Source organism: Arthrobacter sp. MDT1-48-3, from assembly GCF_054511015.1.
In genome coordinates this window covers 57,672-115,342 of sequence record NZ_JBTNDL010000007.1, presented here as the reverse complement: position 1 = coordinate 115,342, position 57,671 = coordinate 57,672, and the positions used below count along the sequence as shown (strand labels likewise).

Genomic DNA, 57,671 nt, shown 5'->3' with positions numbered 1-57,671 from the left:
GGAGCCGGGAGTGCAGCCGCCCCTACTGTCCCGTCGGGATCTCGCCGCGCTGGCCGCCGATGCTGTCCACCCCGCCGTCGTCTTCACGGCGCCGAGCACGGTCCGGCAGTTCCATGAAAAGCTGGGGAGCGGGCCACTCGCCTTCTTCCCGGTCGCCATCGGGCGCACGACGGCCGCAGCCCTGCGCGCGCAGGGCTGGGAGCCGGGAGCGACGGCGGCGGAACCAACACCGCAGGGGATCGCCCGGGCCGTCCGGGAGGCCTTCTCCCGGGCCGAACCCACCTACCTGCACCCGCACCACTGAACGGAGATCAGCCATGAGTTTCCCCCAGCACCGCCCGCGGAGGCTGCGCTCGACGCCGGCCATGCGACGCATGGTCGCCGAGTACCGTGTCCATCCGTCCGAGCTGATCCTGCCCGCCTTCATCCGGGAAGGACTCGACGAGCCCGTTCCCATCCTGTCCATGCCCGGCGTGGTGCAGCACACCACGGACTCCCTCAGGCGCGCGGCGTCGGAAGCCGTGGAGCGCGGCGTCGGCGGCATCATGCTCTTCGGCATCCCCGCGCACCGTGATGCGACGGGCAGCGCGGGCATCGACCCGGACGGCGTCCTGAACCGCGCGATCGCGGATGTCCGCTCCGAGGTGGGCGACGCCCTCGTCGTGATGAGTGACGTGTGCCTCGACGAGTTCACGGATCACGGGCACTGCGGCGTCCTCGCGGCCGACGGCTCCGTGGACAACGACGCGACGCTCGGACTCTATGCGCAGATGGCCGTGGAGCAGGCGAGGGCCGGTGCGCACGTCCTCGGCCCGTCGGGCATGATGGACGGCCAGGTGGCCGTCATCCGCCAGGCGCTCGACGAGGCCGGGCACCAGGACACCGCGGTGCTCGCCTACGCGGCGAAGTACGCCTCCGCGTTCTACGGACCGTTCCGCGAGGCCGTCGACTCCCAGCTCACGGGTGACCGCCGGACCTACCAGATGGACGCGGCGAACCGCCGGGAAGCGATCCTCGAGGTCGAGCTCGACCTCGAGGAGGGCGCCGACATGGTGATGGTCAAACCGGCCATGAGCTACCTGGACATCCTGGCCGACGTCGCAGCGATGTCGCCCGTCCCCGTCGCCGCCTACCAGATCTCGGGGGAGTACGCGATGATCGAGGCCGCGGCCGCCAACGGCTGGATCGACCGCCGCCGCGCCATCGAGGAGTCCGTGCTCGGCATCAAGCGCGCCGGCGCACAGATGATCCTCACCTACTGGGCCTCGGAGCTCGCGCTCTGGCTCGACGAGACCGACCACTAGAACCAGCCAAGGACCGTCATGACGACTTCTGAGAACCTGTACGAACGCGCCCGCGCCCTCATGCCCGGCGGCGTCAATTCCCCCGTGCGGGCCTTCGGGTCCGTCGGCGGTACCCCGCGCTTCCTCGTCGACGCCCACGGGGCCTACGTCACCGACGCCGACGGCACGGAGTACGTGGACCTCGTCTGCTCGTGGGGACCGGCCCTGCTCGGGCATTCCCACCCGGACGTCATCGCGGCCGTCCATCGCGCCGTCGACCACGGACTCACCTTCGGTGCCTCGACGCCCGCCGAGGCGGACCTCGCCCAGCTGGTGAAGGAACGCGTGCCCGCCGTCGAACTCCTGCGCATGGTGTCCACCGGTACCGAGGCCACCATGACGGCGGTACGCCTGGCGCGCGGCTTCACGTCGCGCAACCTGATCGTGAAGTTCGCCGGGTGCTACCACGGGCACGTGGACAGCCTCCTCGCGTCCGCCGGTTCCGGCGTGGCGACCCTCGCGCTGCCAGGTTCGGCCGGTGTCACGGAGGCCACGACGGCGGAGACCCTCGTCCTGCCCTACAACGACGTCGAGGCCGTCGAGGAGGCATTCCGCACGCACGGCGAGCGTATCGCCGCCGTCATCACGGAAGCGGCCCCCGCGAACATGGGGGTCGTGACCCCGGCTCCCGGTTTCAACGCCTTCCTCAGCCGCATCACCTCCGAGCACGGGGCCCTGTTCATCGTGGACGAGGTCATGACCGGATTCCGCACGCATGCCGGTGGCTACTGGAAGCTCACCGGAGGGGCGGACGACGCGGAGCACCCGTGGACGCCCGACCTGCTGACCTTCGGCAAGGTGATCGGCGGCGGCATCCCCGCGGCGGCGCTCGGCGGTCGCGCGGACGTGATGAACTACCTCGCTCCGATCGGCCCGGTCTACCAGGCCGGCACCCTGTCCGGCAACCCGATCGCCATGGCGGCAGGCGTCGCCACCCTCACGGCGGCCACGCAGGACGTCTACCGGCACGTCGACGCCCGCTCGCTCGAGGTGGGCGACGCCCTGTCGGCGGAACTGTCGAAGGCCGGCGTCGACCACTCGATCCAGCGGGCGGGGAACCTCTTCAGCGTCGCGTTCGGCACCGCCGAGCACGGCGTGTGGAACTACGCCGACGCGCAGGGACAGGAGGCGTTCCGCTACGGGCCGTTCTTCCACTCCATGCTCGACTCGGGCGTGTACCTGCCGCCCTCGGTGTACGAGGCCTGGTTCCTCTCCGCGGCGCACGACGACGCGGCGATGGAGCGCATCCACGCTGCGCTTCCCGCGGCGGCGCGGGCGGCAGCCGAGGCCGTCCCGGTCGACTAGCCCGGCGGTCAGGCGGGAGTGGCCACCGGATGCAGCGGCGGAGTCGCGGCGTCGGTGGGCCGGACAGTCTCGAGGGCGGGTCCGACAGCGTGTCCGGCAGGCTCGACGCCGGGTACGTCGGGCTCGACGACGGGCCAGGCCCGTTCGATCACCGCGGTCGGTTCCGTCCGGCGCAGGTACTCCTCGAAGCCGGCGGCCTGACGTTCGGCCCAGCCGATCAGCGCAGTGTGGAGCTCGACGGCGGGCCGGCGCAGGAAGGCGTACCGTTCGGCGAGGACCCTCGCCACCTGCAGCGTCGCGAGGACGTCGGCCGCGGAGGTGTGGGCGTTCTCGAACCGGATGCCGTAGTGCTCGCAGAGCGCCGTCAGCGTCCGTTTGCCGCGCCGGTAACGATCCGCCTGCTTGTCCAGGATGAACGGATCGATCACCGGCATGGGAGGGGGGACCGCCACGGCGTGGCGGCGGCCCTCCTGCGCGAGCACCGTGAAGTCGTACCGCGCGTTGAAGGCGAGGACGGGCACGCCGGCGGTGAAGAGCCGGGCGAGGACCGCGGCGATGCCGCGGACCACCTCGGCGGCGGGCAGGCCGTTCGCCCGGGCGTGGGCCGTCGTGACCCCGTGGATCGCAGCGGCGTCGTCCGGGATCTCGATGCCCGGATCCGCCAGCCACTCGTGGTGCTCGAGCACCTCCCCGGCGCCGTCGACGAGCACGATGGTCGCGGTGACGACCCGGGCCGTCAGCGGGTCCCGTCCCGTCGTCTCGAGGTCGAAGGCGGCCCTCGGACACTCATGCCAGCTGGTCATGGCCCCACGGTACCGGCGGGGTCCGACCAAACGGCCCCGGCGCCCCGTTCCGCGGGCCGGGCTAGGGTTGGCGGATGCAGCCACGAGTCCATGGCGTCGCTCCTGCCCGCAGCGACGCCGTCGTCCCCGGTCCTGTGCACCGCCGGCACGGTGATCCCGCGGTGTACGCGGAGGCGGTCCTGCGTATCGCCGAACTGATCCCGCAGGGCATGGTCCTGACCTACGGCGACGTCGCCGAACTGTTGGAGGCGGGCGGGCCGCGCCAGGTGGGGAGGGCGTTGTCGCGCAGCACCCGCGCCGTCCCGTGGTGGCGCGTCCTCCGGGCCGGAGGGCTGCCGCCCCGCGGACTGGAACTGGAGGCCCGTGCACGCTACGACGCCGAGGGCACCCCTCTGTCGGTTCCGTCGGTGCCGTCGGTGCCGTCGGTGCCGTCGCACCCGGAGGACTACCGCGTCGACCTGGGGCGTGCGCGGTGGTCGCCGTCCGGCGGGGAACTGGCCCTGGTGGCCGCTGTCGGTGCGTCCCTGAGCCACGCCGTGCAGTAATGCAGGACACCCCCGCGCATGCCCTCGATTGTCCGTGGGATGTGATGGTCTAGGACCATGACCAGCACGCTCCATGACGCCCCGACGGCGTCCTCCGGCGCTACCGTCGCCGGGCCCGCCGCGGACCTGGCGGACAGCTACGACGCCGTCCTCGAGTCGCTGCGGGACGTCTCCGGCCAGGTCCTGGTCCTCGGCGCCCCCGGGAGCGGGAAGTCCTCGCTGCTCACGGACCTCGCGGTCCTGCGGATCGGGGAGGGGCGCGTGGATCCCGAGGGGCTCCTCCTCCTCGGCCCCACGCGTGCCGCCGCGACGAGGCTCCGCGACGAGCTCACCGCCAAGCTCGAGCGCAGCATCAGCACTGCCCCTGCTCGCACCTGGGCCTCCTACGCCTTCGATCTCATCCGCCGCGCCCGGGCCGAGGGCCGCACACCCGCCATCACGAGGCCGCCCCGGCTCCTGTCCGGGGCCGAGCAGGACCTCATCATCAAGGAACTCCTCTCGGGGCACGGACGCGACGGAGCCCCCGAGCTCGCCTGGCCCGCGAGCCTGGCCCTCGCGCTGCCGACGCGGGGCTTCCGGCAGGAGATCCGCGACCTGTTCGACCGCGTGAGCGAGTACGGCGTGCCGGCCGACGACCTGGCGGCCTGGGGCGAGCGGTTCGACCGGCCGGACTGGGTGGCGGCGGCCGCGCTGTACCGCGAATACCGCGACGTCCTCGACCTCCGCATGCCCGAGGCCTTCGACCCGGCGGGAATCCTCACGGCGGCACGGGAGCTCCTCGAGACCGACCGCGACTTCCTCGACAGGGAGCGCAGACGCCTGCAGCTCGTGCTCGTCGACGACTACCAGGAGGCGAATCCCGCCGTCCACGCACTGCTGGGCCTCATCGGAGCGGGCAAGGACGTCGTCGTCACCTCCTGCCCCGACACCGTGGCACAGGGCTTCCGCGGAGCCCGTCCCGAACTGACCGGGCGTCTCTCCACCCTCTTCCGGCGGGGCGGCGGCCTGACGACGGTGACCCTGCCCGCGTCGCTCACGCTGCACGGCCGGCTGGCCGAGGCCTGGAGCAACGTCGCCGCGCGCATCTCGACCACGGGCGTGAGCACCGCCTACCGGTCCCAGCCGCACCGGCCGGAGGACGCCGACGCGGACGCGGACGCGGACGCCCGGCAGCATCCACGCCAGGACGCCGCGCCCGACGACGTGACGGCGGGGCGCGGGGCGCCCGGCCCGACGGTGTCCGCCCATGTGCTCGACAGCGCCTTCCACGAGCAGCGCTTCGTCACGCAGCGGGTGCTCGAGGCCCATCTGTTCGGCGGACGCAGCCTCGACGACATCGCCGTCATCGTCCGGAACGGCGCACAGGTGTCCGCGGTGCAGCGCTTCTTGACGGCGCAGGGCATCGCCGTCAACGTGCCCGCGGCGGAGACGGCCATCCGGGAGGAACCCGCCGTCCGTCCGCTGCTGGACCTGTACGCGGTGGTCGTGGGACGCGGTGAGCTCGACACCGAGCTGTGCATCTCGCTGCTCACGTCGCGTATCGGCGGCGCGGGCAGCCTGGACCTCCGACGCCTCCGCCAGGTCCTGCGGCGTACGGAACTGCAGCAGGGCGGGGGCCGCACGAGCGACGAGCTCCTGACAGCCCTGTTCGCCTCGCCCGAGGAGATCGCCGCGCTGCCCTCCGAGGGTGCCCCCGTGCGGCGCCTGCACCGGATGCTGGACGCGGGGAGGGGGGCGGCCGCCGATCCCGGGAGCGATCCGGAGACCGTCCTGTGGGCGCTCTGGTCGGCCTCCGGCCTCGCGCAGCAGTGGTCGGGCGCGGCCCTGTCGGAGGGCCCGTCGTCGACGCGCGCCGATCGGGACCTGGACGCGATGATGGCCCTGTTCCACACGGCGGAACGCTTCGTCGAACAGATGCCGGGTGCGGATCCGGGCCTGTTCCTCGACTACATCCTCAGCCAGGACATCCCCATGGACACCCTCGCGCAGCGCACCACCCGCCAGGCCTCGGTGTCGGTGCTCACGCCCGCGAGTGCGGCCGGTCGTCACTGGCCCCTCGTGATCGTCGCCGGTGTGCAGGACGGTGTCTGGCCGAACCTCAGGCTGCGCGGCGAGCTCCTCGGATCCGGTGAGCTGCGCGCGCTGCTCGACTACGGCGAGTCGTTCCGGAGCAACCGGGACCCCGTGTCCCTGCTGCAGGACATCCGTTTCGACGAGTTGCGCACCTTCTCCCTCGCCGTGTCCCGCGCCACCCAGGAGCTGGTGTGCTGCGCGGTCGCGTCCCAGGACGAGCAGCCGTCCCAGTTCCTCGACGTCCTGGATCCGCTTCCTCCCGGCACCGCCGAGCGGGCACGGACCGAGGTCCTGCGACCGGTCACGCTGCGCGCCCTCGTCGCCGAGCTGCGCAAGTTCGCCCAGGACCCGCAGGCCGGCGCCGCACTGTCCGGCGAGGCGGTCCGGCATCTCGGCCGGATGGCGGTCCTCGAGCCGCCGGTACCGGGTGCGCACCCGGCCCAGTGGTGGGGCGTCCTGGACCTGAGCAGCGAGGAGCCGGTCGTCCCCGAGGACCAGCCCATCCCCGTGTCGCCCTCGAAGGTCGAATCGGTCCTCACCTCACCCCTGAGCTGGTTCGTGTCCGCGGCCGGAGGGGAGCGGACCACGGACTTCGCACGGTCCCTCGGGACGCTCGTGCACCAGATCGCGCAGGACATGCCGGAGGCGAGCGGTACCGAGTACGTCCGGGAACTCGAACGGCGCTGGCCGCAGCTCGGCATGAAGGATTCGTGGGAGGGCCAGTCCGACTTCCGGCGGGCCGAGGGCATGGTGCGGAAGCTGGCGGCGTACGTGCTGTGGATGCGGCAGGCGGGCAGGTCGCTGCAGGCGACCGAGGTCGACTTCTCCGTGGACCTCGACATGAGGATCGGGGGTGCGGAGAGGATCGCCCGCCTGCGCGGCCAGATCGACCGGTTGGAACTCGACGCCGACGGCAGGTTCGTGGTCGTCGACCTGAAGACGGGGAAGAGCGCACCCGTCGGCGCGGACATCGCCCGTCATCCGCAGCTCGCGGCCTACCAGACCGCCGTCGCCTCGGGCGCCCTGCTCGACACCCCGGACGGGGACGCCGGCAACGGGCCGGCCGATGGCGGTGCGACGGCCGGTCCCGGGTCCCGGGAGCCGGGTGGTGCGTCCCTCGTGCAGCTGGGGACCAAGGCGAAGGGGATCTCCGTCCAGGAACAGCCACCCGTGGGTCCCGAGGACGCGTGGGCGCGGACCATGATCGAGGACGCCGCCGTCCTCATGGCGGCCGCGACCTTCGACACCATCCACGACCCACGCCGCTCGGGCTTCGGGGGGAGCGGCTGTCGCCTGCCGGAGATCTGTCCGCTGTGTGAAGAGGGAAAGCAGGTGACGCAGTGACGGCCGAGCCGCGTGCGACCCCGACCTATTCGGCCCGGCGGCTGGCCGAACTGCTCCATGCCGACCCGGATGCCCCGGTCCAGTACCCGACGGAGGATCAGGCCCGCGTCATCGAGGCTCCGCTGGAGCCCCTCCTCGTCATCGCCGGAGCCGGTTCGGGCAAGACCAAGACGATGGCGGACAGGGTCGTCTGGCTCGTCGCCAACAACCTCGTGCGGCCCGAGCAGATCCTCGGTGTCACCTTCACCCGCAAGGCGGCGGGCGAGCTCGCGTCCCGCGTCCGGCAGCGGCTCGCGCAACTCTATACGGCACTCGCCCACGACGATCGCGACACCGCAGGCGGGGATGCGCTCGACCGGCTCGATCCCGCCATCTCCACCTACCACTCCTTCGCGAACGGCATCGTCCAGGACTACGGCCTGCGCATCGGGGTCGAGCGGGATTCGGTCATGCTCGGCACGGCCCAGTCCTGGCAGCTCGCCCACTCCGTCGTGGAGGCGTACGACGGCGAGTGGGAACACTTCACGGCCGCCAAGAGCACGCTCGTGAAGGCGGTGCTCGACATGGCCGGCGAGTGCGCGGAGCACCTCGTCACGCCCGGGACCGTCCGGGACGAGCTCCGTCGCCACATCGATCACGTCGTCGCCCAACCCTACGTCGCAGGGTCCACCAGGGCCGCCACGCAGAAGGTGCAGGAGCTGCTCGACAAGCTGCGCACCCGCGTCACCGTGACGGAACTCGCCGAGCGCTACGCCGCCGCCAAGCTCGCGCGCCGCCAGCTCGACTTCGGCGACCTGGTCTCCCTTGCAGCGCGGATCGCCCGGGACATACCGGAGGCCGGGAGGATGGAGCGCGAGAAGTACAGGGTGGTGCTGCTCGACGAGTTCCAGGACACCTCCCACGCCCAGATGGTGCTGTTCTCGAGGCTCTTCGCGGACGGTCGTTCCGTCACCGCCGTGGGCGATCCCCACCAGTCGATCTACGGCTTCAGGGGAGCGTCGGCGGGACAGCTGGCCACCTTCCGTACTGCGTTCCCGCGGGTGACCGGGGAAGGGCGGGCACCGTCGGAGGTGGCCCACCTGTCGGTCGCGTGGCGTAACTCGACCTCGATCCTCGAGGCGGCGAACACGGTGTCGGCGCCCCTGAACGTGCCCGCACCATGGCTCCGCAACACCACGGTCCAGCAGGTCCCCGGACTCGTCGCGCGCCCCGGGGCGCCCCTGGGTGAGGTGACGCTGGGGCGTTTCCTCACCGATGCCCCCGTCGGGGGCGCCGACGCCGCCGAGGAGGCGGTATCGCCTGCCGGCCCGGCGGCCCCGTCCACCCTGAGCGAGGCGGAGGCGGTGACGCGGGAGGTCCTGCGCCAGCGCCGCCGGAGCTTCGAGACCGACGACGCCGGGAACCCCCTCCGCCCGACGATGGCCGTGCTGTGCAGGGGACGCAAGCAGTTCGAGCCGATCCGTCGGGAACTGGAGCGTGCGGGCGTCCCGGTCCAGGTGGTGGGCCTCGGCGGCCTGTTGCGGACCCCCGAGATCGTCGACCTGCTGGCCACCCTCAGGGTACTGGGCGACCCCGACCGCTCGGACTCGATGCTGCGGCTCCTGGCGGGAGCACGATGGCGGCTGGGACCGGCAGACCTCATGGCACTGGGCGACTGGTCGAGGCAGCTCGCCCGTACCCGCGAGGCGATGTTCAGGCGCGGCGACGCCGCAGGGGAGGAGCTCGACGACGACCAGAGCCGGGACGCCGTCGTCGCACCGGACCTGGCCGAGGCCGGCAGCCTGGTGGAGGCCGTCGACCACCTCCCGCCGGCCGGGTGGGTGTCCTCCTCCGGCCGGACGCTGAGTGATCCCGCGCGACGGCGGCTCGATGCCCTCCGGCGAGAACTGCGCGCCCTCCGCAGCTTCGTGGGTGACGACCTCGGCAGCATGATCGGCGAGGTGGAGCGCACCATCCTCCTGGACATCGAGGTGGCCGCCAAGCCGGGGGTGAGCATCCACGAGGCACGCCGTAACCTCGATGCCTTCACGGAGGCCGTCGCCGGATTCGTCTCCACCGCCGAGCGGGTCGACCTCCCGGCATTCCTCGCATGGCTCGAAGCGGCGGACCAGGAGGAGGACGGGCTGCCCGTAGCACAGCTCGAGGCGAGCAGGGACGCGGTGCAGCTGCTGACGGTCCATGCCTCGAAAGGGCTGGAGTGGGACGTCGTGTTCGTGCCGGGACTCAACGAGGGTTCCTTCCCGAGCGGGAAGGACTCGCGCTGGAGCAGCGGGGACTCCTCGATCCCGTGGCCGCTGCGCGGCGACGCCGCCGAGCTGCCGCACTGGGACTGGGAGCAGCAGGACCAGAAGGAGTGGCTCGCCAGCGAGAAGGACTTCACGGAGGAAGCCAGGGCGCATGCGGAACGGGAGGAACGCCGGCTCGCCTACGTGGCGTTCACGCGGGCCAAGCACGCCCTGGTCTGCACATCCTCGTCCTGGGGCGGCGGACGGTCCAAACCCTCGGCTCCCTCGGCCTACCTGAACGATCTGGTGACCCTCGCGGAGGCCGGTGCCGCGGGTTACACCCTGCCGCACTGGCTGCAGGAGGAGCACCAGGGCGACACGAACCCGGCCAATGCCCGGCCGGAACGGGCGAGCTGGCCCTTCGACCCGCTCGGGCCCCGGCGGGGCCCGATGGAACGCGCCGCACAGGCCGTCCTGGAGCAGGCCGCAGCCCCCACGCTGGAGGTCGACGTCGATGGGGGGCGGTGGGGTCGGGAGGTCCGCCTCGCTCTGGCGCGGCAGGCCCGCGAACGCGAACGGTTGCCGCTCACGCTGCCGTCCCACATCTCCGCATCCACCCTCGTGGAGCTCCGGGAAGATCCCGAGGCGGTCATGCAGCAGCTGCGGCGCCCGCTCCCGCGCCGGCCCGGTACGGCGGCCCGCAAGGGGACGGCGTTCCATGCCTGGATCGAGGAGTTCTACGGGTCCGGCGGCATGCTCGACCTCGGAGAGTACCCGGGCGGGGCGGACGCCTATGTGGACGAGACACTCGGCCTGAAGGACATGGCCGCCATCTTCGAGAGGTCCGAGTGGGCCCTCCGCGAACCCGCCGCCATCGAGGCCCCTATCGAGACGAAGATCGGCAGCATCGTGGTGCGTGGCCGGATCGATGCCGTCTTCCGCGATTCCGACGGCGGATGGGACCTGATCGACTGGAAGACCGGCCGCCCGCCCTCCCCGGACCGCCGCGCTGCCAAGGCCGTGCAGTTGGCCGTGTACCGCCTGGCCTGGTCGAGGCTGAAGGAGGTGCCGCTGGACACGGTCCGGGCGGCCTTCTTCTACGTCGCCGACAACCTCGTCGTGCGCCCGCACGACCTCGCGGACGCAGCGGAACTGGAAGCCATCATCGCAGCGGCGGACACGGCGGCCGGCTCCTGACCCTCAGGCCGGGGAGGGGCCGCGCCGTCCGTCGGAGGCCCGGAGGTGGATGGAAGGGCTGGCCAGCCGTACTGCCGGCCACCTCGTCGGCGCTGCACCGCGGGACGCCCTGACGAGGGCGAGGCCCTGGCGTCAGCTGCCGAAGGACACGATCGGCAGTGCCGAGGTCGCCACGTCGTCCGGGGAGCCGGCCACCGGTCCGCTGCTCCGAAGCAGGGTGACCTTCGTCGACGTACCGACGGACCGCTGCCGCCCGGCCGTCAGGCGCAGGTAGGCCGGTGACGCTCCGGACGGCGTAGCCGGATCCGCCTCGCCGGGTCGGTGCCCGGACCGGTCCCCTGAGTGGTCGCCCGAGGGGTCTCCGGACGGGTCTCCGGACGAGTCTCCGGAGGAGCCGTCGCGGTGCCCGGAGGGGATCGACGCCTGCATCCGGGTGGGGTCGGACCCGCGGTCCGCCGCGGGTGCGTGCGGGTCGTAGGCGTGGCTGCCGGTCCGATCCTGTGGGGCGTGGCCGGTGCTGGAACCCGACCGCGGGTCCTGGGCGGGGCCGTCGTGCACAGCCCCGTCGCGCGGTTCGCGGACGGGATCACCGGCGCCGGTCCCGACGCCGTCCCGGTGGCCACCGGCTACCTCGTCGGCTCCGGGGACGGCGTCCCGGTCCTCCCGGTGCCCGTGCTGGTCGTCGTACGAGTCGGTGCCGTGCTCGTTGCCCCATTCGAGGCGCACCTCGTGGGCGTGCCGGGCCCGCTCGGCGGCTTCGTGCTGCTCGCGCTCGATGGACTCGACGTCCGCCTCGAGGGTGGCCAGCATCTCCTCCGCCTCGTGGATCATCGCGGCATCCTCGAGGGCGACGCCGCGTACGAGCCACTGCGCGAGTGCGAACTCGGCGGCGAGCGCCGCCCGCCGCCACAGGTGGGGGTCGACGGCGGTCGCCCTGGCCTGCGCATAGGCCGCATGGACGGCGTCGACGAAGGGGGCGTCCTCGGCGGCTGCAAGCCAGGCGAAGTCCTCCGCGGGATCTCCGATGCACAGGTCCGTCCAGCCCGTGACCGCCGACACGCGGCCGGCGGCGACGAGGAGATGGTCCTCGTGCAGGTCTCCGTGCACCACCGTCGGGCTGAACCGCCACAGGGCGACGTCCTCCAGTGCGTGCTCCCACCGGCGCAGCAGGATCGACGGGATCTTGCCCGTGGTCGCGGCCTGATCGAGTTCGTTCAGCTTGCGCTGGCGGTACTCGTCGGCCTCGTAGCTGGGCAGGTCCGCGCGCTGCACCATGTCCTTCGGCAGGGCATGGATCGCGGCGATGGCCCGGCCCACCTCCTGTGCCATCGTGGTCCCACCGGCGGTGAGTGCCTCCAGCGTCCTGGTGGTCCCGGCGAGGTGGGAGTACACGAAGGTGCTGAGCTCGCCCTGGCGGACACTGCCGGCCATGTGCGGGATGAGGAAGGGGAGTTCGGCCTTGACGGCCGGGGTGAAGGCGCGGAGCGCCTGCAGTTCGGTCTCGAGCCGCATGCTCGCTTCGGCATGTTTCGGCGAACGCACCCGCCACTGCTTCCCGGCGTCGTCGACCAGCAGCGCCGAGTCGAAATCGGCAGCATCATCGGGAGCACCGGCGACCCCTGTCGGAGCCAGGCCAGGTACCGCGGCGCTGGCGATGGCAGCAAGTTCCATGGGTGTCCGTTTCACACCCTCCACCGTAGGGCGTCCTGCGGCAGCCGGAGCCGTTCCGGCGCGGCGAGTCGTCAGATGCACCACTCGTCTTCGCGCTCGCACTACTCCTCCACCCCCACTGCGCAGAATGTGTTTTGGGAGAGTGAGAACGTACCGTAGAAGCATGATCGATCCCCTCCGGACACTCGTGCTGCCACCCCTCGGATCGCTGCCGCTCTCGCGGGCCGATGCGGACCGCGACGGCGACTCGAGGACGTCCGAGAACCTTCTCGACACCCTGTGGGCCTCGCCGGGGACGAGGGTGCTCGCCCTCGTCCGGGGGAAGGCGCCGGTGCAGGGGAGCACGCTCCGGCTGGTCGCGCCCGCGCAGGTGGAGCGGCCCGACCTGCTCGTCTACCTGGGGCGCATCAACGAGGGCGCCCCGGATGCCGGGCGCAGCGTGGTCCTCGCGGTCCTTGCCGAGGAGGACACCTCCCTGGCGCCGCCCGAGCAGTGGCTCGGCCTGCGGGACATCGCCGCGTCCCTCGATGCCCGCGATGCCGGCCTGTTCGTCGAGGCGGCCGCCATCGCGAACTGGCATGCGACCCACACGCATTGCCCGCGGTGCGGTACGCCGACCGAGGTGCGCGCCGGCGGCTGGGTGCGCCGGTGCCCCACGGACGACTCCGAGCACTACCCCCGGACCGACGGCGCGATCATCGTGTCTGTGATCGACGACGACGACCGCCTGCTGCTCGGATCCGCCGTCGCGTGGCCGGAGGACCGCTACTCGACCCTCGCAGGATTCGTGGAACCCGGCGAGTCGCTCGAGGCCGCGGTGATCCGCGAGGTAGGCGAGGAGTCCGGCATCGAGGTCGAGGCCCCGCAGTACCTCGGATCGCAGCCCTGGCCCTTCCCCGCGTCCCTGATGCTCGGTTTCACGGCGCGCGCCGTCACGACCGACGCCGTACCGGACCGGGCGGAGATGCGGTCCGTGCGGTGGTTCACGCGCGAGGAGCTGTTCGCCGAGGTGCGCGACGGCACGATCGCGGTCGCGGGTGGCATCTCGATCGCCCGCGCCCTGATCGAACGCTGGTACGGCGGACCGCTCGACGAGGAGCCGTCGGAGGCGCGTCCCTAGTGTCCGGACTATTGCTCGAGGAGAGCATCCTCGAGGGGCTCGACGACGAACAGCGCATGGTGGCCAGCTCCCTCTCCGGTCCTCTGTGCGTCCTGGCCGGGGCCGGTACGGGAAAGACGCGGGCCATCACCCACAGGATCGCCTACGGTGTGCACACCGGTGTCTACAAGCCGCAGCAGGTGCTCGCGGTGACCTTCACGGCGCGTGCCGCGGCGGAGATGCGCACGCGGCTCCGGGACCTCGGCGCGGGTGGCGTCCAGGCCCGCACGTTCCATGCCGCAGCCCTCCGCCAGTTGCAGTACTTCTGGCCTCAGGCCGTCGGCGGACCCCTGCCCGCCCTGGTCGACCACAAGGCGCAGCTGATCGCGGAGTCGGCGCGGCGGCTCCGCCTGTCGACGGACCGCGCCGCGATCCGTGACGTGGCGGCGGAGATCGAATGGGCCAAGGTCTCGATGCTGACCCCGGATGCCTACGCAGCGGCCGCAGCGGGCCGGGCGGAGCCGGCGGGGATGGACCTCACCACGGTGTCGCGGATCTTCTCGGCGTACGAGGACCTGAAGATCGACCGGAACCTGATCGACTTCGAGGACGTCCTGCTGACGACCGTCGCGATCCTCGAGGAGGACGAGAAGGTCGCCGCCACCGTGCGGGCCCAGTACCGCCACTTCGTGGTCGACGAGTACCAGGACGTCTCCCCGCTGCAGCAGCGCATGCTGGACCTGTGGCTCGGGGAACGGCGCGAGCTGTGTGTCGTCGGTGACGCCAGCCAGACCATCTACTCGTTCACGGGTGCGACATCGCGCCACCTGCTCGACTTCACCAAACGCTACGAGGGTGCGCAGGTGGTCAGGCTGGTCCGCGACTACAGGTCCACACCCCAGGTGGTCCGCGCGGCGAACACCCTGCTGGCCGCACGGAGCGGCGAGGTGGACCGCCGCGCGACCGGCACCACCTGGTCCGCTCCGCTCGAGCTGGTCGCCCAGCGACAGCCGGGGCCGGAGCCCGTCTTCACCGAGTGCAGCGACGACGAGGCCGAAGCGGCCGAGTGCGCGCGGCGCATCGGCGTGCTGCTCGACCAGGGCGTGAAGGCGAGCGAGATCGCCATCCTCTATCGGACGAACGGGCAGTCGGAGGCGTACGAGCAGGCACTGGCGAGTGCCGGCATCGGGTACCAGCTGCGCGGCGGCGAGAGGTTCTTCCAGCGCCGCGAGGTCCGCGACGCGCTCCTCCAGTTGCGCGCCGCGGCACGCACGCAGGGCGACGACGACGTCCCCCAGCAGGTACGGGACGTCCTCGCCTCGCTCGGCTACACGTCCGTGGCACCCCAGAACTCGGGGGCGGTACGGGAGAAGTGGGAGTCGCTGGCTGCCCTGGTGGGCCTGGCCGACGAGCTCAACCGCGTGCGGGGGCCGGAGGCGTTCACCCTGCAGATGTTCGTCGCCGAGCTCGAGGAGAGGGCAACGGCCCAGCATGCCCCGACGGTGCAGGGCGTCACCCTGGCGTCGCTGCACTCCGCGAAGGGGCTGGAGTGGGACGCCGTCTTCCTCGTCGGGCTGAGCGAGGGACTCATGCCCATCTCGTTCGCCGACACGCAGGAGGCCATCGACGAGGAGCGCCGGCTGCTGTACGTGGGGATCACCCGCGCGCGTATCCACCTCTCGATGTCCTGGTCCACGTCACGCTCCCCGGGCGGTCGCGCCAGCAGGAAGCCCTCACGGTTCCTCGATGCGCTGCGTCCGGCCGGCACGGGACAGGCATCCTTCCGGCAGCCGCGGGCGAAGGCCACCCGCAAGGCCGCCGGGCCGGCCGTCTGCCGCGTGTGCAAGCGGCCGCTCCTCACCGGCTCGGAGCGGAAGATGGGACGTTGCAACGACTGCCCGGCCACCTACGAGGAACAGACCTTCGAAGCGCTGCGCGCATGGCGGCTCGTGGAGGCCCGCGACAAGGACGTGCCCGCCTTCGTCGTCTTCACGGACGCGACCCTCGTCGCCATCGCCGAGGCCCGGCCGGAGACCCTCAACGAACTCGGGGGGCTGGCCGGTGTCGGCTCGGCAAAGCTCGAGCGGTACGGCGAGGCCGTCCTCGAGATCATCAGTGACAACGCCTGACGCCCCGGGGCGGCCGGACGGGTCGCGTCTGCCGGTCGAGGTGCGGCGGTCCGCACGCCGTAAGCGCACCGTCAGTGCCGATATCAGGGACGGGGTGATCCGCGTCTCCATCCCGGGACACTTCTCGGCGAGCCAGGAGCACCACTGGGTCGAACGGATGGTCGAGCGGATGTCGGCGAAGTACCTCGCGGCCCCCGCCCTCGAGGACGACCCGACCGCGCTGCTCCGGAGGGCCAGGCACCTCGCGGCGCAATACCTCGGTGGCAGGGGAGTGCCGGCGACGATCGGCTGGGTGACCAACCAGAATTCCCGCTGGGCGTCCGCCACCCCCGCGCACCGGTCCATCCGCCTGTCGCACAAGCTGCAGGGCATGCCCGACTGGGTCGTCGACTACGTCATCCTCCACGAGATGGCGCACCTCGTCGAACCCTCGCACAATGCCGTGTTCTGGGAGCTGCTCACCAGCTATCCACGCACCGAGACGGCGAAGGCGTTCCTCGACGGGGCCGCCTTCGCCGCACAGCGCGGTCTTCCTCCGACCGGGCAGGACGCCTTCTAGCCGGTGGCAGTGCAGTCCGCGCGCTCAGCGCGGTCCGTCGCCGTCCGCCGCCGATCCGTCCGTGCCGCTTCCGTCCTCGTCATCCGCGGTCCCGGGTGCTGCTTCCCCGGAGTCCCTGTCGGAGGCGTCGTCCTGCGGCTCGAACCCGCCCGCCAGCAGACGCTGCAGGGCGGCGTCGACATCGGCGTCGGAGGACTCGATGAGCTTGCGGCGCCCGGAGAATCCCGCCGGGTCGTCGAGGTCCTCGGCCGTGGGCAGCAGATCGGGATGCTGCCAGAGGGCGTCGCGCCCGTCGATGCCGCGCTCCTCGGTCAGGTGCGACCAGAGGGCTGCGGCGTCGCGCAGCCTCCGCGGCCTCAGCTCGAGGCCGACGAGCGATGCGAACGCGTGCTCGGCCGGTCCGCCGGTCGCCCGGCGGCGGCGCAGCATCTCGCGCAGCGCACCGGCGGAGGGGAGATTGGCGGCGGCAGCTGCGGTCGTCTCGTCGACCCAGCCCTCGACGAGGGCCAGGGTCGTCTCGAGGCGGATGAGCGCGGTGTCCTGTTCGGGCGTCCGTTCGGGCATGAAGACACCCTGCGAGAGGGCGCCCTGAAGGCTCTCCGGATTGGTTGGATCGATGTCCCTGGCGGCTTCCTCGATCTTCCCCATGTCGATGTGGATGCCCCGGGCGTAGCGCTCGATGCTGCCGAGGAGGTGCCCCGTGAGCCAGGGGCTGTGCGTGAAGAGGCGGACATGGGCGGCCTCGCGGACCGCGAGGAAGAGCTGCACCTCCTGCTCGGGGATGTCGAGGCCCTCGCCGAACGCCGCCACGTTCGCGGGCAGCAGGGCCATGCGCCCTTCGGCGAGCGGAACTCCGATGTCCGTCGATCCGACGACGTCCTTGGACAGGGCGCCGACCGCCTGTCCGAGCTGCATGCCGAACATCGCACCGCCGACGTTCTGCAGCATGGAGGCGGGGCCGCCCATCATGCCCATCATCGACTTCATCTCGTCCGGGAGCTGCTCGGAGATGACGTCGGACAGTGCCTTGGCGATGCTCGTCGCGACCGGCTCCGTGAGGCGGCGCCAGGTGGCCATGGTGGCCTCGACCCACTCCGCGCGGGACCAGGCACGACCGAGCTGTCCGGTGCTCGGGAAATCGGTCACCGGGTCGAGCCACAGTTCCGCGAGCTTCAGGGCCTCGTCCACACTCCGTCGCTGGAGCGCGGTGACCGAGGGGTCGTTGTCGGCCGCGGCGACGCGACGCGCCTGTTCGTGGGCCATCTGCCAGTTGACCGGCCCGTCGCTCGTCGTGGAGAACATGGCCTGGACCTGCTGCATCATCATGGCCATCGCCGCCGGATCGGAGGGCAGCCCCGCGGCCTTCGCGATCTCCTGGGGATCGATGCCGCCGGCCCCGCCTCCGAACATCTTCGACAGCATCTCGGACAGCGGGTCCTGGGGCGTGTCGTCGTCGCCGTTCGAGGGGTTGGATGGGTTGGTCACTGATACCACCGGTCCTGGGAGTAGCTTGGCGGGTCCGGGCGGGAGGGCGGTGCCACTCCTGCCGGTTGTGGAAGACACGCTACCGGCCGTGCCCTGCCGGTGTCCCTTGCGCCGTGCACCGTTCGCTGAGGGCAAAGCAGCAGGGGCGAGCGGCCCTGGGAGCGTACGCGGACGCGGCGACGCGCGGTCGACGTGCAGGGAACGCCCAGGGAGCGTGTCGGCGGGAACGTCTACTCTAGGTGTGCCGGTGTCGTGCGGATCGCCTCACCGCGCTGCCCGCGCAACGCGCCCTACAGGAAGAAGCACCGTGACGCAGCCCGTCCACGTCGAAACGTTCAGCCCGGAGGAGCCCACGAGGCCGAGGGACCCCCGTTTCCGTGCGATGGCGGTCTCGGGGGGGCTGGCCGTCGTCCTGTGCACGGCCGCGGTCCTGCTGCCCTCGCCCTATGTCATCGAGTCGCCCGGGCCGACCTTCAATACGATCGGCGAGGTCGACGGACAGCCGCTCATCCAGGTGGAGGGCACCGAGAGCTATCCGCCCGAGGGCGAACTCGACCTCACCACCGTGTTCGTCAGCGGAGGGCCGAACGGACCGGTGAACGTCCTCCAGACCTTCCGGGCCTGGGCCGATCCCCATGAGACCGTGGTGCCCGAACAGCTCGTGTACCCGGAGGGGACCACGTCCTCCCAGGTGGAGGAGCAGAACGCCGTCGCCATGACCTCCTCCCAGGAATCCGCGATCGCCGCCGCACTGTCCCACGAGGGCATCGACTTCACGGAAGAGCTGTCGGTCGCCGGACTCGCCACCGGCTCCGCGTCGGAGGGGCTCCTGCGCGAGGGGGATGTCCTGCGGGCCATCGACGGCGAGGCGATCGGGAACATCGGGACGCTGCGCTCGGCCCTGCGCGAGGCCGGAGGGGCGCCGGCCGCCCTGTCCATCCTCCGGGACGGCGCGCCGCTCGATCTCTCCGTGACGCCGAAGGAATCGCCGGAGGGCGACTTCCAGCTGGGCATCCTCCTCGCCTCGACCTTCGACTTCCCCTTCGACGTCACGATCCAGCTCGACAATGTGGGAGGGCCCTCCGCCGGGACGATGTTCGCACTCGGCATCATCGACACCCTGACCGAGGGGGACCTCACCGGCGGGCGGCACTTCGCGGGAACGGGCACGATCGACTCCACCGGAGCCGTGGGGCCGATTGGCGGGATTGCACAGAAGCTCGTGGGAGCACGGTCCGGCGGCGCCGAGTTCTTCCTCGCGCCCGCAGCCAATTGCGACGAGGTGACCGGCAACATCCCCGACGGCCTGACGGTCGTGAAGGTCGGGACGCTCGAGGACGCCGTGGATGCCGTCGAGACCCTGGGAGCGGGCGGGGACCCGGCCGGGCTGCCCTCCTGCTGAGCGGAGGCGCCGACGTGTCCGGAGGACACAGTTCAGGAACGATCCCGGGCGGGTGCGCAGACGACGGGAACCTAATTGGTCGGGCCAGACGTGAACAGGGCAGAATGAAACCACGAAGGGCGTGACTGCACGCTGTCTTCTGCCCGTGTCCGGGCTGGGGAGCGGAGCGGAAGACCGGTCATCGTGACCCGCAGCAGCTAACGATGAGGTAGATGTGACATCCGGACCAGACCGTCCGTTCGGCAGTAGGCCGAGCCCAGCAAGTGCAGCAAGAAGCCGGCGCCGCAGCCCGCTGATCCCGACGATCATCGTCGTGGCGGTGATCGTCATCGCCTTCGTCTATCTGTCCCAGGTCTACGCGGACGTGCTCTGGTACCAGCAGCTCGGGTTCCTCGAGGTGTTCGTCACCGAGAACCTGTCGCGGATCGTCCTGTTCCTCGTCGCGTTCCTCGTGATGGCCGGCGCGGTCTTCTTCAGCCTGCGCATCGCGTTCAGGAGCCGGCCGATCTACGCCCCCGACAGCGCCATTCAGGACAACCTGAACCGCTACCAGGCGCAGCTCGAGCCGATCCGCCGCCTGCTGATGCTCGGCATCCCCGTGGTCCTCGGCGCGTTCGCCGGCACGGCCGCGTCCTCCCAGTGGCAGGAGGTGCTCCTCTTCGTCAATCAGGAGCCGTTCGGCAAGTCCGACCCGGAGTTCGGCATGGACTACGCGTTCTACATGTTCACGCTGCCGTTCCTGAGCTTCGTGACCGGCTTCCTGATCAGCGTGGTGATCATCAGCGCGATCGCGACCGTCCTCACGCACTACCTCTACGGCGGCATCCGGCTCGAGGAGAAGGGCCTCTTCACCACGAAGGCGGCCCGTATCCAGATCGCCGTCGTCGCGGCGCTCTTCCTCGTGCTCCAGGGCGTCAACTACTGGCTGGACCGCTACGACACGCTGCTCAACCAGGGCACCTGGGCCGGTGCGCTCTACACCGACGTGAATGCGGTCATCCCCACCAAGGCCATCCTCGCCGTCGCCGCCATCATCGTGGCGGTCCTCTTCGTCGCCTCCGCGTTCATCGGCCGCTGGCGCCTGCCGCTGATCGGCACCGCGATGCTCATCATCACCGCCCTCCTCGCGGGCGGGGTCTATCCCTCCGTCGTCCAGCGATTCCAGGTGCGCCCGTCCGAGCTCAGCCTCGAGGGCGAGTACATCGACAGGAACATCGACATGACGCGCGAGGCGTACGGACTGGACGCGGTCGAGGTCGAGGCCTACAACCCCGAGGACGTCCCGCAGGCGGGAGCCCTGGGCGACGACGGCGAGACGACGGCGAACATCCGCCTGCTCGATCCGAACCTCGTCTCCGACGCGTTCAGCCAGCTGCAGCAGTTCCGCCAGTACTACCAGTTCCCGGAGACGCTCAACGTCGACCGGTACGAGATCGACGGTGAGGTGCAGGACACCGTCATCGCGGTCCGTGAGCTCGACACCAACGGTGTCCCCGCGGGCTGGGTCAACGAGCACGTCTTCTACACCCACGGCTACGGCGTGGTGGCCGCCGCCGGTTCGACCGTGCAGCCCGATGGCCGCCCGTCCTTCCTGCAGTCCGGCATCCCCTCCACGGGTGTGCTCGGTGACGAGTCCACCTACGAGCCGCGCATCTACTTCGGCGAGGACTCTCCCGAGTACTCCGTCGTGGGCGCACCCGAGGGGCAGGCGCCGGCCGAGATCGACCGCCCGCAGAACGAGAACTCCGACGACGAATCGCGTACCACCTTCAGCGGCGAGGGCGGGCCGAATGTGGGCAACGCCTTCAACCGCCTCGTGTACGCGCTGAAGTTCCAGTCCACCGACCTCCTGCTGTCCAACCAGGTCAACAGCGAGTCCCAGATCCTCTACGACCGTGATCCCGTGGAGCGCGTCCGCAAGGTCGCTCCGTACCTGACGCTCGACGGCAACAGCTATCCGGCGATCGTCGACGGGCGCGTGAAGTGGATCATCGACGGCTACACCACCAGCGCCAACTTCCCGTACTCGACGCAGCAGGAACTGGAATCGGCGACACAGGATTCGCAGACGGCGGAGGGCCTGGCCACCGCACTGCCCGCGGAACAGGTCAACTACATCCGCAACGCGGTCAAGGCCACGGTCGACGCCTACGACGGCTCGGTCAGCCTGTACGCCTGGGACGACCAGGATCCGGTCCTGAAGTCGTGGCAGAACGTCTACCCGTCCTCGCTGCAGCCCTTCAGCGAGATGTCGGCCGACCTGATGGCGCACGTCCGCTACCCGGAGGACCTCTTCAAGGTGCAGCGCGAGCTGCTCGCCCGCTACCACGTCACCTCGACGGACGAGTTCTATAACAACAGCGAGGCCTGGAACGTACCGGCCGATCCGGGGGAGAGCGCCGACGGCGCGGCGACGACGGCGGCGACGGACCGCCAGCCGCCGTTCTACCTGACGCTGCAGATGCCCAACCAGGAGGAGGCCGCGTTCTCGCTGACCACGCCGTACATCCCCTTCGTACCCGCCGGCCAGACCCCGAGGAACGTGCTCTACGGCTTCCTCGCGGCGAACGGCGACGCAGGGACGGGCGAGGACGGCGTCAAGAGCGAGAACTACGGCCGACTGACCCTGCTGGACAGCTCGGGCCGTGACTCCGTGGTCGGCCCCGGCCAGGCGCAGAACCTGTTCAACTCGGACACCACCGTCTCGCAGGAGCTCAACCTGCTGCGCCAGGGTGCGTCCGAGGTCATCAACGGCAACCTGCTGACCCTGCCCATCGGCGGCGGGATCGCCTACGTCCAGCCGGTCTACGTGCAGTCCTCGGGCAGCTCGTCCTTCCCCGTCCTTCGTCGGGTCCTCGTGAGCTTCGGTGACAACGTCGGCTTCGCGCCGACCCTCGCCGAGGCACTGGACCAGGTGTTCGGCGGCGAGTCGGGAGCGACGACGGGCGACCAGGAGAACGTGGGCGAGACTCCGGAGGATCCCGCGACGCCTCCGGTGGAGGGTGAGGGCGAGGGCGCCACGCCGACGCCCACGCCGACCCCGTCCGAGGGCGGAACCCCCGGCGGTGCCACGGGTGACCCCGGGGCCGACCTCCGGACCGCGCTCGACGACGCCAACACGGCGATCCAGGACGGCAACGAAGCTCTCGCGGACGGTGACTTCGCAGCCTACGGCGAAGCGCAGGACCGCCTGCAGGACGCGCTGCAGCGGGCGCTGGACGCCGAGGAGCGTGTCTCGGGGACCACCGGGGAGTAGTCCTCGGAGGCCGGGCAGCTGCTCGATTTGCCTCTTGGCCCCGCGGCCGGTAACGTTAGTTACACGCCGCGGGGTGGAGCAGTTCGGTAGCTCGCTGGGCTCATAACCCAGAGGTCACAGGTTCAAATCCTGTCCCCGCAACGAAGAGAAGTCCGGTCCACCACTCGGTGGGCCGGACTTTTCGTTTGCCCCGCCGCAGGTCCCGGCCGACGTCCGGTCCGATACACCCCTCCCGCGCCCCCGGCACCGCTGTCGAGGGCGGTACCAGGGTAGGGGGAGTAACTCAGGCCGGTCAGCCCTCCGACAGGGCCTTGTAGGCGCTCAGGGCCCGCTGGCGACTCTCCTTGAGGTCGACGACGGGATCGGGATAGCCCGGGGCCGTCCCCTTCCACGGCTCGTGGATGTTGTCCGCGTCCGCCAGTTCCGGCACGAACCGCACGAGGTACCGTCCGTCGGGATCGAACTTCCTGCTCTGCAGGACGGGGTTGAAGATGCGGAAGTAGGGGCTGGCATCGGCTCCGGATCCTGCCACCCACTGCCAGCTCGCAGCATTGCTCGCCGCGTCGGCATCGACGAGGCAGTCCCAGAACCACCTCTCGCCCACACGCCAGTCGATCAGGAGGTTCTTGATGAGGAAGGACGCCGTCGCCATGCGGACGCGGTTGTGCATCCAGCCGATCTCCCACATCTGGCGCATGCCGGCATCGACCAGCGGGTAGCCGGTCCGTCCACGCTGCCAGGCTTCCAGCTCCGACCTCGTGGAGCTCTCCCAGGCGAAGGCGTTGAACTCGGGCCGGTAGTTCACGGTGGCGAGCTCGGGATTGAAGTACAGGAGCTGCCAGCTGAACTCGCGCCAGCCGAGCTCGGAACCGAAGACGCGAATGTCCTCGGCCGTCGAACTGTCCTGATGGTCCTGGGCCGCGTGCCAGACCTCGAAGGGGCTGATCTCGCCGAACCGCAGGTGCGGCGACAGCATGCTGGTGCCCTGCACCCCCGGGCGGTCGCGGTTGTCCTTGTACCCGGAGGCGGCGCCGTCGAGGAAGTCGTCGAGCCGGGCGTGCGCGCCGGCCTCTCCCGGCGTCCAGGTGCGGCGGAGGCCCTCGGCCCAGTCCGGTGACGTGGGAAGCAGCCCCCAGGCGCCGAGGTCGTCCGACGCCGGCGCGGGGCCGTGAAGGCGGGCCGGCGCGGGCAGCGGCCTGCGGGGAGGGCGGAAGGACAGGCAGGCCCGCCAGAAGGGCGTGAAGACCTTGTAGGCCTCGCCGGAGCCCGACGTGACCTCCCAGGGCTCGAACATCAGGTTCGCCTGGAAGCTCGTCACCTCGAGGCCGTCGTCGGCGAAGGCGGCCTTCAGGGTTGCGTCCGTGGTGCGCTCGACCAGGCCGTAGCGGCGGTTCCACACGACGGCACGGGCGGAGCACTCGTCCACCAGTCGCGGCAGGACCTCTCCCGCCGGGCCGCGCCGCAGGACGAGCGGCACACCGAGTTCCGCGAGGGACGCGGTCAGTGCCGCGAGCGAGTGGTGGAGCCACCATCTGGAGGCGCCGCCCAGCGGACGGATGCCCTCGGTGTCCTCGTCGAGCACGTAACAGGCGACGACGTCGTCCCCGCTCTCGGCAGCGGCCGCAAGCGCCGGATTGTCGGAGACGCGCAGGTCGTCACGGAACCACACCAGTGTCACAGCCATTTGCTCAATCTACCCGCGTGCACCGACACGCGGGCTCCTGCACCAGCAGGGGAACCGCAGCCGATGGCTGCGGTTCCCCTGGCGTGCCGACCGGGTTCGGGCCCGATCAGTAGGTGATCTCGCCCGTCGTGGACGGTGTCTTGGCGTCCGTGGCGGTTCCCGCGCCCTGTCCGATCGCGGACTGCGAGCCGGAACCGGACTTCAGGGCAGCGAGGCGTGCCTCGATCTCGGTCTGCTCCCCGAGGTCCTCGAGGCTCTCGAACTGCGCGTCGAGGCTCGACGACGCGAGCTCCTGCTGTCCGCGGACCTTCGCCTCCTCGCGCCGGATCTTCTCCTCGAAACGGCCCACCTCGCTTGTCGGGTCCATGAAGTCGATGCTCTTGACGGCGTCGTGCACCTGCTGCTGCGCCTGGGCCGTGCGGGCGCGGGCGATCAGCTGGTCCCGCTTGGCCGTGAGCTCGCCGAGCTTGCCCTTCATCTGGTTGAGGCCGTCCTTGAGCTTGTCGACGATCTCCGTCTGCGACGCGATGGTCGGCTCGGCACCCTTCGCCTCGTTCTCCGCCGCCATCTGGCGCTGAATGGCCACCTTCGCCAGGTTGTCGAACTTCTGTGCGTCGGCCGTGTCGCCGGACGTGCGGTACTCGTCCGCCTTGCGGGACGCCGCGAGGGCCTTGTTGCCCCAGCTGCGAGCGTTCTCGACGTCCTCGTTGTAGTCGTCCTGCATCATCCGCAGGTTGCCGATGGTCTGCGCGACGGCGCTCTCGGCCTCGGCGATGCTGTTGGTGAAGTCGCGGACCATCTGGTCGAGCATCTTCTGCGGATCCTCGGCCTGGTCGATCAGAGCATTGATGTTGGCTCGGGTGAGCTGCGCGATCCTGCCGAAAATTGACTGCTTTACCATTGATTTTCCTTTCGATTCTTCGGAAATAGTCCCTGAGTCTGCTGCGGGAGGCTGTCGGAGCGGCCTAGAAGTCGCCGCCGCCACCTCCGAAGTCGCCGAAACCGCCTCCACCGCCGTCGAAGCCGCCGAAGCCGCCACCGCCGAAGCTCCCGCCGTCGCCGCCGAAGCCGCCACCGCCGTCGCCGTAACCGCCACCGAACCCACCGCCGAAGCCGCCGCCGTTGAGGATGGACCCGAGCAGGATGCCGCCGAGCAGGGCGCCGCCCATGCCGTCGCCGCCCCGTCTCCCGTACATGCCGCCCATCCCCATCCCACCGCGGCCGAAGCCCTCGACGTCCTGTTCCGCGAGCTGCGCGGCGTGGTCGGCGAGCAGAGCTGCCTGCTGGGCGTGGGAGAGCGCGGTCACGGGATCGGACCGCTGGAGGTCGACGGCGTGGTCGAGGTTGCGTTCCGCCTCGGCGAGACGCGTACGTGCCTCACTGCCGACGCCGCCGCGCCGCGCCCGGATGTAGTCGGCCGTGCCCGAGATGCTCGACTGCGCGGCGATGATCGCGTGCTGCAGCGAGTCCTGGGCGCGACGGGAGTTCTCGGCCTGGTCGCGGACGCCGCCGAGGGCGGCATCGAGCTGGGCGTGCGCGGCTTCGAGGCGCTGCAGCAGGGCGAGCGGATTGCTGCGCGCGTTCTGGCGCTCCTGCCGGACGGTCGTGACGGCGGCCTGGAGGGCGGCGACGGGACCGGCGAGGTCGCGGTACTGGCCGGCGCGGTCCATCGCCGCCGCCTGCGCGAGGTCCTGCTCCGCCTCGGGGAGCGCACGTTCGAGCTCGCGCTCGGCCCCGGCCAGTTCGTCGGCCCGCTTGTCGATGGCATCGAGGAGGACGGTGCTCTGGTGGACCGCCTCCTCGGCGGCACGCACCGCGACGACGGTCCGTCCGGTGTCACCGGCGGCCATGCGCGACTGCGCTTCGGAGGCGGCGCTCTCGACGAAGGAGAGGCGCTCCCGAGCCTGCTCGATGTTGTCGGCGACCTGGGAGGTCGCCGTCTCGAGGTAGCGGCCCTGCAGTGACCGGAGGGACTGCTCGGCCGCCTCGAACCGGCGGCTCGCATCCGCCGCGGCGGACTGCGCCCTGCGGAGCGCCTCGGGGGCGTTGCGCTCGAGCTCACGCAGGGCGTCGAAGTCCTCCTTGTGCGCCTGCAGCGAGGCATTCACGTCCTCGCAGCGGCGGATGATCTCCCCGAGCCACTGGCGCTGCTGCTGCTCCGTGTCCGGGATGTGGTCGTCGAGCTGCTGCTGCAGCTTGAACGATTCACCCATGTGCTGCTTGGCGGCGGCGATGTCCTGCGAGAACGTGGTGATGGCCTCGCTGCCGTACTGGGCTTCGGCGAAGCCCAGTTCCTGCTCGCTGGACTTGATGGCGTCGTCGGCCGCCACGAGCAGGCTGCCGGCGCGCTTGCGCAGGTCCTCGACGCTCAACGAGGCGAGCGGGTCGACCACCTCGCCCTCGGCGGAGGGCACGGGCCCGTAGCCGTATTCCTCGCGTTTGCGCTGAGCACTGCCACCGCCGCGGTTCTTGAGCAGCAGGTACCCTCCTGCGCCCGCGACGGCGACGAGTCCGCCGACGAGGGCCAGTCCACCGAGGGCGCTGCCGCCGGTCGTGGTTCCGCCGGTCGTGGTCCCTCCCGCTCCGCCGTTGCCGGTCCCCGTCAGGGCATCCTCCGTGCCCTCGACGGCGGCGAGGCCGGCCTCGGCGAAGTTGCCGGCGCGCAGTTCGGGCTGGATGTACTCGTCGTAGAGCGCCTGGCCCTGTCCGCCGATCTCCGATCGGTTGCCCGGCGCGTACCCCGCCTCGCCCTGCTCCACGCCGACGGCGAGGACCGCCTCGTCGGCGCTCGACGCGTTGAGGCCGGCGGTGGCGGACGCCCACTGCTCGGCTCCGGCCGGATTCTCGAACGTGTCGACGTAGGCGACCCGTACGGTGAATCCCTCCTGCGAGCGCAGGTCCTCGATCGCGGCCTCGAGCCGGCTCTCCTCCTCGGGAGTGAGGACCCCCGCGGTGTCGGTGACGTAGTCACCGGAGGGGAAGGTGACCGGTTCGTCGGCCAGAGCCGCGGTGCTCGACAACAACGGAATCGCCACGACGGCGCCCAGGACAGCAGAGACGCGGGTGCGCCTGCTCATCATTCGCATTTCCGACCCTTCAGCATGTCCCCCGGACCCGACCGGTCCCAGGACTGGGGTCGGCGGACGCCGGAGGCTCCCTGTTCTCCCGATTCTATGGTTGGGGTCCGGGAGCGTCCACCACCACATCTATGCCCCTAGCGAAAGGGGCTCCGGATCGGACGGGGGAAGGGCGGAGGATACTGGGAACGCCCGGACCTGCCGTCCGGGGCGACCGTCCCAGCTCCAGCAACTTCTCAGAAACCGCACAGCGAATGCATGCTTGAGGCTCAGCGAAGGTTGCCATGATGTGGTCAACAGCAACGAAAGGACCTCCCATGAACGAGCAGCCAGGCTTCCAGGGCGACGCCGAACGCCCGCTCCCTCCGCAGCCCCAGAACCCGCCGTCGTGGGGGACGGGCCGGGACAACCGGCAGTCGGCCGATCAGCGGGACGGCCGGCCGGCGGACCAGGACGGCCGGCAGTCCGATCGGCAGCACCACGGATCCGCGCACGACCCGTCGGTCTCCCACCCCGCCTATGCCGGGCACCAGCCCTTCTACGGCGAGCAGGGCGGGGGCTTCGGTCCGGGAGGAGCGAACCACGGCGGACGGACCGTGGTGAAGGACCGCAGGCGGGTGGGTCTCGCCACCTTCGCCGCGGGGGCCCTCGTCGCCGGGCTGATCGGCGGTGGCGTCGCGACGGCCGGCTTCAATGCACTGGACGACGACGGCCCCACGGGTACCGCGCAGTCCGTGCCGGAGTCGATCGTGGTGAACAACACCGACGACGTCAACACCATCACCGGAGCGGCCGTGACGGCGTCTCCGAGCGTCGTCACGATCGCCGTCAGTGGTGGCGGCGCCAGTGGCTCGGGCTCGGGCATCATCCTCGACACGGACGGGCACATCCTCACCAACACCCACGTGGTGACCCTCGGCGGACAGGTGTCCGACCCGACGGTGGAGGTCAAGCTGAACGACGGCCGCGTCTTCGCGGCGACCGTGGTCGGGACCGATCCCCTCAGCGACCTCGCGGTCATCAAGATCGACGCCCCGGACCTCACGGCTGCCACGCTCGGCAACTCCGACGAATTGAACGTCGGCGACACCGCGATCGCCATCGGGGCTCCCCTCGGATTGAGCGGCACCGTCACCGACGGCATCGTCTCCACCCTCAACCGCACCATCAGCGTGGCGTCCTCGGCCGTGCCGGAGGAGACCCCGGACAGCTCCGAGTCCGAGGACGGCGAGGGTTTCAACTTCCTGCCGCCCGGTGGGTCCGGTGAGCAGCAGACCCAGTCCCAGGGCTCCATTTACCTCAATGTCATCCAGACCGACGCCGCCATCAACCAGGGCAACTCGGGGGGTGCGCTCGTGGACGGGGACGGGAAGATCATTGGCGTGAACGTCGCGATCGCGTCGGCCGGTTCCGGCGAGTCGACCGGGAACATCGGTGTGGGCTTCTCGATCCCGATCAACTACGCCGAGCGCATCGCCGACGAGATCATCGCGGACGGCGAGGCCACGCACGGCTTCCTGGGCGTCAGCGTCACGCCGTCGGCCGGTGACGGGTCCCAGACCACCTCGACCTTCTCGTCCGGTGCGCTCGTCGAGTCCGTCGAGCCCGGGTCGCCCGCGGAGGAAGCCTCCCTGCAGGTCGGAGACGTCATCACGAAGGTGGGCAACTTCCCGATCAGCGATCCACAGTCGCTGACGGCGGCCGTGCGGATCCAGACGGTCGGCCAGCAGGTACCGGTGGAGGTCATCCGGGACGGGGACACCCGCACCGTGGAGATCACCCTGGCGCAGGTACCGACGCAGTAGGGACCAGCCACGAGCAGCAGGTGACAACCCGGAAGGCGGTCCCGTGTCGGGGCCGCCTTCCGGGCGTCCACAGCACCTCGGCAGGCAGCGCCGGGCCCGGAAGCGTCACCCCGTTATGGTTAGCTAGTCGATGGGAAGATCCCCGGACGAGGAAGGTCATCAATGGACGAGGCCACAGCAGGCGGACTGCGCATCGCGGTCCTGGTGAAGCATGTTCCCGACGCTCAGTTCGACCGCCACATCAGCGGGGACGACCTGACCACGGTACGGACCGAGAGCATCCTCTCCGAACTGGACGAGTACGCTCTCGAAGCTGCGCTCCAGCTCGTCGAGGCGAACGGCGGCGCGACCGGCGGCCACCGGGTCACGGCCATCACCATGGGGCCCGCCGCCGCGGTGAACGCGGTCAAGAAATCCCTCCAGATCGGCGCCGACGACGGCGTCCACCTCACGGACGAGGCGCTCACGGGCTCCGACGCCTCGGCGACCTCGAAGGCCCTGGCAGCGCTCCTGCGCCACCTCGGCCCGTTCGACCTCGTCCTGACGGGCATGGCGTCCACCGACGGGGAGACCTCGCTGGTGCCGGCGCAACTCGCGGAGCGACTCACCCTGCCCCAGGTGACCTTCGCGGCCTCGCTCGACCTGGCACGCGAGGATGGCGGCTGGAGCCTCACCGCCCGCCGCGACAACGACACGTTCGCCGAGACCATCGAGGCACCCCTTCCGGCACTCGTGTCCGTGACGGACCAGATCAACGAGCCCCGCTACCCGAACTTCAAGGGCATCATGGCGGCGAAGAAGAAGCAGATCCAGGTCCTGTCCCTCACGGACGTCGGCCTGCAGCCGGACGAGGTGGGCTTCGCCGGGTCCTGGACGAAGGTCGAGGCGGCTGCCCCACGGCCGCCACGCAGCCAGGGAACCGTCATCACCGACGAGGGCGATGCCGGCATCCGGCTCGTCGACTTCCTCGCGGGACAGAAACTCCTCTAGTCCGCCGACCGCACGACCGATCCGTCCAGGAGATCCCCATGACCACCGTCCTCGTGTTCCTCGACCACCCCGGAGCGAGCCTCGCCAAGAGCGAGCGCGAAATCCTGTCCCTGGGGGCCTCGCTCGGTGAGGTGGTGGTCGCCCTCGCGGACGAGGCCGGGCCGGCCTACCTCGACGGCGTGGGCTCCTACGGGGTGCGGGAGTACTACCGGCCCGAGACCGTCGCCGTCTCCGAGGTGCTGGTCGCGGGAAAGGCGGCATTCCTGGCGGCAGCCGTGCGTGCCTCCGGTGCCGGGGTCGTGCTGCTGGGCAACGCCTACGAGTCCAAGGAGATCGCCGCCCGGCTCGGTGTGCGGCTCGAGGCCGGTGTCATCACCGACGTCGTCGCACTGGACAGTGACCTCACGGCCACGAAGTCGGACTTCGCGGGGTCCTACACGGTGGAGTGCCGGGTGACCACGGACGTGTCGATCCTGACGGTCAAGCCGAACAGCTTCGAGGCCGTCGAGGCCGGCCCGCCGTCGTCGCCCCGCGAGGTACCGATCCCCGTGGAGCTGCCGCTGGCCGCGGCGAGGGTCACCGGACGCGTGGACAAGCCGGTCAGCGGCAGACCCGACCTCAGCGAAGCACGCGTCATCGTTGCCGGCGGGCGCGGAGTGAACGGGAACTTCGGCCCGCTCGAAGAGCTCGCGGATGCCCTGGGCGGTGCGGTCGGTGCCTCGCGTGCGGCGACCGACGCCGGCTGGATCGAGCATTCCGCCCAGATCGGGCAGACCGGCAAGACGGTCTCGCCCCAGCTCTACATCTCGGCGGGGATCTCCGGCGCCATCCAGCAGAAGGCAGGGATGCAGACCTCCAAGGTGATCGTCGCGATCAACAAGGACGCCGACTCGCCCGTCTTCGAGATCGCAGATTTCGGTATCGTCGGTGACCTCTTCACGGTGCTGCCGCAGGCCACCGACGAGATCCGGAAGCGCGGCCTGTAGCGGTGACCCGGAACGGTGACCCGGCAGCTCCGGAGCGGGTGCTGGTCTTCGCGGCACACCCCGACGACATCGACTTCGGGGCGTCCGCGACGATCGCGGGCTGGACGGCCGCCGGGACGTCCGTCAGCTACTGTATCCTCACGGACGGAGACGCCGGCGGGTTCTCCGCGGAGGACCGTCCCGGCATCGCGGGCCTGCGCCGTGAGGAGCAGACCGCAGCGGCGGAGATCGTCGGCGTCACCGATGTCACGTTCCTGGGGCAACCCGACGGGTACCTCGAACCCACGGACACCGTGATCCGCGCGATCGTCCGGAGGATGCGCGAGGTACGTCCCGACATCGTGCTGTCGATGCATCCCGAGCGGAGCTGGGACCGGATCCAGAAGAGCCACCCGGATCACCTCGCCTGCGGTGAGGCCGTCACGCGGGCCGTCTACCCGGCCGTGGAGAACCCGTTCGCCTACCCCGAGCTCGAGGCGGCCGGGATCAGGAGTTTCCGCGTGCCGTGGCTGTGGTTCTACGGGGGACCGGCGCACCTCGAGAACCGTTTCGTCGATGTGACCGGCTCGGAGGACGTCAAGGTCGCCGCGATCACGGCGCACCGGAGCCAGCACCCGGACGTGGAGCGGATGCAGGCAAGGGTGCGCGACATCCTCCGAGAGAACGCCCGGCGCGGGGGCCTCCCGGAGGGGCGCAGCGCCGAGTCCTTCCACGTCGTGGGTATCAACACCGACGAGACGATCGCCGGGTTCTAGTCCCGCAGCAGGAGGGCCCCCCGCGACGATCGGCGGGGGCCCTCCTGCTGTGTCGGTGGATCACGCTCCGAGCGGGATCTCCGCGACGATCGGCAGTGTCGGCGTCGCCGAGCCGCCCTCGGGTTCGACGGTGATGGCGATCGCGCTGAATCCGCCGATCTCCGAGAGCTCGGTGACCTTGGTTCCCGCGACATCCTCACCGGACATGGTCCCCACCGACACCGGAGCCGTCCCGTCGGAGGGGATGCGCCACATCTGGTAGACGAATCCTGCAGCCGGCGCCGGGACACCGCTGAGGGTCACGACAGCCGCGTTCTCCTCCCCGGACACCGCGAGGTCGGCCACGCCGCCGGCGGCCAGCGTGAGTTGCTCCGTCCGGACGTCGGACGCCTGCATCACCTGCTGCTCGACCGTGGTCTGCTCCAGGTTCTGGGCGATCGTGACGCCACCGACGGCGATGACCGCGGCTGCAGCCGCAGCGACCACCCAGCGCCCGGCCCGCGAGGACATCGACGCCTTGGCGGCGCGACGCCGTGCGAGGTCGTCATGGCCTGCGCCGTGCTCCGCCTGCTGGACCCCCTCGGCCCCGGGATCCGGAACGGCCGCCAGGCCCGGTCGGGGGAGCGAACCGGTCGGGGCCGCTGATCCGTCGCCGGACTGCCCGGCTCCCGGGAGCTGTGCGACGATCCGTTCGAACAGATCCGCCGGCGGTTCCACCTCGCCCGCTGCGTAGACGGAGGTCACCGTCTCCCGGCAGGTACGGACGCGATCGGCGAACGTCGCCCTGGTCGCGGGGTCCGTCCCCTCCAGGAACGCCTCGATGATCCGGCGTTCGTCGGAGCTGATGGCATCCAGCGCGTAGAGCTCGGCCCACTCGAGGAGGTGCCCGCGGGCCAGATCGGTGGCGAGGTCATCGGCGAATTGTCTGTTCATATCCCTGTCCTGCATCTCAGGCCACCCCCAAACATGTCTTGAGTCGGAGCAATCCGTCACGGATCCTCGACTTGATGGTCGGCACTGCGACCCCGAGCTTCTCGGCCACCTCGCGGTAAGTGAGCCCGCCGTAGTAGGCCATCCTCACCGATTCCTGCTGCGTCTCGGTGAGCGTGTCCAGACACCGGACCACGCTCTCCGCCTCGAGCCGCTGCGTGACCGTGTCGACGACGTCGTCGTGGTCGATGGTCTGGGTGGCCGCGCCGTAGCGGGCCTCCCGGTCCGTGGCACTCTGCTCGGAACGTACCTTGTCCACCGCACGGCGGTGCGTGAGGGTCATGAGCCAGGCCATCGGGCTACCCAGCTCCGGATTGAAACGGTCGGCGGTGTTCCAGACCTGGAGGTAGACCTCCTGGGTGGCGTCCTCGCTCAGGTCGGCATCGACGAGCACCCGCCGTGCCAGGCCGTACACGCGCTTCGACGTCTGTTCGTAGAACAGGGCGAAGGCCGTGCGGTCCTGCCGCGCGACCCGCAACAGCAGGTCGGTCAGGGTCGGACCGGTGCCGGGATCGACGGCCACCTCGTCTGCTGCTGTAGCACGTGGGCTGACCCGGCTTGCTCGTGGCGTTTCCATAGGGCTCCAGCATAAAGCGCTGGTCGTGCCAATCCGAACAGCGCCCGGGAGATCGTGCTGTGGGGCGCGTCGTCGTCCCTGCTGCAAAAGCACCATCCCACCGCCCTACCCGTTCCGTAGTTTTCCTCTGTCACCTTTTCTTCGGAGCAGGGAGGGTCCCGGATGGTTCGCGGCGCTAGTCTTCGGGTGCGTACGAACCGACGGCGATGAGCGAGTCGGCGTTCAGGACGAAGTCGGCTCCGAGGCGTCCCACGAACTCCTCCCGGATCCGCTGGAGGGAGTCGGAGTCGTCCGGCAGCAGTCCGCGGTAGCCGCTGCCGAGCGCGAGGGACCACGCGTACTCGGGTTCCAGGGGCACCGTCAGGTCCAGCTTCTCGACCCTGACGTCCGTCAGGCCCCTGGCGCGGAGCCACTCCTCGAGGCGCTCGCGGGACGCCAGCTTCCTGCAGTTCTCGACGAAGACGGGACTGGCCGACGGGGCGGACGCACCGCCGGACGTGGTGCGGATCGTGTCCAGAAGGAGTTCACCGAACGGCTCGAGGGCTCCGTCGTCCCACGCACTCATCGCGACCCGGCCACCCGGTCGCAGGAGGCGGACGATCGAATCCATGCCGGCGTCCATGTCGTCCAGGAGGAAGACCCCGTAGCAGCTGAGCACCGCGTCGTACGGGGCCTCGGGTGTCCAGTCGGCCGGGTCGGTCCGGTGGAAGGACACGTTCCCCAACCCGAGGGCCTCGGTCTTCGCTTCCGCCAGGTCGAGCATCGCCGACGAGCGGTCGACGGCGTCGACGTGGCCGTCCGGCCCTGCGAGCTGTGCGGCAGGAACGGTACCGGTACCGGTCCCGGCGAACACGTCGAGCACCCGCTCACCCACCAGGATGTCGGCAGCGGCGACGACGGCGTTGCTCACCGGGTTCCACACGGCCGGAGCGAGGCGGTCGTAGTCCTCCGCTCCGCCGTCGGGCAGTAGTGCGGCATGGCGAGCGGGCATGGGGGCTCCTAGGCGTGGATCATCGCTGGGCACCTGCGAAGTCCTGTTGACGCCAGGCTTCGTAGAGGACGATGGATGCGGTGTTGGCGAGGTTGAGCGATCGTCGTGAGGGCAGCATGGGCACGCGGACGCGTGCGGTCACACGGGGGTCGTGCTTCACCTCGTCCGGCAGGCCGTCCGATTCCCGGCCGAACATCAGGACGTCGGTGGGTTCGTAGGTGATGTCCGTGTAGGAGACGTCCCCGTCGGAGGTGTAGGCGAAGACCCGCCGGGGCTGCAGCGCGCGCCAGGCGTCGTCGAGGCTCGCATGGACGTGCAGCACCGTCAGGTCGTGGTAGTCCAGCCCGGCCCGCTTCAGCTTGGAGTCCTCGAGGCTGAAGCCCAGCGGTTCCACGAGGTGCAGTTCTGCCCCGGCGACCGCTGCGAGGCGGATGGCGGCCCCGGTGTTGCCGGGGATCTCGGGCGTGTGGAAGAGGATGCGGAACACCGTTCCATCCTAGCTTCCGGCTCCGGCGAGCAGGCGCGCGAGCGCGGGCAGCTGCACCACGTTCGGTGTGGGGCCCGACGCCAGGAAGGACCGGACGGTGCGTACCGTGGTGCCGGCGTTCACCACCTGCACGACGGCGGGCGAGGACCGGTCGAATCCCGGCGGGACGTCGATGACCGGCGCGAACGGATTGTCGGGTGCTCCGTGGACCACGACCCACCCCGCGACGTGGAAGTCCGGGAACAGCTCCTGCACGGCCCGCACGGTCGCCGGCAGCTGGAGTTCGACCGGGCGGCCCTGGTGGCGCAGCGACCGTCCGTCCCACGCGAAATTGCCCGGCGAGGCGGTGAAGGAGTCGAGAACGGCCATCCGGTAGCCGGCGAGCAGCACATGGCCCGCCGTCGTCCTGGCCCTGTCCTCGAACTGCACCCCGTTGACGAGGCGCGCCGCCGGGTAGGTGGGCAGCAGTGTGCGCTCGAGCAGGGCGGCGGTCCGCAGCTCTCCCTCCAGCCTGGCCCGGGCGCCGGACGACAGGCGGGCGAACATCCCCGGCTGCCGGGGGACGCCGGAGGCCTGCCGGCCCGCGAGGAGCAGGGGGACGACGGGAGGCGCCGACGGGGAGAACGGCGGCACGTAGACGGGCGCTGACCTCGCGGCGTCCACGTCCTCGACCCTCGTCCGGGTGGCTCCCTGCGGGCCCGCCGTCGCGTTGCGGGTCGAGGCTGCAGGGGGTGCGGGGGCGGGGCGGCCGCGTCCGGTGTCGGAGTCGTAGCGTTCCCGGCGCTGGGGGTCGCTCAGCGTCTCGTAGGCGACGACGACGTCATGGAACTGGGAGGCTGTTCCCCCGAGATCGGGGTGCACCGCGCGCGCCGCGCGACGATAGGCGTCCTTGATCTCCTTGGTCCCGGCTTCAGGGGGCACGCCGAGGATGTCGTAGTACGACTTCCGTGGGGGCTCTGCCATTCCTCCGGCCTTTCCGGGCGTTCCGATCCGTTGCGTGGGTACTCCCGGCGGCGCGTGGTGCGGGAGGCGCCCCGGTACTCCGAGACTAGAGGCACCGGCGGTCCCGGGCCAAAGCAACAGGACGCCGCTCCTCTCCGATCGGGTACGCGCCGGCACCGCAGGTATCTGACGGGTCCAACGCGGGACGCAGGCGAACAGTTCGGTCCTGCGGCACCCCGGCCCGCCCGGTCCCGATCCCGGGATGCCGGGATGCCTGGACCCGCGCGCCGGACGGGCCGGGGTGCGACTCAGGATGCGCGCCGGTACAGCGTGTAGAGCGCCGAGTCCTCGGTGAGCAGAGAGGAGAGCACGAGCGCGACGGCTCCGTCGGGGCTGTCCCCGGCGGAGATCCGGGGTCCGTCACCGCCGGCGAGCAGCGGACTGATCGAGAGGCACAGCTCGTCGACGGCGTCCGCACGGGTGAAGCCGCCCAGCACGGCGGGGCCGCCCTCGCACAGCACCTTCCCCAGGCCGCGGCGGCCGAGTTCGGCGAGGACGGACCGGGCCTCCACCGTGTCGGAGCCGCAGTCGACGACGTCGGCGACGTCCCCGAGTGCTGCCCGCCTACCGGCCGGGGCGTCCCTGCTGGTGAGGACGAGCGGGCGCACCGGGGCGTTGCGGAAGAAGCCACTGGACGGATCGAGGTCGAGGCTCCCGGAGATGACGGCGATGGCGGGGTGACCCGCGAGGCCGCGCGCCGCCCGCCACGCCCGCGCGTCCCCGTCCACGAGGTCGCCCTCGTAACCCTCAGCCCGGACGGTGCCGGCCCCCACCAGCACCACGTCGGCGAGGCGTCGCAGGACCGTGAAGATCCGCTGGTCGCCGTCGTTCCCCAGGCCTGCGGAGAGGCCGCCGCTCGTCGCGGCACCGTCGGCGGCCGCGACGAAGTTGAACCGGACATAGGGCCGGTCGATCGCGGGATACGCGTAGACCCGGTGCAGCGCGGCGTCGTCGACCTCGTCGGGCGACGGCGGGAGGAGGGAGGTGATCACGGCGCCGCCGGTTCGTTGACGTCGCCCATGTTGTGCCGGAGGTAGGCGGGTTCCCGCCACCCCAGGACCGCCTCGGTGAGATCCACGGCGGCGCGGGACGCGGGGACGTTGTGCATGCGGACGACGCGGGCCCCGCCGAGGATGCAGATCACGGCGGCCGCGAGCGAGCCCTCCACGCGGTCACGCTTCGGCCTGTCGAGGGTCTCGCCGATGAAGTCCTTGTTGGACACCGCCGCCAGGGCGGGGAAGCCCAGGCCCGCGATCTCCGCGAAGCGGCGCGTGAGCTCGAGCGAGTGCAGTGTGTTCTTGTTGAGGTCGTGGCCCGGGTCCAGCAGGATCCGGTCCTCGGGGATGCCGAGCCGCACGGCGTCGTCCACCTTCCGGAGGAGGAAGTCCGCGACCTCGCGGACCACGTCGCCGTAGGTGGGCCGCGGGTACACCGAGCGGGGCTCGGCCAGGCTGTGCGTGATGACCAGGTGCGCGCCGGCCTCGGCCACCACGGCCGCCATGTCGGGGTCCCGCAGCCCCGTGGTGTCGTTCACGACGCTGGCTCCTGCGGCCAGCGCCTGGCGGGCCACCTCGGGCAGGAAGGTGTCGGCGGAGATGATGACGTCGGATGCCGCGCGCACGGCGCTGATGACGGGGACGATGCGGTCCGCCTCCTCCGACGCCGGGATCGGGTCGCCGGGCGCGAAGGGCGCTCCGCCGATGTCCACCCAGTCCGCGCCGTCGGCGACCGCCTGCAGGGACGCATCGACGGCGGCCTGGAGCGCGAAGGTCGTCCCGCCGTCGTAGAACGAATCCGGCGTCCTGTTGATGACGGCCATGAGCGCGACCTGGCGGTCGAAGTCCAGCGTGCGGGGACCGAAGTCACGCACCGCGTGGCGGAACGCCGGACGGTAGGTCCCGGAGGATGACGGAGGCGCTGCTCGACTGTCCACCCTGCAGTTCTACCACCGCGGGCCGCGTGCCCGGCTCGTGGTCCGGTGCGTGACGCGGACCACCGGAATCGGCGGTACGGCGTGGCGCCCGTAGAATCGGTATGTGCCCGTGTATGTCGACCACGCGGCGACCACGCCCATCTCGGCGCCGGCGCTCGCCGCCCTCACCCGCGAACTCAGCCGGAGCGGTAATCCTTCCTCCCTCCATGGCTCGGGCCGGCGTGCCCGGCGGTCGGTGGAGGACGCACGGGAGACCATCGCAGCGGCCGCGGGTGCACACGCGTCCGAGGTCGTCTTCACCTCCGGCGGGACCGAGGCCGACAACCTCGCGATCAAGGGACTCTACTGGGCCCGGCGGGCCGCCGCCCCGGAACGCAACCGGATCCTCTGCAGCACCGTCGAGCACCACGCCGTGCAGGACACCGTCGAGTGGCTCGAACGCCACGAGGGCGCCGAGGTGGTGTGGCTTCCCGTGGACGGGACCGGCGTCGTCTCCCTCGAGGCGCTGCGGGCGGCCCTGGCCGAGGAACCGGAGCGGACGGCGCTCGTCACCGTCATGTGGGCCAACAACGAGGTCGGCACCGTCCAGCCGGTCCACGCCGTCGCGGCGGAGGCCGCGCGCTACGGCGTGCCCGTCCACAGCGACGCCGTGCAGGCGTTCGGGTCCGTCCCGGTCTCCTTCGCGGACTCGGGACTCGCCACCATGGCCGTGAGCGCGCACAAGATCGGCGGCCCCGTGGGCGTCGGCGCCCTTCTCGTGGGGCGCGCCGTCACCCTCACGCCGGTACAGCACGGCGGAGGGCAGGAACGGGACATCCGGTCCGGCACGCTCGACGGCGCGGGGATCGCGGCGTTCGCCGCGGCGGCCGACGACGCCGTCGCGCACCTGGGTGACGAGGGCCCCCGGTTGGCTGCGCTGCGGGACCGCCTGATCGACGGCATCCGCCGGGAGGTGCCGCAGGCCGTGCTCCGCGGCGTGGACCACCCGGCACCCGAGGGGACACGGCTGCCCGGCAACGTGCACTTCACCTTTCCCGGCTGCGAGGGGGATTCGCTCCTGTTCCTCCTCGACCTCGCGGGTATCGAGTCGTCCACCGGCTCGGCGTGCACGGCGGGTGTGCCGCGGCCGTCCCACGTCCTGCTCGCCATGGGGCTGAGCGAGGACGAGGCCCGGGGCGCCCAGCGGTTCAGCCTGGGGCATACATCCACCGCCGACGACGTTGACGCCGTGGTGGCCGCCATCGGTGGTGCCTACGCACGGGCGCGCGCCGCAGGCATGGCAGGACACGCATCATCCATCCGAACAGCAGGAACGGGTTTTTTCTCATGAGGGTACTGGCAGCGATGAGTGGCGGCGTCGACTCCGCAGTGGCGGCGGCGCGCGCGGTGGAGGCGGGGCACGACGTCGTCGGGGTGCACCTCGCGCTCTCGCGCATGCCCGGCACGCTCCGGACGGGCAGCCGCGGCTGCTGCACCATCGAGGATTCGCGGGACGCGTGGCGCGCCTGCGACATCCTCGGCATCCCGTACTACGTCTGGGACTTCTCCGAGCGCTTCAAGGCGGACGTCGTCGACGACTTCGTCGCCGAGTACGCGGCGGGGCGCACGCCCAACCCCTGCATGCGCTGCAACGAGCGCATCAAGTTCGCGGCCCTGCTCGAGAAGGCCCTCGCGCTCGGTTTCGACGCCGTCTGCACCGGCCACTACGCCAAGGTCGTCGAGGACGCCGACGGCAATCCGGAACTGCACCGGGCGGCCGACTGGGCGAAGGACCAGTCGTACGTGCTCGGCGTCCTGACCCACGAGCAGCTCCGGCACTCCATGTTCCCGCTGGCCGAGACGCCGTCGAAGGCTGAGGTCCGCGCGGAGGCCGAGCGGCGCGGTCTCTCCGTCGCGAACAAGCCCGACAGCCACGACATCTGCTTCATCCCCGACGGGGACACCCGCGGCTGGCTCGAGGAGCGCATCGACCTGACGGAGGGCGACATCCTCGACGTCGACGGGGAGAAGCTCGGCAGCCACCCCGGTGCGAACGCCTTCACCGTCGGCCAGCGGCGCGGCCTCAAGCTGGGCACCCCCGCGGCGGACGGCAAGCCCCGCTTCGTGCTCGAGATCCGGCCCAAGCAGAACGAGGTCGTCGTCGGACCGGAGCACCTGCTCGCCATCGACGAGATGCGGGGGATCAAGGTGTCCTGGGCAGGCCTGCCCATCGACGAGGTGCTCACCGGCGAGGAGTTCGACTGCATGGCGCAGGTCCGGGCGCACGGAGACCCGGTGGCGGCGCGCGCTTCCGTCGGATCAGCCGACGGCGCGCCGCAGCTCGTGGTCCGGCTGGTCGAGCCCATGCGCGGCGTGGCACCGGGCCAGACGGTCGTGCTGTACCAGGGCACGCGCGTCCTCGGGCAGGCGACCATCGACTCGGCGCGCTCCGCGCTCCGCCCCGAACCGGCGGGCGTGCAGGGCTAGTGGCGGTTTCCGGACGCCCCACGGCTTCTGCTTGACTGGAGTCATGACGCACCCACGCAGCGGCTTCGACCCGGCAGCCAGTTCACTCGCAGGAGACGTGGCCCCCGAGGTCATGGCCGAACTGCTCTCGGTGAGGAGCTCGATCGACAACATCGACGCCACCCTCGTCTACCTGCTGGCCGAACGCTTCAAGGCGACGCAGCGGGTGGGTCACCTCAAGGCCGAACACGACCTCCCCGCCGGTGATCCGCAGCGTGAGGCGGCGCAGATCGCCCGGCTCCGCATGCTCGCGGAGGAAGCGCAGCTGGACCCGGCGTTCGCCGAGAAGTTCCTGAACTTCATCATCTCCGAGGTGATCCGGCACCACCAGGCGATCTCCGAGAACCGCAAGCCCTCCACCGGCCCCGCGGCCGACACGTCCTCGACCGGTGCCGCAGGGGAGCACGGCGTCCATGACTGACGCCGACCGGCGGCCCGTCGGCGCCACGGCTGCCGGTGACTGGCCGGGGACCGATCCCCTCGAGGCGAACCGCGCCGCCCGCGGTGAGCTCGGCGGTGCGAACCTCCCCTTCCTGCCGTCCCTGCCCGGTCGCGGGCCCGGCAGCGACGCCGTCGGGCGGACCCTCGGCATGCTCGTCGAGCTTCCCTTCGACCTGCAGCCGCACGGCTGGCGGCTCGTCCAGCGGCCGGGCCGCGACCAGCGCCGGGCGGAATCGTCCCTGTCCTCCGACATCAATGCCCTCGGCGACATCGCCGGCGCGGAGGAACGCCCCGCGCCCCGCCTGAAGCTGCACCTGCAGGGCCCGCTGTCACTCGCCGCGGGGGTGCACCTGCACAACGGTGAGCGGGTCCTCGTCGACTCCGGCGCGCGCCGCGAGCTCTACGAGTCGCTCGCCGCGGGCGCCGCGGACCTGGTCCGCCGCGTCACCTCGGTGGCGCGGGGAGCAGAGCTGGTGCTCCAGCTCGACGAGCCGGATGCCGGAGCCGTCCTGGCCGGACGCGTGCCCACGGCGAGCGGCTATCGGACGCTTCGCGCGGTCGACCGGCGCGAGGCGACCGAGGCGTGGGACTCCGTGACGGCGTCGGCGATCGCCGCCGGAGCACATGGCACCGTGCTGGCCACCGGCGGCGGCGGCGACGTCGTCCTCGACGCGGCGCGTGCCGGCACGGCGGCGCTGTGCCTGGAGGGTCGGGGGATACCCGATCGCCACTGGGAAGCGCTCGCGGAGGACATCGAATCCGGCCGGGAGCTGTGGCTCGGGGTCCTCGATCCCGCGGCGGACCTCCTCCAGGTCCGCACCCTCGTGGAGTCCGTGCTGGGCCCCTGGCGGCGGGTCGGGCTGCCCGTCACGGCACTCTCGGCGCTGACGGTGACCACACTCCCGGGGCTGTCCCGCCGGGCACCCGCCGACGCCGTCCGGGCCGTCACCCGGATGGCGCAGGTCGCCGACGCGCTGGAGCAGGTGCGGGCGGAGGGCTGATCCGCCCTGCCGACCCTCCCGGACGCCGTCAGACGCGCTGCTCCCAGCGCGCGGGCCGGGCCTCGACGGGCAGCACGCCGTCGAACTCCTCCACGACGTAGTCGAACCGCCCGGCGTACACGAGCAGGGTCCCGAGCTGGCGGTGCACCACGCGGGTCTTGATGCGGAACGAGCCCGCCGCGTCGTCCCACCACTGCTCCACGTAGGCGAGCGCCCCGAGGGCATCGGGCAGCGGGAGGCGCACGCCCGCGAAGACGCGGGTCCGTGACGACACCATGCGGATATGCCCCTCGTCGGTGGCGCTGCAGGCCAGCAGCGTGGCCATCCGGCGGTGCCGGCCCACGTAGTCGGTCAGGATGCCGTCCTGCAGGGACGTGGTGTCCTCGAAGATCCGCAACGCGGTGCCGAAGTCGAGTTCACGCCGCGCGGTGAGGGCCGGGCGCCCGAACGGGTCGACGTGGGGGTAGTTCCGGATGGTGAACGGTACGTCGCCGGCGTACTCGGGGAAGAACGCGTTCTCGAGCGCGGTGAGCCGGAACGCCGGGCGCGCGAACCAGGCCGGGCAGCCGGCGACGTCGAACACCCCGCGCCCGTGGCCCGACAGGCCGCTCTCCGTGGAGAGGCCGAAGTAGTCGCGCAGCTCCGGCTGAAGGCGGCCGAAGTCGCTGCCCATCGCCTCCTGGTAGATCGAGGTCATGCCGCCCACTTCCTTTGCTCGGGCACTCAGTCAACCACGGGGACCACCGGTTGCATGGCGGTCCGGGTGAACCGGGTCGCTCGAGGCGCCCCCGCTCAGAGACGCCCGGCTGCCTTGAGCCTGATGTACGTGTCGGCGAGCAGCGGCGGAAGCTCCGCGGGAACCGCGTCGACCACCTCCGCACCGAGCAGCCGGATCTGGTCCGCCACGGCCGCGCGATCCAGGAGCGCGCGTTCGGCCGCAGCCGCCCGGTAGGTGGCCGCGGCCGTCGAGCGGTCCGCACCCATCTCCTCGAGCCTCGGGTCGCGCACCGAGGCCACGACGACGACGTGACGTCCGGTCAGTCCCGGCAGTGCGGGCAGCAGCCCCTCTTCGACGGCGCCGGAGTCCAGGGACGTCAGCAGCACCACGAGGGAGCGGTGCGGTGAGGCCGCACGCACCTGGGCGGGCACCCGCGACCAGTCCGCCTCGATGAGCTCCGCCTCCAGCGGCGCCATGGCCGTCACCAGGGAGCCCAGGAGGTTCCCCTTCGCCGTCGAGTCGACGCGTGCGCGGACCCTGCGGTCGAACGCCAGGAAGTGCACCTTGTCGCCGCCCCGCTCCGCGAGGACGGACAGCAGCAGTGCCGCTTCGATACCGGTGTCCAGGCGTGGTTCGTCCACGATCCGCGCAGCGGACGTGCGCGAGGTGTCGAGCACGACGACGACGCGCCGGTCGCGCTCCGGCCGCCACGTCCGCACCACGGTGTCGCGCCGGCGGGCCGTGGCCCGCCAGTCGATGGACCGGACGTCGTCGCCCCGGACGTAGTCGCGCAGGGAGTCGAACTCCGTACCGGCGCCGCGGATCTGCACCGCCGACTGGCCGTCGAGTTCACGCAGCCGGCGGAGCTTGGACGGCAGGTGACGCTTTGAATGGAAGGGCGGGAGGACCCGGAGGACGCCGGGGGCCGGGATCGTGACCTGCCGGGCCGCGACCCCGAGCGGACCGACGCTGCGGATGGTGACCGTCTCCACGCGGAGGATCCCGCGCCGGGCCGGACGCAGTGTGACGGCCAGGCGCCGCGCTTCGCCCGGCGGTACGGCCGCGGACTGCTCCGGGTCGACGGCACCGGCCGACGGCTGCCACGCCTCGCGGACGGTGCCGCGCAGCGGTCGGCCGGTGTCGTTGCGCACCACCAGGGCGCTCCGGCACTCCTCGCCGAGACGGACGCTGTCCGGCAGCACCCGGGTGATCCCCACCCGGCGCGGCGAGGCGGCGAGGGCCAGGTCGAGTGACCCGACCGCGGCGAGGAGGGCGGCCCACAGCAGGATCGACGTCGTGCCCGGATACAGGATCACGGGCACGACGCCGAGCAGCGCCAGCAGGACGAAACGGCCGGTGATGACCACGGCGAGCTCCTCTCGGGTCCGGGCAGGGATCCTGCCCGGGACGTGCGTGCGGGGTGCGCCGCTACCGCGGGACGGGGACGGTGCCGAGGATGCCGCCGAGCACGTCGTCGACGTCGACGCCGTCCATCTGGGCCTCGGGCCTGAGGGCGACGCGGTGCCGGAGCGCCGGGAGGGTGAGGGCCTTGACGTCGTCGGGCGTCACGAAGGACCGGCCGGAGAGCCATGCCCATGCACGGGAGGTGTTGAGCAGCGCGGTGGCACCGCGGGGGGACACCCCGAGCTGGAACGACGGGGACGACCGCGTCGCACGGACGAGGTCCACGATGTAGGCCAGCACCTCCGGGGCGATGGCCACGCGGGCCACGGCGGCCCGGGCGCGGTCGACGTCCTCCGCGCCGGCGACGGCCCGCACGCCGGCGGCACCGAGGTCGCGTGGATCGAAGCCCACGCTGTGGCGGCGGATCACCTCGATCTCGTCCTCGCGCCCCGGGAGGGGCACGGTGAGCTTGAGAAGGAAGCGGTCGAGCTGTGCCTCGGGCAGGGGATAGGTGCCCTCGTACTCCACCGGGTTCTGCGTCGCGGCGACGAGGAACGGCGCCGGCAGGCGGCGCGAGACGCCGTCGACGGAGACCTGCCGTTCCTCCATCGCCTCCAGCAGGGAGGCCTGTGTCTTCGGCGGAGTGCGATTGATCTCGTCGGCGAGCAGGATGTTCGTGAAGACGGGACCTTCCCGGAAGGTGAACTCCGAGGTCTTGGATTCGTAGATGAGCGAGCCCGTGATGTCGCCGGGCATGAGGTCCGGCGTGAACTGGACGCGCTTGGTGTCGAGGTCCAGTGCGGTGGCGAGGGTACGGACCAGCAGGGTCTTGGCGACGCCCGGGACGCCTTCCAGCAGCACGTGCCCGTCCGCCAGGAGCCCGATGAGGAGGCCGGTCACGGCCGCGTCCTGACCGACGATCGACTTGCCCACCTCGTCGCGCACCCGCAGGAGCGCGGCGCGCGCGGATCCGTCGTCGGGCACCGCCTGCTGCGGGGCCTCCGGCGCACGGTCCTGGACGCGCGTCCCCTGGTGGGCACCGCCCGCCGTCGTTCCCGGCTGCGCCTCCAGGACACCGTCCTGCCGGTCTGTGGATCGGTTCATGATGGAATCTCCTTCTCGAGGTCGAGGATCTCCTGTGCCCACAGCACAAGCTCGCGGTTCGTGGTCGGTGTGTGGTGGAGCAGTCGTCGCTCGAGCTCGATCCGGGGACGGCCGCCCTGCCGCGAGGCCGCGTCGAGGACCTCCACGGGGGTCGCCGAGCGGTCCACGCGGAGGCGGCGCGCGAGCCGGGCGAGTGTTGCGGCGCGCAGGTTCGCCGCGGCGTGTGCCACCGAGCCGGAATCCTGGTACAGCCGCGCACGTCCCTCCGCGGTCTCGGCTGCACGCACGACGACGGGCAGCGGCTCGGCCGCCAGCGGTCCCAGCCGGCGTCCCCGCCACAGCATGGCCAGGACCGAGCAGGCGAGCAGCCACACGAGCAGGTGGTCGACCCAGGCGGGCAGCAGCGTCAGCGGGTCGATGCCCTCGCCCGAGGCCACGACGTCCGCGCCGGTCGGTTCGTACCAGACCAGCGTCGGGAACGACCCCAGCACCCCGAGCGCGAGGGCCGCGTGGCCCTCGTCCGGCATCATCTCGTTGGACAGGATCCCCGGCGCTCCCAGGACGGCGACGGAACCGTCGGCGCTCGTGACGTACAGTCCGCCCTCCGTGCCGCCGATCGTCGTCGGGAAGCACTCGAGGATGCCGGAGTAGGCCGTTCCGGTCATCGACAGGGTGCCCGCGGCCGTCGCATCGGGATCGGAGCAGTCGGCCTGCAGCCCAGGCTCGTCGTCGCCGAGGTCGAAGGGCACGGCACCGAGCTGCTCGAAGCCGTCGTCGAGGGCCGTGAGCTGGCGCGCGCCCGGCGCGGCGAGGACGGCGAGGTCCGCCTCCTCGCTCAGGTGGGCGACCTGCGCGGCGCTGAGGTACGCCTGGGCGTCATTGAGGAACAGCGTCGCCGGGCCCCCGTCCAGCGCCTCGAGGGCGTCCTCGTAGGAGGTCGCGCGGACGACGTCCACTCCCTGCGCCGCGAGTACCTCCGCCACCGCTCGCGCACCGTCGGGTGCCGGATTGCCGGGGGAGAGGGGGCGGTCGTCCTTCTCGGGTCCGGGCAGCAGATTGAGCAGGACGATCACCGCGAGCACCAGCGCACCGATGATGGCGGGTCGTGCGCGGCGCAGGCGCGACCTCGCCGTGCCGGCTGCGGAGCCGCCGTCGCCCATCACCTCGCCCTGCACGGGATGCGGCTCCGCCGGCGAGCCCGGGAGGACCGCGCCCGGCGCTCCGGGGTCCCTCTCGGTGCGCGTCACCGAGGCGCCGCCGTCGTCGTGGTGCCCGTCGCCCGTTCGGGCCGCTCGGACGACAGCAACCCCTCGATGCCGGCCGCCCGCCGATGGTCCTCTTCCGTGGCCGTGCCGCTGCCGTAGTGGGTCTCGTTGAACAGCTCGGCCAGCCACGCGGCATCGGCCGATCGCGCCGGGAAGGCATCCCCGAGCTGGACGGCGGCCTCGGTCGCCGTCCGGCCGGGCTGTTCCTCGATCACCAGGCGCTCCTCCGCCGAGCGGATGGTGGCACGCAGCAGTTCCGCGACGGCGCCGGTCCAGTCGGCCTCCGCGGCGAGACCGGCGGCGCGGCGGCGATGGTATGCGGCCGAGCGCCTGACGTCGCCGTCGAACACGGCGGCGTCCCGTTTCTTCCCGCGCGCGTTCAGGCGGGGCTTGATGAGCAGGACGGCCACGACGATGACGAGTGCCGCGCCGATCGCGACGACGACCGTTCCCGGGCCGGATCCCAGTCCGCCCATCCCGTCGAGGAGCCGGGCGATGCCACGGAGGAGGTCGCCGAGGATCCGTTCGACGATGGAGGGCTGGGCTTCGACGTAGGCAGGCTTCGCGAGTTCTTCCTGGAGGAGCCGGCGGGCCTCGTCGGCGTCGGGCGCGGGGAAGGGCCGCCCGGTGGTCACCGGCGGCCCCTGCCCGGCGCCGGGGTGGTGCGCGTCGGCATCAGGCGGGCCCCCCGGGCTGGTGGCCGAAAGAGGCGGTGCCGCCGGGGAGGATGTCCGGGTGCCCCGCTCCGGCCTGTTCGTGCTCACGCAGGAGGACGACGTCGAAGCCTTCCCGTCGCATGCGGAGATCGACGTACAGCAGTGCGGTCACGCCCGCCTGGAAGGCGTAGCCGATCGCCGTGAAGAGAGCCGCGATGGCCTGGGTGGCGATCAGGAGCGGGAGCGAGTCCAGGGCATCCGGCGCGGCGGACGCGCTGGAGCTGAAGCCGAAGAAGAGGGACACCGCGAAGGTGAGGGGGGTCGAGATGACGGAGCCGATGATCGAGACGATGATGCTGGTGAGGAGCACGATGCCGAACGTACGCCACCAGTTGCCCCGGGTCAGCTGCCACGAGCGCTTGACGGCCGTCCAGGGCCCGATGCCCTCGAGCATGATGGCCGCGGGTGCGACGGCGAGTTTGATGCCCGCCCAGACCAGTGCCGCCATGCCCGCGAGCACGAGGGGCACGATGACCAGGGCGGAGTATTCCGCCAGGCCGATGATCGCGAGCGCCGAGATCCCGACCACCACCACGAGGCCGACGAGTCCCGCGGCGACGGACAGGAGGCCGAAGCCCAGCAACGGGAGGATGCGGCTGCGGGAGAGGCGCCACGCCTGACCGAAGGAGGTCCGCTGGTTGATCACGGCCCGTGCCAGGGGGATGACGAGGATGCCCTGGAGCACCAGCAGCGCCGCGGCGGACACGATGCCCGCGACGGAGGCGAAGACGCCGAAGCCGGCGAACGCGCCGATGATGCTGTCGGGCGTCGGGTTCTGCGACTCGAACACCTCGAAGGACGACAGGACGTTCCCGAGCATGAGCACGGTCACCAGGGCGACGACGGCCTGCAGCAGGATGGCGATGCCGAAGGTGGCCAGCGGGTTCCTGCGGCAGGCCTGGAAGGCACCGTCGAGGATCTCGCCGAGTCCGAGGGGCCGCAACGGGATGACGCCCGGCTTCGGCGGGGCCTGGTACCGGGGGGCCCGGGGGAAGGGCTGCCCTCCGGAGGGGCCGTTGCCCCAGGGTGCGCCCGGGGCCCCGTAGCCGCCCCAGCCCGGCGCCCCGCCCGACCCCGGTGCGGGAGAGGGGCCGGGCGCACCGAACCTGCCCGGTGCACCCTGGTGCCCGGAGGGATCGGATGGCCGGTCCCACGGGCTGGACGGCGGTAAAGGGGCGCCGGGCTCCTGCGGCATGCCGGGGGCCGGACGGCCGGGCGACTGCCAGGCGGGCCGGTCCTGCCGACGGGGTGCCGACGCGCCGGGGGGCTGCCACGGCCCGGACCGACCCGGGACCGGTTCTCCCGGTGGTCGCGACCGCGGGTCGCCACCGCTCCCGTCCTGCCCCGCGGGAGGTGTCCCGCCGGCCGGCCCATTCGTCGAATCACTCATTGCGCCCCTCCGTCGATGCTGCCGGGACGCATGCGTCCAGCTTCCCCTCCTGCATCATAGTGAGCCGCGCCACCATCGGCAGGAGCCGCACGCACCACGCGTGTGCCGTCCGTCCCACCACGCCGTCGTCGGGGTGGTGGGACATTGTGCGCCGGATGGGACAGTATGGGGGTATGAAGGCTCGCATACTGGTCATCGACGATGATGAGGCCCTGTCCGAAATGATCGGCATCGTCCTCCGCAACGACGGCTTCGATCCGGTGTTCTGCGCCGACGGCGCCGCGGCGCTCGGCGTCTTCCGCTCGTCGCACCCGGACCTCGTCCTGCTGGACCTGATGCTTCCGGGCATGGACGGCATCGAGGTGTGCCGCCAGATCCGGAACGAGTCCGACCTCCCCATCGTGATGCTCACGGCGAAGTCCGACACCTCCGACGTCGTCCGCGGGCTCGAGTCGGGGGCCGACGACTATGTGCCCAAGCCCTTCAAGCCGGCCGAACTCGTCGCCCGTGTCCGCGCCCGGCTGCGCCCGGCGGAGTCGAAGGCCCCGGAGACCCTGCGCATCGGGGAGGTGAGCATCGACGTCGCGGGCCACGAGGTGACGCGGGCCGGCGAGCGCGTGTCCCTGACCCCCCTGGAGTTCGACCTGCTGGTCGCGCTCGCCCGGAAGCCCTGGCAGGTGTTCACGCGCGAACTGCTGCTCGAACAGGTGTGGGGCTACCGCCACGCCGCCGACACGCGACTCGTCAACGTCCACGTGCAGCGGCTGCGCTCGAAGATCGAGCGTGATCCCGAGGCACCCGAGATTGTCCTGACGGTGCGTGGTGTCGGCTACAAGGCCGGACAGGGCTGACGCGGCGGGCGCGGCCGATCGCGCTCCCGGTTCCCCCTTCTCTTCTCCCGAGGTCCCGCGGCCTTCCGTAGCCTCCGGCGTAGGCTCCGCCGACCCCACCGCGTCGGCTTCCACGCCCGCAGCGGCTCCGGGTGAGCCCGTCGCCCTCGACGTGCGCGACGCGCAGGACGGCGACCGGGCGTCCGGCGGCAGGGCTCCCGGCTCGCTCGCCGCCGCCGGTCCCGAGGTCGTCGCACGGCTCCGCGCGGGGCTGGTCCGACTCCGGGCCCTGCTGCGATCGATCGCCAGCCACTGGCGGCGATCCCTGCAGTTCCGGACCGTCGTCGCGACGATGCTCCTGGCATCCGTCTCGTTCGTCGCCGTCGGCGGCTTCCTCTCCAACCAGATCGCGAGCGCGCTCTACGACGAGCGCTTCGACCAGTTCAGCGCGGAGGCCGGTTCCGCCCTCGTCGACACGAAGGCGGTCTTCCGGGACTCCTCGGCGACGGACCGGGACACGACGAGCCGGTTGGTGCTCGATTCCGTGAACGCCCTGGTGGGCAGCGAGACCGATGCGCCGCGGCAGTCGATTTTGGTGCCCATCTCCGGGGAGGGGCTCTTCATCCCGACCACCGTCAGCCAGGACGGCGCCACGGCGGGCATGCTCCCTCCCGACCTCCAGTCGGCGGTCCGCGACGGCCAGGACATCTACTGGGCGCCCATCACCATCCCGGTGACGCAGGACGGCGACCAGGACGCGCCGGGCATCGCCTTCGGGACGCAGGTCCAGCTGCCACCCGAGCGCAGCCCCTACGCCCTGTACGTCTACTACGACCTCTCCTCCATGCAGTCCACGCTCGACTACATCCACGGTGTGCTGTGGCTCGTGGGACTGGTCCTCCTGCTCGTCATCGGTGGCATCACCTGGTACGTGACGCGCAGCGTCATGCTGCCGGTGAGCCACGCGGCGTCGGTGTCGGAGAAGCTCGCGTCGGGTCAGCTGCAGGAGCGCATGGAGGTCAGCGGTGAGGACGAGGTGGCCCGGCTCGGGGCGTCCTTCAACCACATGGCGGGCAGCCTGCAGGACCAGATCACGCAGTTGGCGCAGCTGTCCCAGATGCAGCAGCGCTTCGTGTCCGACGTGTCCCACGAACTCCGGACGCCCCTGACCACCGTGCGGATGGCGGCCGAGGTGCTGCACGATGCCCGGGACGAGTTCAATCCGGTGAACAAGAGGTCCGCGGAGATCCTCTTCGACCAGGTGGAACGGTTCCAGGCGCTGCTCGCCGACCTGCTCGAGATCTCCCGGTTCGACGCCGGTGCAGCCGTGCTGGAGGCCGAGTCGGTCGATGTCGTGCAGCTCGTGCAGCATGCCATCGACGGGGCGCGGCCACTCGCCGAACGGCTCGGCTCGGACCTCCGGATCGTCTCCGCGGAGACCGAGTGCATCGCCGACGCGGACGGACGTCGTATCGACCGGATCCTCCGCAACCTGATCGTCAACGCGCTCGAGCACGGTGAGGCGCGGCCGGTGGAGATCCACATCGCCTGCAATCCGGAGGCGGTCGCCGTGGCGGTCCGCGACCACGGCATCGGGATGACGCCGCTCGAGGCCTCGCGCGTCTTCGACCGGTTCTGGCGGGCGGATCCCGCGCGGGCGCGGACCACCGGTGGCAGCGGCCTGGGCCTGTCGATCGCGACCGAGGACGCCCGGCTCCACCACGCCTGGCTGGAGGCATGGGGCATGCCCGGCGAAGGAGCATGCTTCCGGCTCACCCTGCCGCGCAACGAGGGCGGGGAGCTGACCTCGTCGCCGCTCGCGCTGCCGCCGTCGGGCCCGCCCCGCGCCCTTCCTGCCGGTGGCGCCATGGACACGGCCCCGGCAGAGGATGCCGGGAGTGGAACGAGGGAGAGCAGTGCCAGGAACTAGCACGATGACACGGAACCGGCCCGGCCGTCGGCCCGGTGGCCCGGGTGTGCCGGCGCGGGTCCTCGCCGCACTGCTCGCGCTGTGCTTCCTGCTGGTGGCGGGCTGCTCGGCCATCCCCACGCAAGGACCGGTCGGCGTGATACCGGCGGCCGAGGGTGAGCCGGACGCCGTCGCACCCGCCTTCGATCCGCAGGGTCCCGCGTCCGGCGCGACGCCCGAGCGGATCCTCCGTGACTTCATCACCGCGGGCACTGGTGCGGGCGACGGTTACAGTGTGGCCCGCCAGTACCTGACGCCGGAACTCGAGAAGACCTGGAAGCCCGAGGAGCGGATCGTCCTCTTCCGGTCCGACCCCCGCGTGGAGAAGCGCGAAGCCGAAGGCGTCTACCAGATCCAGTTGGAGACGACAGGCACGGTGGACGGCCGGGGGCTGCGGACCAACAGTGCCGTCCCGGCGACCGAGACGCTGGGCGTGCGCATGGTCCAGGTCAACGGGGAGTGGCGGATCGGTGAGATCCCCGACGGGATCATGCTCGCCCAGAGCAGTGCCCAGGACCTCCTGATCTCGCACGACCTGTACTTCTACAGCAGCAACTACCGCTTCTGGGTGCCCGATGCGCGGTGGTTCGTCCGCAGGACCGGCGTGACCGCGAGGATCGTGGGCGCCATGCTGGCCGGCCCTGCTCCCTACCTGCAGGGCTCGGTGACCAGTGCGTTCCCCGAAGGGGTCACGCTCGCCCGGGACTCCGTCCCGATCACCTCCGGCAGGGCCTCGGTCGAGCTCTCGTCCGAGGTCCTCGAGAACGCCACCGACCTCGGCCTGCAGCAGATGAACCAGCAGCTGCAGGTCAATCTGCTGGGCCTCAACGACGTCACCTCCGTGGAGATGACCAGCGAACGGCCCATCGAGCTCGGGGCGACCTCCGCGGACCTGGTCGTCCCCGAGCTGACCCCCGACGTCGGCGGCGAGCAGGTCGGTATCGCCGGTGGCGAGTTGGTGCGGGTCCGCAACGGCGCCGTCGTACCGATCGAGGGACTGCCCTCCGTCGCCGGGCTCCAGCCCCGTGACCCGGCGGCATCGGTCTCCGGAAGTGCCTACGCCTTCGTGAACGCGGACAGGACTACCCTGTACGTCACCGCTCCGGGCAGCCAGGCACGCAGCGTCGGCAAGGGCAGCGCCCTGACGCAGCCCTCCTTCGACCCGGAGAACTGGGTGTGGACCACCAGGGCCGTCGCGGGACGCCGTGAGGTCATCGCCATCCCGCCGGGTGGGACCGAGGCGAACGCCTCCGTCCTGGCCGCCGGCTGGCTCGGCGACCGGACCGTGGAGGAGCTGCGCGTGTCGCGGGACGGGTCCCGCGCGCTGGTCGTCACCGAGCGGGGCGGAACCAGTGAGGTACTGCTGGCCGGCATCATCCGCTCCACCGAGGGCGTGCCGCAATCGCTCACCACGCCGCTCACGCTGCCGACCGACGGGACCGTCGACACGGCGAAGTGGGCCGGCCAGAGCACGATCGTCGCGTCGTCGACCGGCGCGGACGAGGAGGCCACCCCGGTCATCCTCCAGCTCGACGGCGAGCAGGAGACCATGGCCGCACTCGACGGGGTCCTCGGCATCAGCGCGGGCTCCGACGCTGAGGACACCTTTTACGCGCAGGCCGGCAGCACCCTCTACCGGCGCATCGGCAACAGCTGGGTGGACGAGCAGCTCCAGGTGCTCGACCCAGCCTTCCCGGGGTAGGGCCTTCCCCGGGGTAGGTCCGGCTCCCCCCGGGGAGGGATGTCCACATAGCGGGAACCGGCCTTCGCCCGCCGGCGCCGGGGTGATGGCATGGGCCCATGCGAGCTGCCGTCCTCTCCCCGGTCCTGGACAGGCTCGTCTTCGGACGGACCTGCCGGCGGCTCGCCCGCGCCGTGTCCGCCTTCGGTGCCCTGCTCCTGCCGTCGTCATGCGTGCTCTGCGGCGCGTGGGACACGTCGCTGTGCGGCGGGTGCCTCGCGGCGTTCCGCAGGGCGACGGCGCGTCCCTTCCGCGCCGACGACGGCGCGGAGTCGCTCCCGGACGTCGAGCTGGGCGCGCCGGGGGAGAACGGGCGCCTGCTGCCCGGGCCGAGCCACGGACCGCTGCCCGTACTCGCCGCTGGCCGGTACGGCCGTGCCGTGTCGGTGGTCCTGCTGGCCTACAAGAACCACGGCCACGTCGACCTGGCCGCACCCGTCGGGGCAGCCCTCGCGGGCGTCCTCCACGAAGCGGCCCGTGCCTTCCGGGTCCCGGAGCCTGCCGGGGCGCAGCCCGTCCTGGTCGTCCCGGTGCCGACCCGCCCGTCGTCCCGACGGCGGCGCGGCTACGATCCGCTGATGCTCCTCCTGTCCAGGCTCGACCGTGCGGGACACCTGCCCGCCTCCGCGGTCCTCGCCCCCTGCCTGCGGCAGGTCCCGCAGTTCGCGAGGTTCGCGGCCACCGTCGGACAGGGCGGCATCCCCTCCCTCCCGGCGGCGCTCGCAGGGGTGCGGTCGGGGTGGGGCGGCGGGCAGAAGGGCCTCGGCCGACGGCGGCGCCGTACGAATGTGCTGCACACGATGGAGCTGCCCGCACGCAGCCGGGGTGCCCTGGCCGGGAGGGAGTGCATCATCGTCGACGACGTGCTCACCACGGGTGCGACCATCGGGGAGGTCCACCGTGTACTGGTGCTCTCCGGGGCGCGCGTGCTCGGCGCGGCCGTCATCGCCGCCACGTCCTCGCCGGTCGGGGACGCCGCCCGACGCGTGCAGGTGCCCCCGGCCGTGCCACCGATGGTGTCCTGAGAGGCGGCCGTCAAGCCACCGCAAGTTTCGGAGCACCAAGGGATGAATAACGGACAGTCGTGAACTACCGTGAAGTACGGGTACCAGACAGTGACGACACGTACCCGTCGGCGGTGGCTATGCATCTCGCCAGGCCGCCGTCGTGTCACCTAGTGATGTGGAGGGCACCATGGAATTTGTGATCAATGGTCGGAACCTGGCGGTATCGGACCGTTTCCGTGAGTACGCGACGGAGAAGATCGACAAGATAGAGCAGCTCGGCGACAAGGTACAGCGCGTCGACGCGAAGATCACCAAGGAACCCAGCGCACGCATGGCGGACACCTCGCTCACGGTCGAGCTGACCGTCCTCTGCAAGGGCCCGGTCGTCCGGGCCGAGGCCTCCGCCGCCGACAAGTTCGCCGCCTTCGATCTCGCCTACGGGAAGCTCCTGGAGCGCCTGCGCCGGGCCCGCGACCGGCGGAAGGTCCACCACGGCCGGCACACGCCCGTGGCCGTCAGAGTGGCCACGGCCGACCTCGAACCGGCGGATCCCGCGCAGCCCATCTATCTCGAGACGCCGGTGATCGAGCCGACCTCGCACGAGCCCGTTCCCCAGCCCGCGACCGAGCCCGAGGACGTCGACGCCTACTCCACGCCGGACGACGTCCCTGCCGGCGACTCTCCCGTGCTGATCCGCCGCAAGGTCTTCTCGGGTACTCCCATGACGCTCGATGACGCGGTCGACAACATGGAACTGGTCGGCCACGCCTTCTACCTCTTCGTCGACTCGGCGACGGGCGCACCGTCCGTGGTCTACCGGCGGCAGGGCTGGACCTACGGCGTCATCACCCTCGATTCGAAGTGCGCCGAGGGGACCGAGGAACCCCATGAGGAACTCCTCGCCTACCGGGCGAAGGAAGCAGCGTCAGCCTAGGAACGACCACCCCCGCGCCGGCTCCCGCCGGTCGCGACGACCGATACGGAACTGCCCCCGCCCTGCGCGGGGGCAGTTCCATGCAGGAGCCCATGCCGAACCTCACCACCGCACAGGCCCGGCGCATCGTCCTCGCCGCCCAGGGCCTGCACCGCCCCCGTCTCCGGGCGCCGTCGTCCCGCCGCGCCGTGAACTCCGCCGTCCAGCGCCTGCAGGTCCTCCAGATCGACTCGGTGAACGTCCTCGCCCGATCGCACTACCTGCCCCTGTTCTCTCGCCTCGGCTCCTACGACCGCAAGGACCTGGAAGACCTCTACTCCACGGGACCCCGCACGCTGGTCGAGTACTGGGCGCATGAGGCGAGCCTCGTTCCCCCGGCGTTGTTCCCACACCTGCGGGTATGGCAGCGGCGCACCTGGATGGGAGCGGCCGGCGTGCCGGACGCACTGCGCCAAGCTCTCGAAGCCGCCATCCGCGAGCTCCTCGACGAGGGGACGCCGCTTCCCGCCTCGGAGATCCAGCGACTCCTCGGAGCGGACACGACACGTCCCGAGGACGGCTGGGGGTGGCGGTGGACCGCAGCGAAACGGGTCCTCGAGGATCTCTTCGCGCGGGGCGAGGTGGGATCGGCGGGACGGACGGCCCAGTTCGAACGCCTCTACGCGCCCATCACCCAGGTGCTTCCCGATGCGTCTCTCGCCACGGCGGGACCGGACCGGACCGACGCCCTCGCCGTCCTGGCCGAGCGCGCGCTGGGAGCCCTCGGCGTCGCACCCGCCCGCTCGGTCGCCGACTACTTCCGGACACCGGTCCGGGAGACACGGGCCGTCCTCGACGGGCTCGCGGGCGCCGGTGTCGTGGAGACCGTCGTCGTCGACGGAGGGACGGAACCCTGGTACCTGCACCCGGCGGCGGCCCTGCCCCGCCAGGCCAGGGGCAGGGCGCTCCTGAGCCCGTTCGATTCCCTCGTCTTCGAGCGCGACCGGCTCCATAGGCTCTTCGACGTCCACTACCGCATCGAGATCTACACCCCGGCGGAGCGGCGCATCCACGGCTACTACGTGCTGCCCTTCCTGCTCCGCGACACCATCGCGGCCCGGGTGGACCTCAAGGCCGACCGGACAACGAAGCGCCTGCTGGTCCGGGCCAGCCACGTCGAACCCGGCGCCCCCGGGGACACCGCCGCCGAGCTGGCCGACGAACTGCGCCTACTCGCGCAGTGGCTGGGCCTGGTCGAGGTCGTCGTGGAGGATCGCGGGAACCTCGCGCCATCACTCGCCGCTCAGGTCGGCACGCTACTCTGAGCGGACACGCGGTCCCGCGCCGCCGGGCAGGGACGCAGGGAACGGGATCCCGAACGTCCCTCACGTAGACTAGATACGCCATCTTTGGGCAGCATCAGATTGGGAGCAGATACCAGTGCCATCACTTCTTGAACGAGTACTACGCACCGGCGATAAGAAGACACTGAAGCGACTCCGCAACTATGCCGACGCGATCAATGTCCTGGAGGACGAATTCCGCGGGATGACCGACGCAGAGTTGCGCGGTGAGACCGATCGGCTGAAGAAGCGCCACGCGGACGGCGCCACCCTCGACGAGCTGCTGCCGGAAGCCTTCGCCGCCGTGCGCGAGGCGTCGAGCCGCACACTCGGGCTCCGCCACTTCGACGTCCAGCTGATGGGCGGAGCCGCCCTCCACCTGGGGAACATCGCCGAGATGAAGACCGGAGAGGGCAAGACCCTCGTGGCGACCGCCCCGGCCTACCTCAATGCGCTCACGGGCAAGGGCGTCCACGTGGTCACCGTGAACGACTACCTGGCCGAGTACCAGTCGGACCTCATGGGCCGCGTTTACCGGTTCCTCGGGCTGACCAGCGGCTGCATCCTGTCCAAGCAGGATCCGGCCACCCGCCGGGAGCAGTACGCGGCGGACATCACGTACGGCACGAACAACGAGTTCGGGTTCGACTACCTGCGCGACAACATGGCATGGAGCGCCGCGGAGCTGGTGCAGCGCGGCCACAACTTCGCGATCGTCGACGAGGTCGACTCGATCCTGATCGACGAGGCCCGCACGCCCCTGATCATCAGCGGTCAGGCCTCCGGCGACGTGAACCGCTGGTACAACGAGTTCGCGAAGGTCGTCCAGAAGCTCTCCGTCGACACCGATTACGAGGTCGACGAGAAGAAGCGCACCGTGGGCGTCCTCGAGGACGGCATCGAGAAGGTCGAGGACTACCTCGGCATCTCCAACCTCTACGAGTCCGCGAACACGCCGCTGATCGGGTTCCTGAACAATGCCATCAAGGCCAAGGAGCTCTTCAAGCGCGACAAGGACTACGTGGTCCTCAACGGCGAGGTCATGATCGTCGACGAGCACACCGGACGCATCCTCGCCGGCCGGCGCTACAACGAAGGCATGCACCAGGCCATCGAGGCGAAGGAGGGCGTGGAGATCAAGGCTGAGAACCAGACCCTCGCGACCGTCACGCTGCAGAACTACTTCCGCCTCTACGACAAGCTCTCCGGCATGACCGGAACGGCCGAGACCGAAGCGGCCGAGTTCATGTCCACCTACAAGCTCGGTGTGGTGCCCATCCCCACGAACAAGGACATGGCACGCAAGGACCTGTCCGACCTCATCTACAAGAACGAGGTCGCCAAGTTCGACGCCGTCGTGAAGGACATCGTCGAGCGCCACGAGAGCGGACAGCCGGTCCTGGTCGGTACGACGAGCGTCGAGAAGAGCGAGTACCTGTCCAAGCAGCTCGCGAAAGCGGGCGTCCGCCACGAGGTGCTGAACGCGAAGAACCACGCGCGCGAAGCCGCGATCATCGCGCAGGCCGGCCGCAAGGGTGCCGTCACCGTGGCCACGAACATGGCAGGCCGCGGCACCGACATCATGCTGGGCGGCAATGCCGAGTTCAACGC

Annotated in this window: 46 protein-coding genes and 1 tRNA gene (2 of these 47 cut by a window edge); 27 read left to right on the top strand and 20 right to left on the bottom strand. The window is 71.1% G+C overall.

All coding sequences use genetic code 11. The features are described 5' to 3' along the window. The 3 genes in view from ACX80L_RS14485 to hemL are tightly spaced (at most 18 nt apart) and all read left to right on the top strand, a layout consistent with a single transcriptional unit that may run on beyond the window. Positions 1–304 carry the 3' end of a uroporphyrinogen-III synthase gene (locus tag ACX80L_RS14485; RefSeq protein ID WP_459290475.1) on the top strand. The gene continues 554 nt to the left of window position 1, outside the view, so only the last 304 of its 858 coding nucleotides appear in the window; its start codon lies beyond the left edge, outside the window; it ends in the stop codon at positions 302–304. A gap of 13 nt (positions 305–317) precedes the next feature. Beyond that, positions 318–1,304: a porphobilinogen synthase gene (hemB, locus tag ACX80L_RS14480; RefSeq protein WP_133080968.1), complete on the top strand. Its 987-nt coding sequence runs from the start codon at positions 318–320 to the stop codon at positions 1,302–1,304. A gap of 18 nt (positions 1,305–1,322) precedes the next feature. Then, a complete protein-coding gene (gene hemL / locus ACX80L_RS14475) occupies positions 1,323–2,648 on the top strand; it encodes a glutamate-1-semialdehyde 2,1-aminomutase (RefSeq protein ID WP_133080967.1) in 1,326 nt (441 codons plus the stop codon). Between the two features lie 8 nt (positions 2,649–2,656). Here hemL and ACX80L_RS14470 read toward each other — a convergent pair whose 3' ends face one another. Continuing rightward, a complete protein-coding gene (locus ACX80L_RS14470; protein WP_459290473.1) occupies positions 2,657–3,451 on the bottom strand; it encodes an exonuclease domain-containing protein in 795 nt (264 codons plus the stop codon). A 74-nt stretch (positions 3,452–3,525) separates the two neighbouring features. On the opposite strand from ACX80L_RS14470, the gene ACX80L_RS14465 reads away from it, so the two are divergent. Genes ACX80L_RS14465 through ACX80L_RS14455 form a run of 3 tightly spaced genes read left to right on the top strand, consistent with a single transcriptional unit; the run spans position 3,526 to position 10,835 of the window. Further along, positions 3,526–3,996: an MGMT family protein gene (locus tag ACX80L_RS14465; RefSeq protein ID WP_459290471.1), complete on the top strand. Its 471-nt coding sequence runs from the start codon at positions 3,526–3,528 to the stop codon at positions 3,994–3,996. 57 nt (positions 3,997–4,053) lie between these two features. Further along, the gene (locus tag ACX80L_RS14460; protein WP_459290469.1) at positions 4,054–7,413 is read left to right on the top strand and encodes an ATP-dependent helicase; all 3,360 of its coding nucleotides are present in this window, start codon (positions 4,054–4,056) and stop codon (positions 7,411–7,413) included. Next, positions 7,410–10,835, top strand: a complete 3,426-nt coding sequence (locus ACX80L_RS14455) for an ATP-dependent helicase (protein ID WP_459290467.1) — start codon at positions 7,410–7,412, stop codon at positions 10,833–10,835. The genes ACX80L_RS14460 and ACX80L_RS14455 overlap by 4 nt, the downstream gene beginning before the upstream one ends. A gap of 132 nt (positions 10,836–10,967) precedes the next feature. Here the strand turns inward: ACX80L_RS14455 and ACX80L_RS14450 are convergent, their stop codons facing one another. Beyond that, positions 10,968–12,521, bottom strand: a complete 1,554-nt coding sequence (locus ACX80L_RS14450; protein ID WP_459290465.1) for a phosphotransferase — start codon at positions 12,519–12,521, stop codon at positions 10,968–10,970. A 148-nt stretch (positions 12,522–12,669) separates the two neighbouring features. Here ACX80L_RS14450 and nudC point away from each other — a divergent pair, with 148 nt between their 5' ends. From nudC to ACX80L_RS14435, 3 genes are read left to right on the top strand one after another with little or no spacing between them, the layout of a single operon-like run. Then, positions 12,670–13,626 (top strand): NAD(+) diphosphatase, encoded by a 957-nt coding sequence (nudC, locus tag ACX80L_RS14445; protein WP_459290463.1) that lies wholly within the window; start codon positions 12,670–12,672, stop codon positions 13,624–13,626. Further along, entirely contained in the window at positions 13,626–15,734 is a 2,109-nt protein-coding gene (locus tag ACX80L_RS14440) for an ATP-dependent DNA helicase UvrD2 (protein ID WP_459290461.1), read from the top strand. The genes nudC and ACX80L_RS14440 overlap by 1 nt, the downstream gene beginning before the upstream one ends. Continuing rightward, positions 15,721–16,293 (top strand): YgjP-like metallopeptidase domain-containing protein, encoded by a 573-nt coding sequence (locus ACX80L_RS14435; protein WP_133080961.1) that lies wholly within the window; start codon positions 15,721–15,723, stop codon positions 16,291–16,293. The genes ACX80L_RS14440 and ACX80L_RS14435 overlap by 14 nt, the downstream gene beginning before the upstream one ends. A gap of 24 nt (positions 16,294–16,317) precedes the next feature. Here ACX80L_RS14435 and ACX80L_RS14430 read toward each other — a convergent pair whose 3' ends face one another. Next, a complete protein-coding gene (locus ACX80L_RS14430; RefSeq protein WP_459290551.1) occupies positions 16,318–17,715 on the bottom strand; it encodes a zinc-dependent metalloprotease in 1,398 nt (465 codons plus the stop codon). A gap of 370 nt (positions 17,716–18,085) precedes the next feature. Here ACX80L_RS14430 and ACX80L_RS14425 point away from each other — a divergent pair, with 370 nt between their 5' ends. From ACX80L_RS14425 to ACX80L_RS14415, 3 genes are all read left to right on the top strand, one after another. Then, positions 18,086–19,180 (top strand): YlbL family protein, encoded by a 1,095-nt coding sequence (locus ACX80L_RS14425; protein ID WP_459290459.1) that lies wholly within the window; start codon positions 18,086–18,088, stop codon positions 19,178–19,180. A 292-nt stretch (positions 19,181–19,472) separates the two neighbouring features. Further along, positions 19,473–22,436 (top strand): UPF0182 family membrane protein, encoded by a 2,964-nt coding sequence (locus tag ACX80L_RS14420; protein ID WP_459267335.1) that lies wholly within the window; start codon positions 19,473–19,475, stop codon positions 22,434–22,436. A 67-nt stretch (positions 22,437–22,503) separates the two neighbouring features. After that, positions 22,504–22,577, top strand: a tRNA-Met gene (locus ACX80L_RS14415). Positions 22,578–22,728: 151 nt separating this feature from the next. Here the strand turns inward: ACX80L_RS14415 and ACX80L_RS14410 are convergent. From ACX80L_RS14410 to ACX80L_RS14400, 3 genes are all read right to left on the bottom strand, one after another. Further along, positions 22,729–24,120 (bottom strand): cryptochrome/photolyase family protein, encoded by a 1,392-nt coding sequence (locus ACX80L_RS14410; protein WP_459290457.1) that lies wholly within the window; start codon positions 24,118–24,120, stop codon positions 22,729–22,731. Positions 24,121–24,226: 106 nt separating this feature from the next. Continuing rightward, positions 24,227–25,021 (bottom strand): PspA/IM30 family protein, encoded by a 795-nt coding sequence (locus tag ACX80L_RS14405; protein ID WP_133080959.1) that lies wholly within the window; start codon positions 25,019–25,021, stop codon positions 24,227–24,229. Between the two features lie 64 nt (positions 25,022–25,085). After that, a complete protein-coding gene (locus ACX80L_RS14400; protein WP_459290455.1) occupies positions 25,086–27,197 on the bottom strand; it encodes a TPM domain-containing protein in 2,112 nt (703 codons plus the stop codon). Positions 27,198–27,514: 317 nt separating this feature from the next. On the opposite strand from ACX80L_RS14400, the gene ACX80L_RS14395 reads away from it, so the two are divergent. From ACX80L_RS14395 to ACX80L_RS14380, 4 genes are all read left to right on the top strand, one after another. After that, the gene (locus tag ACX80L_RS14395; protein WP_459290453.1) at positions 27,515–29,002 is read left to right on the top strand and encodes a S1C family serine protease; all 1,488 of its coding nucleotides are present in this window, start codon (positions 27,515–27,517) and stop codon (positions 29,000–29,002) included. Between the two features lie 162 nt (positions 29,003–29,164). Then, positions 29,165–29,992 (top strand): electron transfer flavoprotein subunit beta/FixA family protein, encoded by an 828-nt coding sequence (locus ACX80L_RS14390; RefSeq protein ID WP_208739968.1) that lies wholly within the window; start codon positions 29,165–29,167, stop codon positions 29,990–29,992. 38 nt (positions 29,993–30,030) lie between these two features. Then, a complete protein-coding gene (locus tag ACX80L_RS14385; protein WP_459290451.1) occupies positions 30,031–30,978 on the top strand; it encodes an electron transfer flavoprotein subunit alpha/FixB family protein in 948 nt (315 codons plus the stop codon). 2 nt (positions 30,979–30,980) lie between these two features. Continuing rightward, positions 30,981–31,733, top strand: coding sequence for a PIG-L deacetylase family protein (locus ACX80L_RS14380; RefSeq protein ID WP_459267031.1), 753 nt, complete (start codon positions 30,981–30,983; stop codon positions 31,731–31,733). 60 nt (positions 31,734–31,793) lie between these two features. Here the strand turns inward: ACX80L_RS14380 and ACX80L_RS14375 are convergent, their stop codons facing one another. From ACX80L_RS14375 to folP, 7 genes are all read right to left on the bottom strand, one after another. Next, entirely contained in the window at positions 31,794–32,666 is an 873-nt protein-coding gene (locus ACX80L_RS14375; RefSeq protein WP_459290449.1) for an anti-sigma factor, read from the bottom strand. Between the two features lie 16 nt (positions 32,667–32,682). Further along, entirely contained in the window at positions 32,683–33,300 is a 618-nt protein-coding gene (gene sigK, locus ACX80L_RS14370) for an ECF RNA polymerase sigma factor SigK (RefSeq protein WP_133080954.1), read from the bottom strand. Positions 33,301–33,475: 175 nt separating this feature from the next. Next, positions 33,476–34,291 (bottom strand): methyltransferase domain-containing protein, encoded by an 816-nt coding sequence (locus ACX80L_RS14365; protein WP_133080953.1) that lies wholly within the window; start codon positions 34,289–34,291, stop codon positions 33,476–33,478. Positions 34,292–34,310: 19 nt separating this feature from the next. Continuing rightward, positions 34,311–34,778, bottom strand: coding sequence for a tRNA (cytidine(34)-2'-O)-methyltransferase (locus tag ACX80L_RS14360; protein ID WP_208740176.1), 468 nt, complete (start codon positions 34,776–34,778; stop codon positions 34,311–34,313). Between the two features lie 9 nt (positions 34,779–34,787). After that, positions 34,788–35,741, bottom strand: coding sequence for a J domain-containing protein (locus tag ACX80L_RS14355; RefSeq protein ID WP_459290446.1), 954 nt, complete (start codon positions 35,739–35,741; stop codon positions 34,788–34,790). 287 nt (positions 35,742–36,028) lie between these two features. Further along, positions 36,029–36,772, bottom strand: a complete 744-nt coding sequence (locus ACX80L_RS14350; protein ID WP_459290444.1) for a pyrimidine reductase family protein — start codon at positions 36,770–36,772, stop codon at positions 36,029–36,031. After that, entirely contained in the window at positions 36,769–37,713 is a 945-nt protein-coding gene (folP, locus tag ACX80L_RS14345) for a dihydropteroate synthase (RefSeq protein ID WP_459290442.1), read from the bottom strand. The genes ACX80L_RS14350 and folP overlap by 4 nt, the downstream gene beginning before the upstream one ends. Before the next feature lie 103 nt (positions 37,714–37,816). Between folP and ACX80L_RS14340 the strand changes: the two genes are divergently transcribed. The 4 genes from ACX80L_RS14340 to ACX80L_RS14325 are packed head-to-tail and all read left to right on the top strand — an operon-like array spanning position 37,817 to position 41,660. Further along, positions 37,817–39,043, top strand: a complete 1,227-nt coding sequence (locus ACX80L_RS14340) for a cysteine desulfurase family protein (RefSeq protein WP_459290440.1) — start codon at positions 37,817–37,819, stop codon at positions 39,041–39,043. Then, positions 39,040–40,179, top strand: a complete 1,140-nt coding sequence (gene mnmA / locus ACX80L_RS14335) for a tRNA 2-thiouridine(34) synthase MnmA (protein ID WP_459290438.1) — start codon at positions 39,040–39,042, stop codon at positions 40,177–40,179. Before ACX80L_RS14340 ends, mnmA begins: the two co-directional genes overlap by 4 nt. 43 nt (positions 40,180–40,222) lie before the next feature. Further along, positions 40,223–40,639, top strand: a complete 417-nt coding sequence (locus ACX80L_RS14330; protein WP_133080947.1) for a chorismate mutase — start codon at positions 40,223–40,225, stop codon at positions 40,637–40,639. Next, the gene (locus tag ACX80L_RS14325) at positions 40,632–41,660 is read left to right on the top strand and encodes a uroporphyrinogen decarboxylase/cobalamine-independent methonine synthase family protein (RefSeq protein ID WP_459290436.1); all 1,029 of its coding nucleotides are present in this window, start codon (positions 40,632–40,634) and stop codon (positions 41,658–41,660) included. The genes ACX80L_RS14330 and ACX80L_RS14325 overlap by 8 nt, the downstream gene beginning before the upstream one ends. 28 nt (positions 41,661–41,688) lie before the next feature. On the opposite strand, the gene ACX80L_RS14320 is transcribed toward ACX80L_RS14325, so the two are convergent. The 7 genes from ACX80L_RS14320 to ACX80L_RS14290 all read right to left on the bottom strand — a co-directional run bounded on the left by ACX80L_RS14320 (position 41,689) and on the right by ACX80L_RS14290 (position 48,402). Then, positions 41,689–42,357 carry a DUF4166 domain-containing protein gene (locus ACX80L_RS14320; protein ID WP_459290435.1) on the bottom strand — a complete coding sequence of 223 codons (669 nt, stop codon included), beginning with the start codon at positions 42,355–42,357 and terminating at the stop codon, positions 41,689–41,691. A 95-nt stretch (positions 42,358–42,452) separates the two neighbouring features. Beyond that, positions 42,453–43,745 (bottom strand): DUF58 domain-containing protein, encoded by a 1,293-nt coding sequence (locus ACX80L_RS14315; protein WP_459290433.1) that lies wholly within the window; start codon positions 43,743–43,745, stop codon positions 42,453–42,455. Between the two features lie 61 nt (positions 43,746–43,806). After that, entirely contained in the window at positions 43,807–44,886 is a 1,080-nt protein-coding gene (locus ACX80L_RS14310) for an AAA family ATPase (protein ID WP_133080943.1), read from the bottom strand. After that, a complete protein-coding gene (locus tag ACX80L_RS14305) occupies positions 44,883–46,133 on the bottom strand; it encodes a DUF4350 domain-containing protein (RefSeq protein WP_459290431.1) in 1,251 nt (416 codons plus the stop codon). The genes ACX80L_RS14310 and ACX80L_RS14305 overlap by 4 nt, the downstream gene beginning before the upstream one ends. Then, complete coding sequence (locus ACX80L_RS14300; protein WP_459290429.1) at positions 46,130–46,786, bottom strand: DUF4129 domain-containing protein; 657 nt, start codon at positions 46,784–46,786, stop codon at positions 46,130–46,132. Before ACX80L_RS14300 ends, ACX80L_RS14305 begins: the two co-directional genes overlap by 4 nt. 40 nt (positions 46,787–46,826) lie before the next feature. After that, positions 46,827–48,062: a DUF7847 domain-containing protein gene (locus ACX80L_RS14295; protein ID WP_459290427.1), complete on the bottom strand. Its 1,236-nt coding sequence runs from the start codon at positions 48,060–48,062 to the stop codon at positions 46,827–46,829. A gap of 187 nt (positions 48,063–48,249) precedes the next feature. Next, a complete protein-coding gene (locus ACX80L_RS14290; RefSeq protein ID WP_459290425.1) occupies positions 48,250–48,402 on the bottom strand; it encodes a hypothetical protein in 153 nt (50 codons plus the stop codon). 28 nt (positions 48,403–48,430) lie between these two features. Between ACX80L_RS14290 and mtrA the strand changes: the two genes are divergently transcribed. The 7 genes from mtrA to secA form a co-directional block, all read left to right on the top strand. Then, positions 48,431–49,108 (top strand): MtrAB system response regulator MtrA, encoded by a 678-nt coding sequence (gene mtrA / locus ACX80L_RS14285; RefSeq protein WP_133080939.1) that lies wholly within the window; start codon positions 48,431–48,433, stop codon positions 49,106–49,108. After that, positions 49,080–51,017 carry an MtrAB system histidine kinase MtrB gene (gene mtrB, locus ACX80L_RS14280; RefSeq protein WP_459290423.1) on the top strand — a complete coding sequence of 646 codons (1,938 nt, stop codon included), beginning with the start codon at positions 49,080–49,082 and terminating at the stop codon, positions 51,015–51,017. The genes mtrA and mtrB overlap by 29 nt, the downstream gene beginning before the upstream one ends. A gap of 4 nt (positions 51,018–51,021) precedes the next feature. Beyond that, positions 51,022–52,758, top strand: a complete 1,737-nt coding sequence (locus tag ACX80L_RS14275; RefSeq protein ID WP_459290421.1) for an LpqB family beta-propeller domain-containing protein — start codon at positions 51,022–51,024, stop codon at positions 52,756–52,758. A 98-nt stretch (positions 52,759–52,856) separates the two neighbouring features. Beyond that, the gene (locus tag ACX80L_RS14270; RefSeq protein WP_459290419.1) at positions 52,857–53,822 is read left to right on the top strand and encodes a ComF family protein; all 966 of its coding nucleotides are present in this window, start codon (positions 52,857–52,859) and stop codon (positions 53,820–53,822) included. Between the two features lie 169 nt (positions 53,823–53,991). Next, positions 53,992–54,738 (top strand): ribosome hibernation-promoting factor, HPF/YfiA family, encoded by a 747-nt coding sequence (gene hpf, locus ACX80L_RS14265; protein WP_133080936.1) that lies wholly within the window; start codon positions 53,992–53,994, stop codon positions 54,736–54,738. Between the two features lie 92 nt (positions 54,739–54,830). Continuing rightward, complete coding sequence (locus ACX80L_RS14260; protein ID WP_208741561.1) at positions 54,831–56,042, top strand: winged helix-turn-helix domain-containing protein; 1,212 nt, start codon at positions 54,831–54,833, stop codon at positions 56,040–56,042. 115 nt (positions 56,043–56,157) lie between these two features. After that, positions 56,158–57,671: the 5' portion of a preprotein translocase subunit SecA gene (secA, locus tag ACX80L_RS14255; protein ID WP_459290417.1), read on the top strand. 1,195 nt of this gene lie beyond the right edge of the window; only the first 1,514 of its 2,709 coding nucleotides appear in the window; it begins with the start codon at positions 56,158–56,160; its stop codon lies off the right edge, out of view.

Excerpts from the sequence above, each read along its gene's own strand:
- hemB (WP_133080968.1), top strand. The coding sequence starts at position 318 with ATGAGTTTCCCCCAGCACCGCCCGCGGAGGCTGCGCTCGACGCCGGCC.
- hemL (WP_133080967.1), top strand. The coding sequence starts at position 1,323 with ATGACGACTTCTGAGAACCTGTACGAACGCGCCCGCGCCCTCATGCCC.
- ACX80L_RS14470 (WP_459290473.1), bottom strand. The coding sequence starts at position 3,451 with ATGACCAGCTGGCATGAGTGTCCGAGGGCCGCCTTCGACCTCGAGACG.
- ACX80L_RS14465 (WP_459290471.1), top strand. The coding sequence starts at position 3,526 with ATGCAGCCACGAGTCCATGGCGTCGCTCCTGCCCGCAGCGACGCCGTC.
- ACX80L_RS14460 (WP_459290469.1), top strand. The coding sequence starts at position 4,054 with ATGACCAGCACGCTCCATGACGCCCCGACGGCGTCCTCCGGCGCTACC.
- nudC (WP_459290463.1), top strand. The coding sequence starts at position 12,670 with ATGATCGATCCCCTCCGGACACTCGTGCTGCCACCCCTCGGATCGCTG.
- ACX80L_RS14430 (WP_459290551.1), bottom strand. The coding sequence starts at position 17,715 with ATGCTGTCGAAGATGTTCGGAGGCGGGGCCGGCGGCATCGATCCCCAG.
- ACX80L_RS14410 (WP_459290457.1), bottom strand. The coding sequence starts at position 24,120 with ATGGCTGTGACACTGGTGTGGTTCCGTGACGACCTGCGCGTCTCCGAC.
- ACX80L_RS14405 (WP_133080959.1), bottom strand. The coding sequence starts at position 25,021 with ATGGTAAAGCAGTCAATTTTCGGCAGGATCGCGCAGCTCACCCGAGCC.
- ACX80L_RS14400 (WP_459290455.1), bottom strand. The coding sequence starts at position 27,197 with ATGAGCAGGCGCACCCGCGTCTCTGCTGTCCTGGGCGCCGTCGTGGCG.
- ACX80L_RS14395 (WP_459290453.1), top strand. The coding sequence starts at position 27,515 with ATGAACGAGCAGCCAGGCTTCCAGGGCGACGCCGAACGCCCGCTCCCT.
- ACX80L_RS14390 (WP_208739968.1), top strand. The coding sequence starts at position 29,165 with ATGGACGAGGCCACAGCAGGCGGACTGCGCATCGCGGTCCTGGTGAAG.
- ACX80L_RS14385 (WP_459290451.1), top strand. The coding sequence starts at position 30,031 with ATGACCACCGTCCTCGTGTTCCTCGACCACCCCGGAGCGAGCCTCGCC.
- ACX80L_RS14375 (WP_459290449.1), bottom strand. The coding sequence starts at position 32,666 with ATGAACAGACAATTCGCCGATGACCTCGCCACCGATCTGGCCCGCGGG.
- sigK (WP_133080954.1), bottom strand. The coding sequence starts at position 33,300 with ATGGAAACGCCACGAGCAAGCCGGGTCAGCCCACGTGCTACAGCAGCA.
- ACX80L_RS14365 (WP_133080953.1), bottom strand. The coding sequence starts at position 34,291 with ATGCCCGCTCGCCATGCCGCACTACTGCCCGACGGCGGAGCGGAGGAC.
- ACX80L_RS14355 (WP_459290446.1), bottom strand. The coding sequence starts at position 35,741 with ATGGCAGAGCCCCCACGGAAGTCGTACTACGACATCCTCGGCGTGCCC.
- mnmA (WP_459290438.1), top strand. The coding sequence starts at position 39,040 with ATGAGGGTACTGGCAGCGATGAGTGGCGGCGTCGACTCCGCAGTGGCG.
- ACX80L_RS14330 (WP_133080947.1), top strand. The coding sequence starts at position 40,223 with ATGACGCACCCACGCAGCGGCTTCGACCCGGCAGCCAGTTCACTCGCA.
- ACX80L_RS14325 (WP_459290436.1), top strand. The coding sequence starts at position 40,632 with ATGACTGACGCCGACCGGCGGCCCGTCGGCGCCACGGCTGCCGGTGAC.
- ACX80L_RS14320 (WP_459290435.1), bottom strand. The coding sequence starts at position 42,357 with ATGACCTCGATCTACCAGGAGGCGATGGGCAGCGACTTCGGCCGCCTT.
- ACX80L_RS14310 (WP_133080943.1), bottom strand. The coding sequence starts at position 44,886 with ATGAACCGATCCACAGACCGGCAGGACGGTGTCCTGGAGGCGCAGCCG.
- ACX80L_RS14295 (WP_459290427.1), bottom strand. The coding sequence starts at position 48,062 with ATGCCGCAGGAGCCCGGCGCCCCTTTACCGCCGTCCAGCCCGTGGGAC.
- ACX80L_RS14290 (WP_459290425.1), bottom strand. The coding sequence starts at position 48,402 with ATGTCCCACCACCCCGACGACGGCGTGGTGGGACGGACGGCACACGCG.
- mtrA (WP_133080939.1), top strand. The coding sequence starts at position 48,431 with ATGAAGGCTCGCATACTGGTCATCGACGATGATGAGGCCCTGTCCGAA.
- ACX80L_RS14275 (WP_459290421.1), top strand. The coding sequence starts at position 51,022 with ATGACACGGAACCGGCCCGGCCGTCGGCCCGGTGGCCCGGGTGTGCCG.
- ACX80L_RS14270 (WP_459290419.1), top strand. The coding sequence starts at position 52,857 with ATGCGAGCTGCCGTCCTCTCCCCGGTCCTGGACAGGCTCGTCTTCGGA.
- hpf (WP_133080936.1), top strand. The coding sequence starts at position 53,992 with ATGGAATTTGTGATCAATGGTCGGAACCTGGCGGTATCGGACCGTTTC.
- ACX80L_RS14260 (WP_208741561.1), top strand. The coding sequence starts at position 54,831 with ATGCCGAACCTCACCACCGCACAGGCCCGGCGCATCGTCCTCGCCGCC.